The organism is Solibacillus sp. FSL K6-1126 (assembly GCF_038003445.1).
Taxonomy (GTDB): Bacteria; Bacillota; Bacilli; order Bacillales_A; family Planococcaceae; genus Solibacillus; species Solibacillus silvestris.
This window is the reverse complement of sequence record NZ_JBBOPD010000001.1, coordinates 3491030-3548700: the sequence shown is the minus strand read 5'-3', so window position 1 is coordinate 3548700 and position 57671 is coordinate 3491030. Positions and strand designations below refer to the sequence as shown.

Below are 57671 nucleotides of genomic sequence, written 5' to 3'. Positions count from 1 at the left end.
TTGAAAGATCAAAAAGTTTCTGTTCAAATTAATACAACAGGGCATATTGCAGCACAAAACCTGCAAGGAAAATCAAGTTCAAAAATTTTAGCGTATGAAAACCAGCCGATAGCATTCCAGGAAGTAATCAATGGTGCAACAGCAGCGGCGTTTGGCGATAATGCGGTTGTTATCGAGTACTTAAAGAACAATCCGGATTCAGGACTAAAAGCGATTGAATCGGATCAGTTTGAAAAAGAATATTACGGCTTCATGGTGAAAAAGGGGAACACTGAGTTACTGAACCGTTTAAATGAAGGCCTAGCGAAGATTAAAGAAAACGGTAAGTTAGAAGAAATTACAGGGCAGAAGATCGATTAATTTATAATTGAAAAATATGATAAACCCGGTATTTTGAAACTTAAACTTTATGAATTGATTGGAGTGAAGGGCGACTCCTAGGGAAATAGCGTGACGCCTGAGACTTAGGAACAAAAGCTAAGAGCGCCACGTCCTGTGGCAACGCTTTTGTGACCAACATCGTGTTGGCCTCACGCCACGCCCCTGGAAAGCGTCCCCGGAACGGAAAACAATTCTAGGGTAAGCAGAAACACCTCAATTTTCTCCCAGAGAAAATTGAGGTGTTTCGTTTTGTTCAAGTTTATAAGGACTATATTAGAAAATTCTTTAACCGTATCGCTCTGGAGAATAAATTTGCGTCCCTCCCCATTTTCGTTGAGGGGTTTTTGTATTGATTTAAACATTGTTGAAAAATTGCGTCACAATATCTTTTATCGTAGCCACTTGCATAACAAGCATCGTGGTGCAGACAGCAATTATCGACTGCATTCGTTGGTGCACCAGGTCCGCTGCAACCAGGTCCGCAGTAACGGTAACCAGGGAAGCAGAACCCCATTGCAGGACGTCTCATCATCCCACCTCCTTCTACTAGATACCATATAGTATGTTCACCTAATTAGAAGAGGAGGGCAAACCTATTGATTTCATCATAAAAACCTTTACTTTACACTAGCAGACTTAACGGGTGAAACCGAAGATTCGGCTACTTTCAATATTGCATTAACAAGGACGTCGGCACCCTTTGAACATTCTTCGTAGGAAGTATATTCATCTTCCCGGTGACTATAGCCTTTCGCACTTGGAACAAAAATCATTGTAGAAGGAATATATCCTGCGATAAATTGAGCATCGTGGCCGGCACCGCTGAACATATGATGGCGTGAATAGCCCAGTGCATCTGTACTTGCTGCTACAGCATGGACAACTTCCGGTGCGAAATAGACCGTATCCCGGCTCCATAGTTTTTGGTAGCTCAGTTCGCAGTTTTCGATTTCTTTAGGAAGGTCAAAAATAATTTGTTCCACTTGCTGGATGACTGCAGGGTCTTGGTGGCGGGACTCCAACGAGAAAGTTACATTACTCGGGATGACCGTATGAATATTCGGGTAGGCATTGATACGTCCGATTGTATAAACAAGATCTTCAGGAAGTTGTTTTAATTTATTTTGCAGGATGTAAATGATCTGCATCGCGGCAAACATACTGTCTTTACGCATGGAAATAGGGGTAGTGCCCGCATGGTTCGATTCACCGGTTAATGTAATGTCATAGCAAACCATGCCAAGAACGCCTTCTACGACTCCAATTTCTTTTTTATAATGCTCCAAAACGGGACCTTGCTCAATATGAAGCTCCAAATAGGCATGCGCTTCGGTTAGACGGTTTGCGACATCGCCTTCATAGCCGCTTTCTTTCAAGGCTTGTTCAAATGTTACCCCTTTTCGATCCGTCGAAGCGAGCATCTTTTCCTTATCGAATTTCCCTGAAAGAACACCTGAAGCCATTAAGGACGGTTCAAAACGTGCCCCTTCTTCGTTTGTGAAGTTTACGATAGTTATAGGGTGATTTAGTTCGAGTTCTTCATCAATAATAGTTTGGACAGCTTCCAGGGCAGTTAAAACACCGAGTACCCCATCAAAGCGTCCTCCCTTTATGACAGAATCTAAATGTGAGCCGATGACAATCGGCAAGTTATCGGAGTTGGATGGCAGTGTTGCGTACATAGTGCCCATATCGTCAACCGTTACCGTCATGCCAAGCTGTTCACAAATTTCTTTGAACTTGTTGCGGGCGAGAATATCTTCGGGAGATAGGCTTAAACGTGTGACACCATTATTTTCTGTTGCCCCAAATTGGCTAAATAAATCAATAGTGTTTTGAAGTCGTTCGCGGTTTGTTTTTAACATAAAATTCCCCCTTAAATTCAATAATATATAAACATTAGCACTAGCATATAACAAATTAATATATACTTAATGTAAAATGATACAATAATTGTATGGACGAATTGTTAATGATAGGGGGCTGCTTATGTTAACCGTAAAAGAAGTTCTAAATCGAAAATACTTTGAATCGGCGAAGGTCGTCGCAGGTCAAACTGGCTTAAGCCATGCGATCAAATGGATTCATATATTGGAAGTTACCGATGTGAAGCAGCTGATAAAAGGAAATGAGCTCATTCTGACAACGGGCGTCATTTTAAAAGATAATGAACAAGGCTTTCTGAATTTTGTAAGGCAACTTAATGAATTAAATGTAGCCGGGCTGTGTATTGAGTTAGGTATGTACATTCAAACGATTCCGGAAAGCGTCATTAAACTGGCGGATCAACTGGATTTTCCGCTCATCGTTTTTCAGGAAATTGTCCCGTTTGTCGGTATTACGCAAGATTTGCATACAGCGATCATTCATCAGCAGTACGATATTTTAAGGCAGCTCGAAGATTATTCCCAGAAGATCAACAACTATGTTTTGAAAGTGAACGACAAAGTGAAGATTTTGCAGTATATGCAAAAGTATTTAAACGTGGATATTTATTTTGATGTGAACAAAGGAACAAGTCTCGCAATCCCGGATAAAAAGATTGAAAATTGCAAAAAGTATATCAATCTTTTAGGTAGTAAACATAAAGCAAAGATTGAAGTGAATTTATTTGATCAGTTGTACGGGACGGTCTATATATACTCAGAAAAAAGAGAAATGACGGAATTGGATTTACTTATTTTGGACCGCACTGTAGTTACGCTGTCTCAGTTTATTTTAAGAGATTTATATATTGAAGAAAAATTGGAAAGCGAAAACCGGAAGTTTTTTGAGAAATGGCTCGAAGGTGAAAACAGCGATGATGAATTGCTTTATTTTATCGAAGAGTTCGATCAAAAACTGAAACACAATGGCTGGATGGTCATGATTCATCAGCTTAGAAGAAAGAATGCGATAAAGGATTTAACGAATTATAAAATCAATCTTCGACAGGCGCTGCAGAAAGAAGGGTTTTACACATTTATTGTCGAGCAGTCCCAATATTTAATTTTTATCATCAACGATTTGGCGCAGGGAGCTACGTATAAAGAGCGGATGAACCGTGTAATGAATGAGATGATTCATCAAAGTAAACAGGACATGCTTATTGCTGTTGGAAAATATGTTACGCATTACAATGAATTGAAAGAAAGCTATCAAACAGCGCAGGAAACCCTACAAATCCGGATGAAACATACAGAGCTTTCGTATTTTTACGATGAACTGGTGTTGTACCATATGGTGAAAGTTCTGCAAAACAACAGTAGTCTTATGCAGGCGGCAATGGAAAAAATCGGAAAACTCAGCCAGTATGACAGCAAGCACAACGCGAATTTAATTCAAACTCTCGATGTTTATTTTCAGTGTAATGGACTAAAAAAGGAAACTGCCGAAAAACTGTTTATCGTCCGTCAAACTCTTTATCACCGCCTGGAAAAAGTGGAACAGATCATCGGCAGTGACTTTATGAAGTACGAAAACCGCCTCTGCCTGGAAATCATGTTGCTCATGACGAAGCATAACTATTATGAGGGTGTGAAGGTGTAGGTGCCGTGATTGAAGATGATGCAATTAAATATCAAATGCGTTGATTGGAATGGAAATCACCCCCCTTGCCTGATCAGGATATCCTCATGTGCTAAATGTGAAATCAAGGCAAACATCCATTTGACACTATGTATAATGCCCTTAATCTTCCAATAAGCGAAAATAGAAATAGAGTTTAGGAATGTAGGAGGGAAATGCATGAGCCAATATGTAGAGTATAACTGGAAAGCAAATGACGAAAAACATGTATGGCACTCGATGAAGCCGTATAACCCGGAAGCAACATTTATCGTTGAACGAGCGGAAGGGGCTTGGCTGACGGATATCGATGGCAATAAATATTTGGATGCAATGGCAGGGCTTTGGTGTACGAATATTGGTTATGGTCGTAAGGAAATTGCCGACACAGCTTACGAGCAAATGCTTAAAAATTCTTATACACCGCTGACAAATGGGCACACGCCAGCGATTTTACTGAGCCAGAAAATCAGTGAGCTGCTTGGGGACGAATATGTTGTCTTCTATTCAAACAGCGGATCGGAAGCAAATGAAGTCGCATTCAAAGTGGCAAGACAATATCATCAGCAAAAAGGTGATACGACCCGTTATAAAATCATTTCCCGCTACCGTGCTTATCATGGGAGTTCAATGGGCGCTTTAGCAGCAACAGGCCAAGCGCAACGCAAATATAAATACGAGCCGCTTGCACCCGGCTTTTTACATGTGGCACCACCTGATCAATACCGGAATCCGGAACAGGCGGAAAACGGCGATGCTACAACATTGCCTAGTGTGAAAAACATTGATCAAGTAATGACTTGGGAAATGTCCGAAACGATCGCCGCGGTTATTATGGAGCCGATCATTACAGGTGGCGGTGTCATCGTGCCGAACGAAGATTACTTGAAAGGCGTAAAAGAGGTGTGCGAGAAACATGGTGCGCTGTTAATCGTTGACGAAGTAATCTGTGGCTTCGGACGTACAGGTACGGCGTTCGGCTTCCAGAACTATGGCATTAAGCCGGATATTGTAACGATGGCAAAAGGGTTAACAAGTGCCTACATGCCATTATCAGCAACTGCAATCCGCCGTGAAATTTACGAGCAGTTTGTCGCGAACGGGGACTATGAGTTTTTCCGTCATATTAATACATTTGGCGGTTCACCGGTCGCATGTGCTGTCGCATTGAAAAACATTGAAATTATGGAGCGCGAAAATTTATTTGAGCAATCCGTCGTCCTTGGCGAATCGCTTAAGCGCACATTGCAAGAAAATTTAAATGATCATCCATTCGTAGGCGATATTCGAGGAAAAGGATTATTGATCGGTATTGAGCTTGTGGAAAATAAAGAAACGAAGGCACCGCTTGATGTTGAGCGCGTGAATGCAGTGATTGGCTACTGTAAGAAAAAGGGCGTCATTATCGGGAAAAACGGTGTAACGGTCGCGAACTTCAACAATATATTAACGCTGTCACCACCGCTTTCAATTTCAGTGGAAGAAAAGGACCTGATTGCCAATACAGTGATTGAAGCAGTAAACAGTATTAAATAAAGGGGGATCATCATAATGACAGAAGCAGTTTCGGTAAAAAAGTTAACACATTTTATCAATGGTGAATTGGTCGAAGGGAAGAGCAACAACTATTCGAAAGTTTATAACCCGACGACAGGCGAAGTAATTGCTGAAGTTCCGATTGCGACAGCTGAAGAAACACGTGAAGCCATTGCAGCAGCAAAAGCGGCTTTTCCGGCATGGCGTGATCTGTCTGTTGCGAAGCGTGCGGAAGTGTTGATGCGTTTCCGATTTTTACTGACAGAAAATATGGAGCAGCTGTTGGATATTATTTGTACGGAGAGCGGGAAAACGTTGGAGGACGCGCGCGGTGAAGTGACACGTGCACTGGAATCGGTTGACTTGGCAATCGGTGCGCCTCATCTTGTGAAAGGGGAATATTCGGTAAATGTAGGTGGTCAAATTAATGCCTACTCTGCGAAGTACCCTTTAGGTGTTGTAGCGGCTATCTCGCCATTCAATTTCCCAATTATGGTGCCGTTAGCGCAAACATCGATGGCAGTCGCTGTAGGGAACGCGGTTATTTTAAAAGCATCCGAAAAGGTGCCGATGACTTCGCTGTTTGTCAGTGAGTTATGGAAAAAGGCAGGATTGCCGGACGGGATCTGGACAGTGGTAAACGGCAGTAAAGATGCGGTTAATGAGCTGCTGGAAAATCCGACTGTTCAAGCGATTTCATTTGTCGGTTCGACACCTGTTGCGAAATATATTTACGAAACGGGTTCGAAATACGGTAAGCGCGTTACGGCATTAGGCGGCGGGAAAAATAATATGGTTGTTATGCCGGACGCTGATTTAGAGCAAGTGGCGAACGCGTTTATCGGTGCTGCATATGGCGCGGCTTCCCAACGTTGTATGGCGATTTCTACAATTATGCCGGTTGGCGAAGGAACGGCTGATCGACTTGTGGCGATTTTGAAAGAGAAAATCAGCAACTTAAAAGTGGGCAGCTATAAAGAGGAAGGCACGGATTTTGGTCCGGTCATTTCGAAAGAATCGAAAGAGAATATTTTAAAAGCGATCGATTTAGCGGAACGTCAAGGGGCGACGGTTGTAGTCGACGGCCGTGAACTGGATATCGTGAAAAACGCGGAAGGCTTCTTCGTTGGTCCGACATTACTGGATAATATTACGAAGGAGATGGAGATTTTCGATGAGGAAGTTTTCGGTCCGGCTCGTAATGTTGTGCGCGTGGGTTCACTTTCGGAAGCGATTGATTTCATTAATGGTCAGGATCTGGCGAACGGGGTTACAATCTTCACGAATGATGGTGCGGCAGCGCGCAAGTTTACAACGGAGATTGATGTAGGCATGGTCGGCGTCAATGTGCCGATTCCAATCCCTGTGGGCTATCATAACTTTGCCGGCTTTAAGGGTTCGCGCTTTGGTGAAGGGCATATGTTTGGTCCGGATCAGGCCCGATTCTTTACAAAAACGAAAACGGTATCGGAACGCTGGCCAGACACAACAGAAACGACAGCATCGACATTCGCTTTCCCTAGCAATAACTAAAATACATGCAAATACCAGCCTAATTCCGGAAGTGGGGTTAGGCTTTTTTGTTGGGATGATGGGGTGTGTGGATACTGATTTGGGCTTGGTGAAGGCGGGTTTATAGTTTTATTAGAACAATGAGAGCGGTTATTAGAAGAAGTGGGCCGGTTATTAGAAAAGTTGGGGTGTTTATTAGAAGATTGGGCGGTAATGGTGTCTGCAAGTACTGATTTGGACGGGTGAATATAAGGGTTTATAGTTTTATTAGAACATTGCCAGCGGATATTAGAAGAAACAGAGTGGATATTTGAAGATTGCGTGGAGATATTAGAACTTGGCGGACACATATTAGAACAAGAGAAGGATATATTAGAAAATCCAAACTTTATTAGAACAAATAAAAATATATTAGAACAACTCCATAACATATTAGAAAACTCTTCACCGAAGCTTCCTCCTACTAGATACCCGACAAAAACAATACATTATGTTAGAAAAACTTACATAAATACAGTATATTTCCTTACAACTTTTAACCTTTTGTCTAAAATATTTACGGAAAAAATTACCTTTTGTATATTAATTTTATTCTAAATATTCAGTAAAGTTATGTATATGAAGAATTTACAAGGGTTTTATTAACAGAAAATATTTATTTTAATTTTTTCCGTTAATTAGATATTATGTTACTAATTGTTACATATAATACTATATATTAAATTATATGCTTAAAAACTAGTAAATATTCTCAAAAGTTAATAGTACTAGAATCGAAATTAATCTGCGCTTTGGTTTTTCATTTTTTCAATAGAAATTACTAGAAAACTAGGAGGGTTCATATGAAAAAGATTATTACTGGGGGAACAATTGTTACTGCTGCGGATACGTTTAAAGGGGATGTGCTGATTGAGGACGGGATCATCACTCAAATTGCAGCAAAAATAGAAGATGCGGAAGCAGAAATTATTGATGCAACAGGAAAGCTTTTATTCCCGGGTGGTATTGACCCTCATACCCATCTTGATATGCCGTTCAACAATACGGTAACTGATGATGACTGGCAATCAGGAACGATTGCTGCAGCATACGGAGGAACAACGACGATTATCGATTTCTGTATTAGTGCAGGCTCGCCAACATTGATGGATGCGATTGATACGTGGCATGGCAAGGCACAAGATAAGGCCGTGATCGACTATGGCTTCCACTTAATGATCGGTGATTTGAATGAGCAGCGCCTGCAGGAATTACCAGAAGCATTGGAAAGAGGCGGGATCAGCTCGATCAAAGTGTTTCTTGCTTATGCGAAGGAGTTCCAGGCGACAGATCGTACGTTATTCCAGGCGTTTAAAGTCGGGAAGAAGCTTGGTGCAACGGTGATGGTCCATTGTGAGAACGGATCGGTTATCGATGAGCTTGTAGAAGAAGCGAAAGCGAATGGCCAGACGGAGCCGATTTATCATGCGCTTACTCGTCCACCTGAAGTAGAAGGCGAAGCGACGAAGCGTGCGATTGAGCTGGCAAACTTGGCTGGAGCGCAATTATATGTCGTGCATGTAACGTGTAAAGAAGCGGTCGATGAAATCATTTCGGCACGTAATAAAGGCTACAACGTGTTAGGGGAAACTTGTCCGCCGTATTTAGTGCTTGACCAGACAGCATTGGAAAAGCCGAATTTTGAAGGCGCGAAATATGTATGGTCACCACCGTTACGTCCGGTAGAGCATCAGGAAGTATTGTGGAATGCATTGAAGGCGAAGCAGCTGCAAACGATTGGTTCAGACCAATGTTCATTCAGCTTCAACGGCAAGAAAACATTAGGGAAAGATGACTTCTCGAAAATCCCGAATGGCGGGCCGTTTATCGAAGACCGTTTCTCTGTACTGTATTCGGAAGGTGTAGCGAAAGGCCGCATTACAGAAAATGAGTTTGTTGATATGATTTCGACGCAGTCTGCGAAAATTTTTGGGCTATTCCCTAAAAAAGGAACGATTGCGGTCGGTTCGGATGCGGATATCGTATTATTCGATCCGACAGTAAAACGAACGATTTCTGCAGAAACACATCATATGAATGTGGACTACAATGCATTTGAAGGGCTTGAAGTGACGGGTGAGCCGACAAGTGTGCTCGTGCGCGGTGAATATGTTATTCAAGATAAAAAATTCGTCGGACAGCTTGGAAGCGGCAAGTATATCCGTCGTGAAGTAAAGGGTTCCACTAAAGTAACTTCATAACACAATCAATTCGCTTTTGCATAATTGCGTCCAGATTTTAGGCCCACAGGACGTGGGTCAGTCAGCCTTTGTCGCACAATACGACGTTTTAAGGCTGACATCCATTCCATTAAAAATCTGTGGCATCCGCCGGGGCTTATCTTCATTCAGCAGGTGGTTGGGGCATCGGCTGAATTTAATAAACAAGCGTCAAATCATCTGTAAAGGTTAACGAAGATATAGCTAAAAGTAATAACAAATCAAACTGGAGAGGGTTGTTATGAAATGAGCAATAGTTTAGCGAAAAACTTTGAAGAAATATTTGGTGGCTTAACAACATACGCGGCAACTGTTGAAGCGAATCGTTGTTTGTATTGCTACGATCCACCTTGTGTGAAGGCATGTCCAACAAGCATTAATATTCCAAGCTTTATTAAGAAGATTGCTTCCAATAATATGAAAGGTTCAGCGCGTGTCATTATGGAGTCAAATCCCGTAGGCGCAAGCTGTGCACGTGTTTGTCCAACGATCGAGCTTTGTGAGGGGGCTTGTGTGTTGAACAGTGAGGAAAAACCGATTCAAATTGGTCATCTACAGCGCTATGCAACGGATTGGCTGCGCGAGTCGAATGTCAATCTGTTTACACCACAACCGGCAAACGGCAAGAAAGTCGCGATTATCGGAAGCGGGCCGGCAGGGTTATCTGCCGCACGTGAACTGGCATTGCTTGGGTACGGTGTGACGATTTACGAAGCAGATGAAAAAGCGGGCGGCCTGAATTATTACGGTATCGTTTCATTCCGCTTACCGCAGGATGTTGTGGAATGGGAAGTGCAGCAAGTACAAAACCTCGGCGTTGAAATTAAAACGAGCACAAAAATCGGCGAAGATGTACTGGTAGATGAACTGCTTGCAAATTATGACCGCATCATTGTAGCGGTTGGTATGGGCAAAGTACCGATGCTTGGCGTTGAAGGCGAAAACTTGGACGGTGTATATGATGCGATTGATTTTGTGAAGGAATCAAAATCTTCATTCACTGATCGGGTGCTGGGCAAAAAAGTGCTAGTTATCGGTGCCGGTAATACGGCGATTGATGCAGCGACATGTTCTGTAAGATTGGGTGCTGAGCAAGTGCAAATCGTTTACCGTCGTACATCAAACGAAATGACGGCGTACGATTTTGAGTTTGATTTTGCGAAACAGGACGGTGTTGAATTCAGATGGCTGACATTACCGAAGCGCATTATTGGCGATGATAATGGGAAAGTGATCGGAATGGAATGCATCAAAATGAAACTGACGGACATCGAAAATGGAAAAGGGACATTAATGGAGATTCCTGGTTCTGAATTTGTCATTGAGGCGGATGCGGTGATTCGAGCGATTGGTCAAACGAAACAGTATGAGCTGATTGAGCATTTAGGGTTGGCAAATACACGCGGTGTGATTGATGTAGATCATAATAGCCTGAAGACATCGAATCCGAAAATTTATGCTTGCGGTGATGCGATTTACGGCAACGGATACGGTGAGGCGACAGTTGTATCAGCTGCGCAGCAAGGCAAAGATTCGGCTTACGCGATTCATTATGAACTAAACGCAAATTCAGAAATTGCATAGGGGGAATTGAAATGGCAGATTTACGAATAGATTTTGCTGGTATTAAGTCACCGAATCCTTTTTGGTTGGCATCGGCACCACCGACAAACTCCGGCTATCAAGTGCAGCGTGCATTTGAAGCGGGGTGGGGCGGCGCTGTGTGGAAAACGTTGGGGGATCCTATTTTAAACGTTTCGTCACGTTTTGCTGCTGTCAGTTTTAATGGGCAAAAGGTGGCGGGTTTCAACAATATTGAGCTCATCACAGACCGACCGCTCGAAGTGAACTTACAGGAAATTTATGAAACGAAAAAGCGGTTCCCGAATCATACGATCATCGCATCGTTAATGGTGGAGCCGAAAGCAGAAAAATGGCATGAAATTGTAAAAAGAGTACAGGATGTTGGGGTAGATGGCTTCGAATTAAACTTCGGCTGCCCACATGGTATGGCGGAACGTGGCATGGGAGCCGCTTCGGGTCAAGTGCCTGAACTGGTGGAAAAGCAGACTTATTGGGCGAAAGAATATGCTGAAGTACCGGTCATCGTCAAACTGACACCTAATATTACGGATATTACTGTAACGGCTGAAGCGGCAGTGCGCGGCGGTGCTGATGCGATTAGTATGATCAACACGATCAATAGTTTGGCTGGTGTTGATCTGAACTCTTGGAACACGATTCCGCATGTTGGCAATAAAGGGGCGCACGGCGGTTATTGCGGACCGGCCGTTAAGCCAATTGCTCTGAACATGGTTGGTGAATGTGCAAGAAGTCCGTATATCAATTTACCGATTTCCGGAATCGGCGGTATTTCGAACTGGCAGGACGCTGCTGAGTTCATCTTAATGGGGTCGACGAGTGTGCAAGTTTGTACAGCGGCAATGCATCATGGCTTTGGCATTGTTGAAGATATGATTGATGGTTTAAACAACTATTTAGACGATAAAGGCTTAGCATCGGTCATGGATCTTGTTGGGAAAACAGTACCGAAATATTCGGATTGGGGAGATTTGGACTTAAATTATAAAGTTGTTGCAGAGATCAATAATGATGTTTGCATTAACTGTAATAAATGCCATATTGCCTGTGAAGATACGTCCCATCAATGTATCGATCTGTATACAGAAGATGGCCGTCCAATGCTGAAAGTGCGTGAGGAAGACTGCGTTGGCTGTAATTTATGTTCGATTGTTTGTCCGGCTGAAGGTGCGATTACGATGAAGGAACTTATTCCGACACAGCCGCCGATGACGTGGAATGAAAGACAGACATTAATTGCAGGTTTTGCTCCAAGCAGTTCAAGTATTGCGAGGTAGGGTTTTGGCGGATATCACTGATTCTTAAAGGAATGGATGTCAGCCTAGCAGTGTCGCATCGTGCGACTACGGCTGACTGACCCATTTCCTGTAGGACCAAAAATTGAATAAAGAGAGGTGTAGCGATGTCAGACAGAAAAAGCACAAGTAGTAACTATTTAAAATCACCAGACTTACTTCCTGTCACATATGAGAATCGCAGTATTAGTATGATGGGCTTCGGCGTCATCTGGGTAGGGATGGCCATCGTACTCGCCGCATTTGCGATTGGTGCAGGAGGAATTGTAAATTTAAGTATGCCGATGCTCATCCTGGCGACACTGGTTGGCTCGATTTTAATCGGGATTTTCATGGTCGTCATCGGGGATATCGGTGTTGAACACGGATTATCGTTTCCTGTTTATATGCGTGCCCCATTCGGAACGATCGGTACGCACTTTCCGTCATTTGCCCGTGCGTTTACAGCGTCGTGCTGGTTCGGGATTAACACGTATTTCGGGGCTTTGGCGATTAACGGCATTCTGAATGTTATGTTCGGCTTTAACAACTGGTTTATTTGCTTCCTTGTATTTGCGACATTGCAATTGTTCAATGTGTCTCTAGGGATTAAATCGATTGAACGTTTCGCAGATTTCGCTGCACCGATTATTATCTTTATTTCAATTTGGATGTATTTGCAATTATCTGCTGAAGCGAAAGAGCAAGGAAAAGCGGTATGGTCTTGGGTGGAAGCACCACAAACAGGTTTTGAACAGTTTACGGCATTCATGGTAGTCGCTACGGCAATCATGGGCTTCTGGGCAACGCTTGCTGCGGATATGCCAACGCTTTCCCGTCACTTCAAAGCACCGAAAAATGAGCGTAACTGGTTCAAACGAAATAAAACACAGTTACTTGGTTCCCTTGTCGTTCAGCCAATTTTCAATACACTGATGATCGTCATTGGTGCGGTATGTTATATGGCGACTGGCTCAGGTGATCCAATCAACGCACTACAGCAAGCGGCTGGCGGTATTGTCCTAGTGATGCTGTTATCGATGATCGTACTGGCACAGTGGTCGACAAATACGTCCGCGAACGTTATTCCGGCTGCAACGATTTTCTCGAATATCGGCGGACCGAAAGTACCGTTCTGGATTGGTGTAGTCATTGCCGGTATTGTTGGAACGATTGTACAGCCGTGGAGTTTGTTCGATATTTTAAATAGCGTTCTGCTCGTTGTCGGCGGAATCCTTTCTTCCATTGTCGGTATTTTATTTGCTGACTATTACTTGCTCCGTAAGCGACGAGTAAATGTAAAGGACCTTTATGAGGTGGAAGGGCAATATCGCTATTTAAAAGGTATCAATGTAGCGGGTATTATTGCTTGGGTGCTTGGCGGTCTGATCGCGAATATTTGGCCTTCATTTTCTTCGCTTGTCGGTTTCTTTGTAGGGGCGGCAATCTATTATGTGCTGGCGAAATACTGGTGGTTCAAAAAGTATCCGCAAGCTGAAATCGTGAATCCGAGCGATGATGAATATTTAGGTATTACAGCAGGACGCAGCTGGGAAATTGACGCTGTTCCAGAACCGATTGGTGTTCAACAAACAGCTTCCACAGATTAAATTGTAAACGAGGTGCAATCATGTCAGAATTTCAGTTTGTAGAAAAAGAAATTCAGCAAATTGATGAACTGCTTGCTGAAAATTATATGATTAAAACGATCGATGAAAATCTGGAAGGGGCTTTCGTTACGTTTATCCATCCGGTAAGCCTTGAAGAGCGTTTACTGCATATTAAAATGGCAGATACGCGGAAATATTTCTCCAGTAAATTATTGGAACAAATAAGCAGTTGAAAATTTGAATCGTGCGGGCGCATTTCTTTACGGGATGCGCCTTTTATTATTTTACGGGGAACGGGTAGTTAGCTTGAGTTCCTTCTACTCCGTGGGGGATGAAAAATCCACACTGACTGAAATTTCATTTTATAACAAAGGCATATTTCGACATGGAAATACATATTGTGAAGAAGAACAAGTGGATGCACCAGTTGAATCCAGAAAAATTTCTGATTGAAGTGGAGGGTTTTTATGGGTGAAGGGAAAGGCACATTTCAGAAATGGAGGAAGAAAGTCAACAAGAAGGTGACAACGCTTAGCAGTAAAACGTCTTTTGCGGTCGACCGGTCCAAACTGCGAAAACAAATCAATGGAATTGAAGAAGAAATCAAAATACTGAAACAGCAAATCGGGGAAATCGTCAATTTGAACCGCAACAGCCTGTTTTCGGTCAGCATGGTGAATTATCAGCTCGCACAAATTGAGGCGAAAGAAAACGCGATTGCGCAGCTGGAAAAAGATATTGAAGAATTAAATGAACTTAGTAAATTAGCGGGTGTCGAAGAGGAGGAAATAGTGCCCGACTATAGAGTAAAGCAAACGATTGATGATATTACGGCGTCATATATATATAATTGCGCCAACTGCAATGAATGCTACGATGAACCGAAAAAGTTTTGCGAGGAGTGTGGTTATAACATGGATTAAATCGGGCTGAAGGGGGTTGACCTTTAGCTCAAAGGGGCAGGGGGTGTGCTGGCGAACAGTGATTTCTGCTTCACTATATTTCACCTAAAAAGGAGCGATCAGCAGACAAGATACAGGGCTTTATACGGAGAGTTCCACCAGATCTTTCAGTGAAAATACCGTGTTATCAGGGTTTGTGGGGATTGTATAAAAAGGTGTATAAAGGATGTTCTATAGGATGGCGCACAAACACTGATATAACAGCGTTTGTGCTTTTTTTAGTATGATTGCAAGCTACTGTTAAGGGATTTTATTTTGTATGACTATGTATGCTAAAATCTAATTTCTTCAATATCAAAGGAAGTTCTAAATAATCATCAATTATTTCATCTGCTTCTACACTAGTCCATTGATTATCTTTTTTCCAAATTCCCTTCATTCCTACGTTTTGGGCAGCTTTCACATCATTTTCAGGATGGTCACCAATAAATACACTTTCTGAAGGGTCCACGTTTAATTTTTTTAATGCATTCATAAAGATTTGGGGATTAGGCTTCTTAATACCTTCCCACTCGGATACTAATATTACGTCAAAATATTTCTCGATGTCCAAAGCTTTAATGTTAGCCATCTGGAACTGACCGTATCCATTTGTAATCATGCCTAAAGCGATTTTATTTTCTTTTAGCTCCTCCAACATTTCATGAATATGAGGAAATGCTACACAATGATGTTTGAATTCTTCAATATAATCTTCGAAAAGTTCTTTCCAAGTTATTGAAGATATCTTAAATTCATCAATCAGTTGTTGGTATACTTTATCCTTCCAAACATATCCGTGATTGTCTAATTCAATAAACCTTGAAATATATTGCTCTTTTGGGATATGAGAAAGTAACTCATACAATCTTTGATATTGCTCGTTTATAAAAAGCTCAACCGATTGATCACGATTCAATAACGTTCCATCTAAATCAAATAATGCAGCTTTAAACATTTTACAGTTCCCCCCTTAGGTAAATTTTACGCGCAAAACAATTTATGTAAATAATATCACGATTGAATGAAAGTATCTTCGTATGTTGCGGAATTCAATAAAGGGAGAGAAAAGAGTAAAAAAGCCGGCCATAAAGAACCGTAAAGATTCTTTAAGCCAGCTTTTTTCTAAGCAGGATATCCTGCTCTTACTTACGATGTTCTACAAGGTCAATTGCTCCTAATACAATATGGGCAAGACCGAAACCGAAAATGGTATTGGCAAGCATCTTGTTCGTACCGATTTTTTGTTTCATTGCATACCCCGTTGCAGTGACAGCTGATCCAAGTACAGTCGGAATTAAACCTTCACGAATGTTTTTCATAAAAGCCCCTCCTTCATCGTAGTGGGTGAAACGAGCACCGTTCTTATTGTTTGTATATCCACCTGAAATATTTGTTGTAAATATTGGATGAATTATTTAAAAATTGAAACTATACAATGATTCGTTCGTATAGTTTATTGGGCATACTAGTTAGGCATATTTTTCGCTTGATCTGCTTTGCCATACATATTGAGCATTGCGCTCATGTCCTGTGGAGATAGTTGTGGCACTTGATAATAGCCTTTTTTGTTTTGGTACAATGAAATTTCATAGGCCATTTCAATGCAGTTTGGTACTGAATCTTGTAGCACGCGACGTACTACCGGGTTTGTGCTTTCTAAAGCAGCACCTGTTTTTCCTGTAGCCCCAGCTTTATGGCAGCCGAGCAAGAAACCTGAAATAATGCCATCATTAATTTCACTTGCCGAAGTGATCGGCTTTTTCGGCTCACCTGGTTTTAAGCCGTAAATAGTATCATTGCCCATATTCATATTGTAGGTGCGTGTAGGATGTTTTGGATCATGACCTGTTTTAAAGGCTTCCACAGTAATATTATACTCATCAAGCATAAACGCATACTGGCGATCCATAATAGAAAGAAGCTCGCTATCTTGAACTTGGTCGCGAAGTAAAACATATTGGTTTAATCCGCCGATCATAGCGCTTAGTACTTCATGAACATCCAGAAGTTCATGGGCACCATGATTTGTTGAAAGGGGCATTTGATTGTCTTGAGATTGAGATGATTGGGTATACATTAATAAAAACCTCCATAGTAAGAAATTTCGTACGCTCTTATTGTGGAAACGAACCGTAATTTTATACGCTAATTTTAAAAAAGAGAGGATGGGGCAAATGTTTAAAAAAAATGAACGAGGCAGTGCGGTATTGGTCGCCCTTATTGCAATTGTTGCATTGATCGTCATTGCGGCAATGCTTGTCGTGCCAAAATACAACAAACTGGTAACAGGTGAAGAAACAGTGGACGCAGCATGGGCGCAAGTCGAAAACCAGCTGCAGCGTCGATTTGATTTAGTGCCGAACTTAGTAAATACAGTTAAAGGCTATGCCGAACATGAGGAAGAAATTTTCACACAGATTGCAGATGCCCGAACACAATACGGGAATGCCAATACAGTAGAAGAAACGGCGGATGCTAATAATGAGCTATCTTCTGCATTGTCCCGTTTACTCGTTGTAGTTGAAAACTATCCGAATTTAAAAGCGGATGTACAATTTACGAGGTTAATGGATGAATTGGCAGGGACGGAAAATCGTCTAACGGTAGCGCGTAAAGATTATAATGACACGGTTCAGCAGTTTAATAATGATGTTCGCCGCTTCCCAGGAAACTTAATCGCGGGTATGTTCAGCTTTGAACAAAAAGACTACTTCGAAATTAAAGAAGGTGTGGAAGAAGCACCGGCTGTCGATTTTGGCGATTAATGATGGGAGTCATGAGGAGCTTTTCGGCATGACCGAAGCTTCTGAAAAGGGGGACTGTATGTGAGACTAATGGTATCGCTTTTAATATGGGTAATGCTCGTACCACTTCAGGCGATGGCAGCCATACCGGAAAAACCAGCCTACAATTCTTACGTTTATGATTACGCTAACGTTTTGTCCGATGATGTGGAACAAAACTTGATTCAGTCGGCAAAAGCGCTTGAAGGTTCAACGGGAAATGTCATTGTTATGATGACGATTGATACGATCGATGGAATGGATGCGTTTGAGTTTGGTACGGAGACGATGCGCAGCTGGGGAATCGGTGATGAAGCGCTTGATAACGGCATGCTTATTTTTGCGACAACCGAGCAAGGACCGGGGCAAAATGATGTGTGGATTACGGTCGGCGGCGGTCTGGAAGGAGAATATCCGGACGGAAAGCTCGGCAGTATGATCGATACGTATATGATGCCATATCTAGCTGATGGTGATTATACGAATGCGTTTGCCAGTATCTTCTCCGCTTTTTATGATGAAATGGGTGGTGAAGCAGGCGGCGCGGATCTAGTACAGCCTGTTGCATCAAATGAGGATGATGGGATTTCAATCGGTTTCATTATAATGATCATTATTATTTACTTCATCATTACGAAGTTTGGTGGTGGCGGTGGCCCAGGTGGACGCCGACGCACAGCACGCCGGGTATACCGTAGTGGCGGTTTCGGTGGTTTTGGAGGCGGCTTCGGCGGTGGCGGCGGTTCATCGGGCGGCTTTGGCGGCTTCGGTGGAGGCGGCTCGTTCGGCGGAGGCGCGGGCAGGAAGTTCTAGGTTTAAGGCAAGGCATCAGGCATCTCACTCTTTGCGGGTGGGATGCTTTTTTGTGCGGGTGGCGGCGGTTTTCTAATAAGTTAGCGTGATGTTCTAATAAAGCTGGGGAAGTTCTAATAAAAGTAGGCGATGAAAAAGAGGTACACATTTTCTAATTAAGTAAGCGAGAACTTCTAATAAGTTGGTGGGATGTTCTAATAAACCAGTAAAAGTTCTAATAAAACGGGGAACTTCTAATATAAGTGACCGATGTTCAAATAAGTGGTCTGGATCTTCTAATAAGCATTCGAGAACTTCTAATAAATTGTCAAATGTTCTAATATAGCCGGGGAAGTTCTAATAAAAGCGGCCGGTGAGAAAGAGGTCCCGCATTTTCTAATTAAGTAAGCGAGAACTTCAAATAAGTTGGCGCGATGTTCTAATAAACCAGTAAAAGTTCTAATAAAACGGGGAACTTCTAATATAAGTGGCCGATGTTCAAATAAGTGCCCCGCATTATCTAATAAGCATTCGAGAACTTCTAATATGCCACCCGGATGTTCCAATAAATCAAAAAATCTTCTAATAAAATCCCCGCTATCCCCACCATCATCAGCTATAATGATAAAAAAAGGGAGGAACTGCCAATGATCATCAAATTTTATTCAAAACCGGATTGCGGACTTTGCATTGAAGGACTCCATACGTTAAAAATTGTGCAGGAAGACATCGACTTTACGATTGAGCATTACAATATAGAAGAAGATGATGAAGCGCATGAAAAGTATATGCTCATGATTCCTGTCGTTGAGCATAACGGGGATGTTGTGCAATACGGACAGCTCGATTATGCGACATTGTACGAGGCGCTGGTGGACTAGCCATCGGTGCCTGTTCGCTATTTTTTGCGAATAATTCCGTCATAAAAGTTGCAAATCACTCCGAGACGATCTATAATGAAGTCAGAAATTCTTTTTTTTACCCCATGTGGGACATAAAATATTTATGTGGGACATATATTGTCCAACAAGATAAATCAGGTAGGTGGTTTTTTGACGGATATTTCATTTTTTGCAGCTGAGCGTAAACTAATGCCTGAAATTGATGCTCTTTTTCAAAAGAGGTTTCGAGTTTTACAAGCAATTGCGACATTTAGCCCGATTGGCAGACGTGCTTTAGGAGAACAGCTTCAGATGACAGAGCGTGATATCCGTAATGAAACAACGGTCCTGAGCGAACAGCAATTGATCTTGATTCAAAAAAAAGGCATGATTTGCACGCCAAAAGGGTATGAAGTAATAGAGCAGCTTTACGAACTGTATCGTGAGCTTTCCGGTATTGTAGCGATGGAACAGCAGCTTACAAACATCTTTGGCATTGCACGTGTCATCATTGTGCCAGGTGATGCCGAACAGGATGAAACGGTAAAGCAGCAGCTCGGTAAAGTTGCGGCACAAGTACTACAGCAGATTGCACCTGAAAAAGCGAAAATTGCGGTGACAGGCGGCAGCAGTGTTGCTTCGATGAAGGAATATTTATCGGATGTCCCGGTGCTGAGCGACGCAAACTTTATTGCGGCACGCGGTGGTATGGGCGATGAGATGACATTCCAGGCGAATACAATTGTTTCGAAGTTTTCAAAAAGATGCGGGGCAACATACCGCACATTGTTTTTGCCGGAGCATTTAAGTGAGCACGCATATGAAGCGATGAAGGATGAACCGATTATCCGGGAGATGATTAAACTTTATGAACAGGTGGATATCGTGATTCACGGAATCGGTGCAGCACAGGAAATGGCACTTCGTCGTAAAAGCTCACAGCAGGAGCAGCAAATACTTGAAGAAAAAGGCGCGGTTGCCGAAGCATTTGGCTACTATTTCAATGCAGATGGCGACATTGTCCATCATCTGAGGACAATTGGAATTCAGCGTCATCAAGTTAACAAAGCGCAGCATGTTCTTGCCATTGCGGCAGGCAGAAATAAGGCTGCAGCGATTCAGGCGTATTTTAAAAACGCTGCACCGCAAACGATTTTGATTACAGATGAGCAAACTGCAAGGACAATCCTTAAAAATTAAATATGTTTTTAAAAGTATGATTTTACCCATACTATTTTAATAATAAAGTTATTGGAGGAATTACACATGGCATTACAATTAGCAATCAATGGTTTTGGACGAATCGGACGTTTAGTATTCCGTGAAGCAATGAAGCACGAGGAATTTGAAGTAGTTGCAGTAAATGATTTAACTGATGCGAAACAACTTGCACATTTATTAAAATATGACTCAGTACATGGAGTGTATGATGCAGACGTTCAAGCGGAAGAAGATGCATTTATCGTAAACGGCAAACGCATTCAAGTGCTTTCAGAAAAAGATCCTGCAAATTTACCATGGGGTGAACTTGGTGTAGATGTAGTTTTAGAATGTACAGGTAGATGGCGTTCAATGGAAGAAGTATCAAAACATATCGAAGCCGGCGCGAAAAAAGCAATCCTTTCTGCACCAGCACAAGGCGATATGCCAACATATGTAATGGGTGTTAACCATACGGAATATGACCCAGCACAAAATGTTATTTCAAATGCTTCTTGTACGACAAACTGCTTAGCACCACTTGCAAAAGTGTTGGATGAAAAGTTCGGCATCAAACGTGGTATGATGACAACAATTCACTCTTATACAAATGACCAACGTATCCTTGACTTCCCGCACTCTGACCCACGTCGTGCACGTGCAGGCGCGGTATCAATGATTCCGACAACTACTGGTGCAGCAATTGCGGTATCAAAAGTATTGCCACAATTAAAAGGCAAATTGGATGGTTTCTCAATGCGTGTTCCAACACCAAACGTTTCATGTGTTGACTTAGTTGTTGAATTGGATAAAGACGTAACAACAGATTCAATTAACGCAGCATTAAAAGAAGCATCTGAAGGCGATTTAAAAGGCATTCTTGCATACAACGAATTACCATTAGTATCAATCGACTACAATGGTAACCCGGCTTCATCTACAATTGACGGTTTATCAACAATGGTAATGGAAGGTCGTATGGCAAAAGTTGTTTCTTGGTATGATAACGAAATCGGCTACTCTACTCGTTTAATGGATTTAGCTTTATATATCGCTAAACAAGGAATCGAAAAAGCATAATATTTCGATAAAATGTGACATACTTTTTCGAAATTAAAGAAAAAGTGTGACATATTAAAAGGAAATGGGCATAAAAAGTATAGCCTTTAATACAGGTAAACCTTATAATAAATAAGGGTAAAAGAGCGGCAGGGACTCACCCGGACCGCTCTTTTTTCGGATATAAGGAAAATATACAAAACAGAGGCGATATCAAGACAGCCTTATCGAATTTTGTTACTATCTTAACTAACGAGTATACAATCCACAATAATTGACGAACGAGTATGAAGGAGGATGTTCAGTATGTTTTTAAAGAAATCAATGAACGATGTAGATGTAAAAGGAAAACGCGTATTTGTGCGTGTCGATTTTAATGTGCCGATGGATGAGGGCCGCATTACCGACGAAACGCGTATTCGTGCAGCTATTCCAACAATTGAACAATTAGTAAACGCTGGAGCAAAAGTAATTTTAGCTTCACATCTTGGCCGTCCAAAAGGCGAAGTGAATGAGGACATGCGCTTAACAGCAGTCGGCGAGCGTCTTTCGGAATTGATGGACAAGCCAGTCAAAAAATTGGATGAATCAATTGGTTCAGATGTAGAAGCAGCGGTTAACAATATGCAAGACGGCGAAATTATCCTGCTTGAAAATGTTCGTTTCCATAAAGGCGAAGAGAAAAACGACGAAGCATTGGCAAAAGAGTTTGCGAAATTAGCGGATCTTTATGTAAACGATGCGTTTGGCGCAGCTCACCGTGCACATGCTTCAACAGAGGGCATTGCAAAACATGTACCGGCTGTATCAGGTCTATTAATGGAAAAAGAACTGGACGTATTAGGAAAAGCTTTATCCAATCCGGAGCGCCCGTTCACAGCGATTATTGGTGGAGCGAAAGTTAAAGATAAAATCGGGGTTATTGAAAACCTGTTGGATAAAGTGGATCACCTGATTATCGGCGGCGGTTTAGTATTTACGTTCGTAAAAGCGATGGGTCACGATATCGGGAAGTCATTGCTGGAAGAAGATAAAATCGAGCTGGCAAAAAGCTTTATCGAACAAGCGAAAGAAAAAGGTGTACAGCTGCATATGCCGGTCGATGCTGTCGTAGCAAACGAGTTTTCTAAAGATGCGGAAACTCAAGTTGTGGCAATCGATGCAATTCCATCTGATTGGATGGGACTGGATATCGGACCGAAAACGGCTGAAAACTATGCAGAAGTTATTAAGCAATCAAAATTAATCATTTGGAACGGACCAATGGGTGTATTCGAAATGGAAAAATTCGCAAACGGTACGAAAACAGTAGCGGATGCAATGGCAACAACAGACGGCTACACAATTATCGGCGGCGGTGACTCAGCTGCAGCGGTAGAAAAATTCGAAGTCGCTTCGAAAATGGACCATATTTCAACAGGCGGCGGTGCTTCATTAGAGTTAATGGAGGGTAAAGAATTACCGGGAATTGTTGCGTTAAACGATAAATAAATCATTAATAGGATAAATTATCTGTGACTACAGGATGTTAGTTGTTTGGAGCGAAGGCGGCGACTCCACCGGGAAAAGCGCGACGCTCGAGACTATAGGCTTGAGCCGCGCCCGGGGAAAGCGTCCGCCGTAGCGGAAAACAACGGCATGATTGAACAGAATCTTTTAAAAACGGAGGGTTTTGAATGAGAAAACCGATCATAGCAGGAAACTGGAAAATGTATAAGTCCTTTGATGAGGCAGTTGATTTTATCGAAGAAATCCAACAAGAGGTTCCTTCTCCGGATAAAGTCGATGCGGTCATCTGTGCACCTGCATTATATTTACCGACACTTGTCGTAGGGGCAGAAGATTCAAGCCTGGCAATTGGCGCGCAAAACATGCACTTTGAAGACGAAGGAGCATTCACAGGCGAGATCAGCCCGAAAATGCTTTCGAATGTCAATGTCGATTATGTCATTTTAGGACATTCGGAGCGTCGTGAGCTATTCAACGAAACAGACGAAGCGATCAACAAAAAAGTCCGTGCTGCTCTTAATTACGGTATTGTACCGATTATTTGCTGCGGCGAAACATTGGAAGAGCGTGAAGCGGGTCAAACCGAAGCAAAAGTAGCACGCCAAATTACAAAAGCGTTAAAAGACTTTGCTCCAATTGAAGTTGAGCATATGGTCATTGCGTATGAACCAATCTGGGCAATCGGAACAGGGAAAACAGCTACTGCGGAAGATGCGAATACAGTATGCTGTGCAATCCGTCTGGCGGTTGAAACATTATACGGAAAAGATACAGCTGAAAAAGTGCGCATTCAATACGGTGGCAGTGTAAAACCTGAGAACATTGAAGAGCTTTTATCACAAGAACATATCGATGGCGCATTAGTAGGAGGAGCAAGCCTACAACCAGCATCATTTATGAAATTATTGGAGGCGGCAGCAAATGCCTAAACAACCCGTAGCATTAATTATTTTAGATGGCTTTGCCTTTCGTGAGGAAGTAAAGGGAAATGCCGTAGCACAAGCAAATAAACCGAATTTCGACCGTTACTGGCAAGCCTACACACATGCAACTTTAATAGCAAGTGGTGAAGCGGTAGGTCTACCGGAAGGCCAAATGGGGAACTCTGAAGTTGGACACTTGAATATCGGGGCTGGACGCATTGTGTACCAGTCCCTGACACGTATTCACAAATCGATTCGTGATGGGGATTTCTTCCGTAATGAATCGTTTCTTGCAGCTGTTGAACATGCAAAAGCACATGGTTCGAAGCTCCATTTGATGGGTCTTCTTTCAGATGGCGGTGTTCATAGTCACTATGAGCATCTATTTGCCTTATTGAAATTGGCTAAAGCAAATGGTCTTGAGCAAGTATATGTTCACGGCTTTCTGGATGGCCGCGATGTCGGTCCAACGACAGCACTTGAATATATTTTGGAAACAGAAAAACAGATGAAAGAAATCGGGATCGGGAAGTTCGCATCGATTCATGGCCGTTACTATGCAATGGACCGTGACCGTCGCTGGGAACGTGTCGGCTTAACGTACAATGCATTAGTTGATGGAATCGGACAAACAGCTTCTTCCGCAACAGCAGGTGTCCAGTCTTCCTATGAACGTGAACTACATGATGAATTCGTTGTGCCGTTTGTCGTGACTGAAGAAGGCCGACCTGCCGCAACGATCAGCACGAACGATGCGGTCATTTTCTTTAACTTCCGTCCGGACCGTGCGATTCAATTATCGTCTTTATTGACAAATGAAAAATTTGATGCAATGCCACGCTCTGAAAATCATCCGACGAATCTGAAATTTGTTACTTTTACACATTACAGCGATGATGTCGTAGCAGATGTAGCATACGAAAATGATAATTTAGTTAATACAGTCGGTGAGGTTATTTCAAAAGCTGGCAAAACACAACTGCGCATTGCGGAAACGGAAAAATATCCGCATGTCACGTTCTTTATGAGCGGTGGACGTGAAGAAACATTTGCTGGCGAGGAGCGTATTTTAATCGCCTCTCCAAAAGTGGCGACTTACGACTTGAAGCCTGAAATGAGTGCGTATGAAGTGACGGATTCTTTACTGGAAGCTATTGCAGGAGAGAAGTTCGATGCGATCATTTTAAACTTTGCAAACCCGGATATGGTCGGACATTCCGGAATGCTTAAACCAACGATTAAAGCAATCGAAACAGTGGATGAGTGCCTAGGTAAAATCGTTGATGCGATTACTGCTAAAGGCGGTTATGCGATCATTACAGCTGATCATGGCAACTCAGATGAAGTGGTGACACTGGATGACAAGCCAATGACAGCACATACGACAAACCCGGTACCGGTGATTGTGACGAAGCCTGGTGTCATGCTTTATGAAGACGGCATTTTAGCCGATCTGGCACCGACGATGCTTGATTTACTTAATATTGCCCAGCCTGCAGAGATGACAGGGAAATCGTTAGTTATGCCAAGCGAACAGTAATTGATCGCGGGGTTAATTATATAGCTTGTCCTTGTGCAAGCACCTACTAAATTTATCAATAGAGGAGTTTTTTATTATGCCATTCATTACTCAAGTATATGCTCGTGAAGTATTAGATTCTCGCGGTAACCCAACAGTAGAAGTAGAAGTATTCACAGAATCAGGCGCATTCGGCCGTGCTATCGTGCCATCGGGTGCTTCAACTGGTGAATATGAAGCAGTTGAATTACGCGATGGAGACAAAGGCCGTTACTTAGGTAAAGGTGTTGAAAAAGCGGTAGAAAACGTCAACACAATTATCGCGGAAGAACTTGAAGGTCAATATTCTGTATTGGACCAAGTTGTGATCGACCAAGCGTTAATCGAACTTGATGGAACAGAAAACAAAGGTAAATTAGGTGCAAACGCAATTTTAGGTGTGTCAATGGCAGTAGCGCACGCAGCAGCTGACTACTTAGACATTCCTTTATACCAATACTTAGGTGGCTTCAACTCGAAGCAATTACCAGTACCAATGATGAACATCTTAAACGGTGGTGCACACGCGGACAACAACGTGGACATTCAAGAATTCATGGTAATGCCAGTAGGTGCTAAATCATTTAAAGAAGCATTACGTATGGGTACAGAAATCTTCCATAACTTAAAAACAGTATTAAAAGAAAAAGGCCACAACACAGCTGTAGGTGACGAAGGCGGATTCGCTCCAAACTTAGGTTCAAACGAAGAAGCAATCACGGTGATCATCGAAGCAGTTGAAAAAGCAGGCTACAAAATGGGCGAAGAAATCCGCTTAGCAATGGACGTTGCCTCTTCTGAACTTTACAACAAAGAAACAGGCAAATACGTTTTAGCTGGTGAAGGCGTAGAAAAAACTTCTGAAGAAATGGTTGCTTGGTACGAAGAGTTAACTTCTAAATACCCAATCATCTCAATCGAAGACGGTTTAGACGAAAACGACTGGGCTGGCCACAAGCTATTAACAGAGCGTATCGGTGACCGCGTACAATTAGTTGGTGACGATCTATTCGTAACAAACACTACGAAATTATCTCGCGGGATTGAAGAAGGCGTTGGCAACTCAATCTTAATCAAAGTAAACCAAATCGGTACATTAACAGAAACATTTGAAGCAATCGAAATGGCGAAACGCGCTGGCTACACAGCTGTAATCTCTCACCGTTCAGGCGAATCAGAAGACAACACAATCGCTGACATCGCTGTTGCAACAAATGCAGGCCAAATCAAAACAGGTGCACCATCTCGTACGGACCGCGTTGCGAAGTACAACCAATTACTACGCATCGAAGACCAATTAGGCGCAACTAGCCGTTTTGAAGGGCTAAAATCTTTCTACAATATTAAATAATTGTTTCATGAACGAGCACTCGCTTTTTGGCGGGTGCTTTTTTGTGTGGTGGTGGTTGTTACTGGGATAGCGGGTGGGGGCGTTGGTTTTATTAGAAGATTAGGGTGGGTTATTAGAAGATTTTTAGATGATATTAGAGGAAACGGCTGGGATATTAGAAGTTCTGTGAATTGGAGGGGGAGGGAAGCTGAGTTTGCCGGTGTGGGAAGTTAAAATTCGCGGAGAAGAAGCCGAGCTTGATTTTATTAGAACATTCGAGTGGTTTATTGGAAAATGTTGATGGGATATTAGAACATGTAGAAGCTTTATTAGAACTTTCGGAGGACTTATTAGCACATTGGGCACTTATATTAGAAAATCGGCAATATATTAGAACAAATAAATTTATATTAGAACATTTCCGGATATATTAGAAAATCCGGGGACAACACATTCCTTGGAGTTATTGAAAATTTGTGAACGTTGGCATCAGGTTATTATATAAGCGGGAGAATTTGTGATATGTTTAAGCTATTCAAATTTGACGGGTATAAATTAGACCAGTTGTTATAGAGGGTGGGAGAACGGTATGTCTAATCAAACGAAGGAAAAGATTTTGGAAACAGCTACGCGGTTGTTTTACTTTCAAGGTTTCCATGGGACCGGCTTGAATCAGATTATAAGTGAATCGGGATCACCAAAAGGGTCGCTGTATCACTATTTTCCTGAAGGGAAAGAACAGCTTGCGGAAGAAGCGATCGTACTGTCAAAACGGCGGATCGGCGCGGTCATTCAACATTTTATGAATGAGTTCGTGGACGTAGGAGCAGCACTGAATGCCCATATTTTGGCAATGGCCGATTTATTTGATGTGGAAAATGGACTGGAGGAGCATTCCTATACGATGATGCCATTCGGACTGCTTGCGGCGGAATCGGCCTTTATGAATGAGCGTTTGCGGAAAGTATGCGGCGATACGTATAAGTACTGGGAATCAATTTATTATACAAAATTGATCGCCAATGGGTTTAGTGATGAAGCGGCTGTTATGCTTAGTAAAGCGGTAAGCGCGATGATTGAAGGGGCCGTTACACTGTCGTTGTCCCAGTGTTCAAACGAGCCGTTATTAAATATAAGCAAAGTCATCCCTGCTTTGCTTACACAGTATAAGTAAAGGCTTGTCCGGAATTTCTGGACAGGCTTTTTTGTTGTTCACAATTAGCCTTTTTTTGTATTAAGTGTGTGGAAAACTATTGCAAAATTATTGTTTTTCATAGCAATGGATGTGAAATCGTTTGCAAAGGTTGATGTAGCAACTTTTTTGTTATATCTCTCCACATTTTATTGGAAATAGTGCAATCGTTTTCATAAAAATATGTTAAAAAATGTCTACGAAAGATAGGCCCAGTTAAGGTTAAAAATGGATAATGGATGTTCACAATTATAACGACCGGTCTAATATTTTTCTCTTGAGCGATTGAATTTCCATGAAAAAATTTGATATATTTTAAAGCGTGCTGTTTGAAGAATCGTTCGTAACAGCAAAAAGCATGATACGCAGCAATTATCATCTTTCATAAATGAGTCTTATAAAATTGGAGGAAGAAAAAAATGGAAGCACCTATATTCAATGTGAAAAGCCCAAAAGGTATGGCAGCAGTTCTGATGATTAGTACATTCGTTGGTTTATTTGGTGAAACGGCATTAAACATGGCGTTAACAAATATTATGGATGACTTCGGTGTATCAGCAGCATCGGCGGCATGGTTAACAACGGGTTACTTATTAGTATTGGCCGTATTAGTTCCATTATCATCTTATTTAGTACGCTGGTTTACAACACGTCAATTAGTAGTGGCAGCCGTTGTATTCGCGGTGATCGGTTCGTTACTAGGCGCATTAGCACCGAACTTTGCGGTATTACTGGCAGGTCGTTTCGTACAAGCACTTGCAACAGGGATTATTCTACCGTTAATGTTCAATGTTGTAATGCTGATTTTCCCGGTGCAAAAGCGTGGTGCCGTCATGGGAATCGTCGGGATTATTTTAACGGCAGGTCCGGCATTAGGTCCATCAATCGCAGGTTTAATCGTATCTTCATTAAGCTGGAGATATATTTTCTGGATCATGGTCGTTGTGTATGCCGTTGTAATCGTTTTAGCACTATCTAAAGTGGATAATGTATCAAACGTAACACGTCCAAAAATTGATTTATTATCATTAATCGCTTCTACGTTCGGTTTCGGTGGTGTTGTATTCGCGTTAGCAACGTTAGCGGAGCAATCGATTACAAAACCAATTGTTTGGGTACCACTTGTCGTTGGTTTCGTATTATTAGTCGTCTTCGGCATTCGCCAAACAAAAATGGATGAGCCAATGATTGACTTATCGGTATTTAAATCACCAATGTTCTCTTTAGGTGTCGCATTGATGGTTGCGACAATGTTCATGATTCTTTCGGTGGCGATCTTAGTGCCGATGTTCCTGAAAACAGTATTAGGTTTTGCAGCTTTAACTGCAGGTTTATGTATGTTGCCAGGTAACATCTTAAATATCATCATGTCACCGATCGTTGGGACAAACTTCGATAAAGTCGGAGCGAAAATCTTCACACGGATCGGCTTTACACTGATTTTAGTGTCAATGATCGTGTTCTTAACGACGATTTCGGCAACAACAGCAACTTGGATCATTATCGTTAACTTATGTGTATTCTTTGTCGGGGTATCGATGACAATCATGCCGGCACAAACAAATGCGATGAACTCGTTGGCACCACATAAATTTGCTGACGGTTCAGCGGCATTGAACACCCTAACGCAAATCGCGGGTGCTTCAGGTACTGCGGTTGCCATTACAATGTTCACAATCGGTCAGCAAAACTACATCGAAAAATTCAGCAACGCCTTACCGGCAGAATTTTTAGCACACGGTGTACACTCAGCATTCATCGTCGTGACCGTCGTTGCAGTATTAGGTCTGGTTGGTTCGTTCTTCGTGAAGAACAGCAAGCCGGTTGGGAATTAATTTAATAGCTACGAATGAACTGCTCAAATTTGTAGTGAATCGTTTATGGGACAGCAGCGGCAATTGCCGGTGCTGTTTTTTGTTTGGGCGGAGCTGGAGGACGCTGATAGTAGAATTTTCGTGAAGTGCCTGCATTTTATTAGAACAATGTAGCCGGTTATTAGAAGAAAGCCGGGGGATATTAGAACAAGTGGGATGGATATTAGAAGTTCCTGGAATTTGAGGTGTAGAGTGGGTGAATTGTCGGTGGCAATAGGCGGGGAGAAAGGCGGATTTGATTTTATTAGAACAATCGAGTGGCTTATTTGAAAATTGTGGCAGGATATTAGAAGATGTAGATACTTTATTTGAACATCTAGAACACTTATTAGAACAAACCGCACTTATATTAGAAAATCAGCCATTTATTAGAACAAATAAATTTATATTAGAACTATTTCGGATATATTAGAAAATTACACAAGCCCCCCACATCCACTCAACGAATGTGGGGGGCTGCCTCTCGTAACTCATCGTTCAATATCGGAAAATACATGGATCGCTTTTCTCAAAATCTCATTCTCTTCTTCCAGCGCACGTATTTTCTTTTCATATGCTGCTTTCATCTTTTCTGCTTCGCTCTCGGAAACCAAGCCTGTCAGTGACTCACGGTGTTCCTTCACCCACCGATGAATCGTGGAAGGGCCTACATCATATCGACCGGCAATATCAGCCACTTTTGCGCCACCTTCTGTAACAAATTTAATAATGTCCTCTTTTGTTTGTGCATCTACACGCTTACGATTTTGTTTTTCATTCATATGTGTCACATCCTTTTATAAGTACTTACTCAAACTTCTCCGGAATCAAATAATACGACCCTTTATTCACCCCGTGCTTTTCCAGGCCGGCTCTCGCCAACAGTTTCGAAGCTATATGGATACACGGAATATTAAAAAACTCCCGGAACTCTTTATTCGTTATGCGGGGGCTGACTAAAATTCGGTATTGCAGAAAAGTTTCGTACAACGCTTCTTTACTTTTCACCTTACAAACCGGACAAATAAAATAGCCTTGCCTATAATGCATTTCATTAACATAATCGCATGCCTTACAGAGAACGCCATTGCGTAACCGGTGTCTTTCAATCGTACGGCGAGGGGGAAGCTGTTCGTAAAGCTGTTCTAATTGGTTTTGCAGAAAAGTAATATTCGCACGGGGATTTGGGTGCTGTCTATACAGTTTTTCGATGAATCTCGGGACGCCGCTCATATGCATAATCGGGAAATTGGTGAGCGAATGGTCAAGTGTGGCGCGGTGATTGGCGAGTACGACGATGTGGTGAACGGGGATGGAAATTTGCCACGCTTTGAATTGATGCTCCAAAAAAAGCTGGTGGCGATATGCCTGGTCAAACGGGTTGGGGAAGTTTTCGCTGACATTCTCCTGGACACGGGAAAATTCATGGAGGGCGGGTTTGTAGAAAAGCGTGCCGGAGATTTGCTTTACTTCCATGACGACGACAAAATGCGGCGTAATGAGCAAAGCGTCCATTTGATGGGTAAAACCTTTTGAATTGATGCACTCGAAATTATAAAAAATATGGAAAGCGGATTTAAAATGATAGTCCGAGAGCAGCCTTTTCAACTTTTGTTCTCCTGATAAGCCGGCTTCCAATCGGTAAAATTCCTGCTCGATTGCCGGTGCATCCAAATCATCCATTTTCATGCGATTCATCAATGTTTTGACAAATAAATAATGCCTTGATTGCTGCACGATTTTCACCTCCTCATTTCACTATAGCGAATGTAAATCGAGAAGAAAATAAAATGCCTGAAAATATCTTTTTGCGAAGAAAATTACTAAAAATGTTTTTCTTTTATAAATCGGGGAATCATAAAGCATACACCAAAGGAGGCTATTCAATATGAAACTTAAAAAGACACCTACTCTGATGATGACGTTATTACTATCATTATCACTTGCGGCTTGTAATGATGAAGATGATACGAACATCGACAACAATGTTGACGACGGTACGGATGATGGTCTAATGGAAGACAACAATGACGATACAAATGTCGAGTTAGACGTTGACGGCGACGACAACAACGACAACACGGATGACAACTTAGATGATAATACAGAAGACAACACTGATGGCACTGTTGACGACAATACTGACGACAACAAAGATGACAACAGCAACGATTAATAAATAAAAAGCATGGTGCACGCATTCAATTGCGGGTGCCATGCTTTTTTCAATTCCTTAAATTTCCCCGAAGGCTAACCACGGGAAGAAGCCGTCCATGAACTTCTCTGTTGCCGGCATGAAGTACGAGCCGAAATGGAAGTCTGGATCAAGTGTCGTCACGATCCACGTACCTTTTGAGCTGACTTTGTCGACATACAGTAATGAACCGCCGTCCTTCATATCAATCAGAGACTGCATGCCGTCCTGTAAATGGAAGACGCCGTGCTGATGCCATGTACACGCCGCTTCATCCAGGAAACCGTCACGGAATAACGGGTAATCCGGTGCGACCATGCGTAAGCCGCTGTCCGCATCTTTTTCAAGCCACCACCAGAAGTTCGTCGGGCGTGTTTCCCAGTTTTGGCCCGGAATCCATTGCCACGGCTGAGGTCCGAATGCTACGACAACCCCGCCGTTATCCGCAAAGCGTCGGATTGCCGGTGCTGCTTCCAGCAATAATTTATTGTGCAATTGTGAAGGAACAATTACCACGTCCATATCCTCCAAATCTTCTTCGACAAAGCGCGGTAAATAGATGATTTTCTCGAAGTACTGCTTGAATTTCGGTGTATTGAATGTCACGTAATGAGGCGCGTGACCACTATATAAAACGGCTATTTTTCTCATGCTTCAGATCCTTCTTTCAAACGTAGTAATTCTTGATCAAGCCAAGCTAAAAACTGCGGTGCGATCAGCTGTGTCGAGTTTTCACCTGTTGCGTATGTCAGGAAATCACGGCAAGATGCAGCGACAACCGTTCCTTTTGTTGCAGTGCGGTCAATGAAAACGATCGGTGTGCCGTCCGTAAACTGCAGCACGATTTCCGATTCCTTATTGACTACCGGATGAGACCCACGTGCATAGAAGCCAGAAACGCCTTTACGGTAAGTAAGTTCCATCATATCAATACCTTCATAAAATGTACCTTCTGCTGCTGGCTCCATCACATAATCGGAATGGGATTTAATTTCCTTTGGCATAAACAGACCGGCACCTGGCAGCCAAGGACGGAAAATATGTGTGTTGGCAATAATAATTTTCCCTTCATTCAAGAAGTTTTCAATGACTTGTTTGTGCTCATAAAGATGTTCCTGATCGATAAAGTCCGTTACGACCATCACATTGAACTCGGAAAGGTCGGCAGTCGAAATTTCATACTGGTCGAGGAATGTTACATGGTCCATTGGTTCATTAGAGACGTTCATAGCACGTCCCTCTAGGCTGAATGCATGTCCGCCGTCCAGTTTTACAATTTTATATTCAGACATAAAAATCTCCTTTAATCCTGTAAATTTAATTAATTGATACAAATTCTCATTTGAGAACCGAATTCTCATTGACATTGAAAATCATTATCAATTATACTCAATCTTGTTGAGAAATCAAATAATATTTTATTAAAATAATAATTTCGTGAAAACGGATGATGTCTAAGGAGAGAAAACAATGGCAGGACGTAACGCAATTTTGACAACGCTGGCACTCGCAGCGATGGCGCTAGCAGCATGTTCAGATAAAGAGGCAACAACTTCAACTTCAGGCGGAGAAGTACAAACGACTGCAGAAGAGAAAATTGTCATCGATCAGGCAGGTACAGAAGTAACGATTCCCGCTGAAGTGAACTCGATTGTATCGGGCGGGATTTTACCGTACTTCCATACATGGTATGTCGCAACAAACTCAGCAAAAGAAATCGTGGGAATGCATCCGAACTCTTACAATGCTGCGGAAAACTCGATTTTATCGAAAATGGCACCGGACATTTTGAAGGCGGATACGTCATTCGTCCAAAATGGGGAAATGAACGTCGAGGAATTAATGAAAATCAACCCGGATGTGTTCTTTGAAATTGCAACGGATGAAAAATCAATTGAGCAGGCACGTAATGCGGGGATCAACACAGTCGCGATTAAAGCTATTGATGCTGCGGCAGCAGAGCCACTTGCGACATTCAACAGCTGGCTTAAGCTGACGGGTGAAATTGCGAGCACAACAGAGCGTGCGGACAAATTCATTGAAATCGGTACAGTTGTGCAAAACGAAATTTACGAAAAAATCGATGGCTTAACGAAAGAACAAAAGCCGAATGCATTAATGATGTATCAGTTATCCGAGCAGGCGATTACGGTAGGCGGCAAAAACTTCTTCGGGAACCAATGGCTGAACGCAACAGGTGCCAATGACGTTGCGGAAAACGATGTAACTGGACGCAAAGATGTCAACATGGAGCAAATCTACAATTGGAATCCGGAAATCATCTATTTAACGAACTTCACGGAAATCCAGCCGGAAGATTTATATAACAACACGATTCCAGGTCAGGACTGGAGTGAAGTGGAAGCGGTGAAAAATAAGCAAGTGTACAAAATTCCACTGGGGATTTATCGCTGGTTCCCGCCAAGTGGCGATGCACCGCTAATGCTGAAATGGCTGGCAAGCAACAACCAGCCTAAGCTATTCGACTATGATATGAATGCTGAAATTAAGAGTTACTATAAAGACTTTTACGGATATGACGTAACGGACGAAGAAGTAGAGCAAATTCTACACCCATCTTCTGACGCTGCGAAGTATTAGAACGAGGGACGCTCATGAAAAAGTGGAAAAGTATTTTACTGTGGGTATTGCCGCTTGTACTTGCGATCGCTTCGCTTGGCATCGGCCGGTTTGAAGTCGATTTTGTAACAGTGGTCAAAATCCTCGGTTCGCATATTTTTCCGATAGAAGAAACGTGGACACAAATGGAATATAACGTAGTCATGACCGTTCGGCTGCCGCGTATTATCCTCGCACTATTGATCGGTGCGGGGCTTTCCATTTCAGGTGCTGCATTCCAGGGGATGTTCGCCAATCCTTTAGTGAGCGCGGATATTTTAGGAGTCGCTGCGGGTGCCGGTTTTGGTGCTTCTATCGGAATTTTACTGTTTGGCAATGGTTATGTGACACAAGGTTTTGCGCTGGTCTTTGGTTTAGCGGCCATCGCATTTACATATATGATCGGCGGTTCTGGACGCAATATGCCGATCTTTATGCTTGTACTGGCAGGGGTAGTGACGAGTGCATTGTTTAATGCGCTGATCTCGTTAACGAAATTTGTGGCCGACCCGGAAGAAAAACTGCCTGCCATTACGTATTGGCTAATGGGAAGTTTGGGAACGGCCTCTTACCGCGACTTATGGACAGCGGGACCAATTATTCTAGTCGGAATGCTCATTTTGCTGGCACTGCGCTGGCGTATTAATTTACTGACATTGCCGGATGATGAGGCGAAGTCTTTAGGGATAAATGTCGTGCGCATGAAATGGCTTGTCATTGCAGGGGCGACGCTTTGTACAGCGGCGGCAGTTGCCGTTGCGGGGATTGTCGGCTGGGTCGGCTTAATCATCCCGCATATCGCAAGGATGTTTGTCGGCAGCAATAATGAACGCGTACTGCCGATGTCGATTGCACTGGGCGGCGCGTATTTACTCATCATCGATACATTGGCCCGTTCGGTAACAGCAGCGGAAATCCCGTTGTCGATCTTGACGGCAATTGTCGGAGCACCGTTCTTTGCTTATCTTTTACGTCGTACAGGAGGTAGCTGGTCATGAAAATAGAAGTACGTGAAGGCAACTTCTGCTATGCGAAAAAGAAGGAAGTGAAGCCGTTCATTTATGAATCGAATATTAGCTTTACACTGGAACCAGGCAAGATTATGGCAATTCTCGGTCCAAACGGCGCAGGAAAAACAACGCTGTTAAAATGCATTACCGGCTTGCAGGACTGGCGTGTCGGTGAATCATTAATCGATGATGTACCGCTTGCAAAAGTTTCGCAAAAAGAGCTTTGGAAGAAAATCGGCTATGTTCCGCAGGCACATAAAATGGTATTCGGCTTTTCGATTGAAGACTTGGTGGTGATGGGACGTGCGCCGTATATCGGTTCATTGTCAAAGCCGTGCAAGGAAGACTATGAAAAGGCGCATGAAGCATTAAATGAAGTAGGCATTGTGCACTTGGCGAAAAAGTCGTGCAATGAAGTGAGCGGCGGGGAACTGCAGCTGGCGCTAATCGCAAGAACGCTTGTATCGAATCCGGAAATTTTAATACTGGATGAACCGGAATCGCATTTGGATGTGCAAAAGCAGGTTGTCATTTTGGAAACATTAAAACGCCTGGCGAAAGAGCATAGGATTTCATGTATTATCAACACGCACTATCCGAACCATGCGTTTTATTTGGCGGATCAAGTATTGATGATTGCGAAGGAGAAAAAGGCGGTCATCGGCGCGGTTCATGAAGTGATGACCGAATCCCGAATGAAGGAATACTTCGATATTGACCTGCGCAAATTGATCTTTGAAGAAGAGGATCTTCTATTTGAAACGATGGTACCACTTGCATTGGCGGCAAAACGAGATATAAGCGAATGCCGTTTTAACAGTTTTGAATAAGAGTGGGGAATGTTGGATAAAATATGATGTTCATTTCCAAGAAATATTGTAATGGCTCCCTCATTTTGATATACTAATTTGTATTGTGACGTCCATACTTAGGAGGTGGAGCAAATGCATACGTTATTTACAGTATTACTTATTATCGTAGCGATAGCCTTAATCGTTGTTGTATTATTACAATCAGGTAAAAGCGCTGGTTTATCAGGTGCCATCTCTGGTGGAGCTGAGCAACTATTCGGTAAGCAGAAAGCTCGCGGAATGGATCTAGTCCTTCACCGCACAACAATCGTTCTTTCTGTTGCATTCTTCGTATTAGCTTTAGCGATTACGAAATTCTAATTGAACGAAAATTAAACGCCTAACCAAGCATTTAATGCTAGGTTGGGCTTTTTCTTTTAGTGTGGGCCCAAACACAGTATAATAGAAGAAATAAATGAAAAGTTTTCCATGATTCAATGGTGTGATTGAATCGTATCTTTCATATTATGGAACAAGACGGGAGCAATCAGTATGAAATCATCTTTGTCTTCACCGTTCTTCTTTCAGGCAGGACCGAGAGCGGTTTTATTATTACATGGTTTTACAGGAAGTTCGGCAGATGTGCGGATGCTTGGACGCTTTTTGGAAAAGCACGGCTACACATCGCTTGCCCCACATTATAAAGGACATGGTGTTCCGCCAGAAGAACTCATTGTCTCAAATCCCGAAGAATGGTGGCAAGATGTAAAAAACGGGTATACTCAATTAAAAGAGGCAGGCTATGAAGAAATCGCCGTTGCAGGACTATCGCTCGGTGGCGTATTTTCACTCAAGCTTGCGACAAGTCATCCGGTGAAAGGCGTTGTCACAATGTGCTCGCCGATGACGATGCGCACGACAGACATTATGTTTGAAGGCGTACTTGAATATGCAAAACAATATAAAAAACAACAAGGTAAAAATGAACAGGAAATTGAATTAGAGATTGAAGCAATCAAGCAGCAGGGAATGGCATCACTGCCAGAACTGCAGCAATTAATTTACGATGTACGAGAGACAATCGACCTGCTGTATGCGCCGATTTTGGTAATCCAATCGCGCAACGATAAAGTCATCAACCCCGATTCAGCCAATATTATTTATGATACCGTCGAATCGATCGACAAAAAAATCAGCTGGTATGAGCATTCGGGCCATGTCATCACACTCGATAAAGAAAAAGACCAGCTTCATGAAGAAGTTCTCACGTTTTTAAATTCGTTAGATTGGATAGTCTAATGGTGTGAATAAATTTTTGTTCAGCTTATTTATAAACGTTTAGTAGTTGATTGAAGTGGAGGTTCGAGTGTGACTGACGGCTAAAGCCTTTCGTCACAAGCAAGCTTCCAGCGGGATAAGCGTGACGCCTGAGACTACTGGCTCAGGCCACGCCCGCGGAAAGCGTAACCGTAACGGAAATCAACGGCTTGCGAAGTACTTTTTAAATAAACCTGAACTTTATTTTCTGTTCAAAGGAGGGAAATAATACATGACACAACAAAATGAATTACAACAGCGCGTTCTTGATATGATGAAGGACGATGGCTATAAACCGATGACCGTATCGGAAATTGAAGATGCACTAGAATTAGAAGAAGCGGATGATTTCCGTGAATTAGTCAAAACACTCGTAAAAATGGAAGCACAGGGACAAATCGTGCGCTCCCGTTCAAATCGCTACGGTTTACCGGAACGCATGAACTTACTGCGCGGCCGCTTTATTGGTAACGCGAAAGGATTTGGTTTCGTCGCACCGGAAGAACAAGGCATGGACGATATTTTCATCCCGGCACACGAAGTCAATGGTGCACTCAATGAAGATACCGTGCTCGTACGTGTATTAAAGGAACAATCAGGTGACCGCCGTGAAGGAACGGTTGTTAAAATTGTCGAACGCAGCAAAACATCATTTGTCGGTACATACCAGGCGAATCGTGGTTTTGGTTTTGTCGTTACAGATGATAAGAAATTGAATATGGATATCTTTATCGCAAAAGAGGATGCACTGGGTGCGGTCGACGGACATAAAGTCGTTGTAGAAGTAACGCACTGGCCGGATGCAACGAAATCTGCGACAGGGATGATCACGAAAATTTTAGGTCATAAAAATGATCCGGGTGTGGACATTTTATCGATCCTTTATAAATATGATATTCCGCCAGAATTCCCGGAAGAGGTTGTCCAAGCGGCAATCGATGTACCGGATGAAATTACCGAACAGGACTTAGTCGGTCGTCGTGACCTGCGCAATGAAGTGATCGTGACTATCGATGGTGCCGATGCGAAAGACTTGGATGATGCCGTTACCGTTGTTAAAAATGACAATGGCACATATAAGTTAGGTGTACACATTGCCGATGTCAGCTATTATGTGACACAAGGCTCTGTACTGGATCAGGAAGCGTATAAACGCGCGACTTCTGTTTATTTGACGGACCGCGTAATTCCGATGATTCCACACCGTTTATCAAACGGAATCTGTTCATTGAATCCACAGGTTGACCGTTTAACATTGTCATGTGAAATGACGATTGACCAGGCTGGGCAAGTTGTGAAGCATGAAATTTTCCAAAGTGTGATTAAAACGACGGAGCGTATGACGTATTCGGACGTTTATAACATTTTAGAAAATCCGGACGAAAACCCGGAATTAATGGAGCGCTATGAAAACTTAGTGCCGATGTTCAAAGATATGGCCGATTTAGCGCAAATTCTACGAAACAAACGTATGGCGCGCGGTGCGATTGACTTTGATTTCAAGGAATCGAAAGTATTAGTGAATGAAGATGGCTGGCCGACTGACATCGTGTTACGCGAACGTACAGTTGCAGAGCGTCTGATTGAGGAGTTCATGCTTGCAGCGAACGAAACGATTGCCGAGCATTTCCATTGGATGGAGCTGCCGTTCATCTACCGTATTCACGAAGATCCGAAGCCTGAAAAATTACAACGCTTCTTTGAATTTGTTACAAATTTTGGTATTATGATCAAAGGTACTGGAAATTCGGTACATCCGAAAGCATTGCAGGAAGTCATTCGTTCAATTGAAGGCTTGCCGGAAGAGCCGGTTATTTCAACGATGCTGCTGCGTTCGATGCAGCAGGCAAAATACTATGCCGAGTCGTTAGGTCACTTCGGTTTATCGACAGAGTTTTATACGCACTTCACATCACCAATCCGTCGTTACCCGGATTTAATCGTCCATCGTTTAATTCGTACGTATTTAGTGAATGGCGATACATCGAAGGAAACGGTTGTACAGTGGAGCGCGGTAATGGATGAAATTGCGGACCATACATCTGGCCGTGAGCGTCGTGCGGTTGAAGCAGAGCGTGATACAGATGCACTGAAAAAAGCGCAGTTTATGTCCGATAAAATCGGGGAAGAGTTCGAAGGGATCGTGTCATCGATTACGAACTTCGGTATTTTCGTAGAGCTTGAAAATACGGTGGAAGGTCTTGTGCATATTTCGAATATGACCGACGACTACTACCGCTTTGAAGACCGTCATATGATGATGATCGGTGAGCGTACTGGCCGCCAGTTCCGCATCGGGGATGAAGTGAAAATCCGTGTGGCGAATGTCGTGATCGAGGAATCTTCGGTTGATTTTGAAATCGTTGATATGGTGAGCAGTCCACGTCCAGCTCGTCGTCAAACATCGAAAGTGATTCATGCAGGTCGCCGAGAAGGCCGTAAAAAAGATGATGAGCGTACAGGCGAAAAACGTGACCGCAAATCACGTGGTGGAAGCAAGGCACGCCCTGAGAAAGAAAAACGTTCAGGCACGTCTGACCGTGATCCACGAGGACGCCGTAAAGAAGGTAAATCGGGCGATAAGCCGAAGTTTTACGAAGGCATCGCAAAAGGAAAAAAGAAAAAAAGTAAAAAGAAATAGTAAGGTGTGAAGCTATGATGCAATTTCGGCATCATAGCTATTCCACTTAAAATAGAGGTGTAAAACGAATGGCAAAAGGCGCAGGTAAAGTTTTAGCTCAAAACAAAAAAGCGAGCCATGACTACTTCATAGAAGAAACAATTGAAGCCGGGTTGGTACTGACAGGAACGGAAATTAAATCCGTACGTGGTGCCCGTGTCCAGCTGAAGGAAGCGTATATTAGTGTGATGGGCGGAGAAGCATGGGTAAAAAATATGCATATTTCGCCATTCGACCAAGGGAACCGCTACAATCATGACCCACTACGCGAACGCAAGCTGCTCTTACATAAAAAGCAAATCAGTGAATTAGTCGGTGCCGTGAAGCGTGACGGCTATACAATTGTTCCACTGAAAATGTATATTAAGGACGGCTATGCGAAGTTACTAATCGGTCTTGCAAAAGGTAAAAAAGATTACGATAAACGTCATGATATGAAGAAAAAAGAAGCGAAGCGTGACATGGAACGTGCTTTCAAGGAACGCCAGCAATAACCGGAAATCCGTTGTTTTAATCGGCATTAATAAATTAACCAAAAGAGATGTGTTAAACGAATTTGTTTATTTTTTAACACATCTCTTTTTTTCGGGCAAAAAAAGTGGTTTTTAATCTAAAAAATGGGGGTACAAATGTAAGATGATGTAGACGTAAGGTTGAGATAACAGAATTTGGGGTGTATTAGTCAATGGCAATAGCATACGTAGGGGGATTTCCACAAGTGAATGGATTACGCAACGCAGAATTAGTCGATAAAGTTGTTATTTTAGTTGAAAAGTATAGTGTACATGGGCATTGTTTAGCATTAGTCGAAGAAATAATTGCCGACGAGTATCCGAATTATAATATGATTTTCCAGCAGCAAGTCGGGATGCCGGTAAATGAATATATTACGAAAGTTCGTTTACACAAAGCGGAAGGGTTACTGGAAGATACGGAAATGGACTTCAAGGAAATTTCAAAAATGATCGGCATGAACGGTTACTTTGAATTTACCCAACTGTTCAAGCGATTCCACGGTGTCACACCGGTAGACTACCGCAACCAGCTGCATAAACAAGGTTAAGAAAATATTGGCAGTGTACGAGAGAAGCAGATTTACTTGCAAGCTCAGCCGGTTTGTCATATAATTGACTGTACTAGCCAGTGTGTATCTACTCATACGGTACACGTTTTAAAGAGCATTTAGCTCTTTTCCGAACTTAACTCGGGTTTACTACTACTCGGGGACGTTACGGATTCGACAGGGGTGGTTCAAGCTCTGGTCGCGCGTCGGAGGTCTCGTCTTCGTCAACAACGGAAGTTATATAATAACTGGCAAACAACAAAACTTCGCTTTCGCAGCTTAATAGCGCGTAGCACTCAGCCTGTCTATCGCCCATGTAGACTACGCTGGGTTCAACTTAAGTGGGATACGATCGTTGGCACCACCTGAGTCAACGGTAAGAGATTCCCAGGTTAGCGATTCGGACGCCTGTTTGTCGGCATAAGAACTCGCGAATTGCAAGTAGACAAACTACACGCGTAGAAGCCGGCGTATTGGAGCTTCTGGACGTGGGTTCGACTCCCACCGTCTCCATACTTAAAAACCGTTATTTGTAGCGTTATATCAACGTTCAAATGGCGTACATAGGCGTCTGACACAGTATAGTCGGACAACCATCGACCTTCTTAACGAATTAATCGTTAGGGAGGTTTTTTTGCGTATATGAAAAGAACACGGAAACATGGCGCATTTGCCGTCGCCGAAACATTCGACATTGAAATAAAGCCGGTAGAAGATCGGCGCGACTCGCTGACCGTAGCACAAGCGCTTAAAGCGGTATACCGACAAATGGAAATCAGCGGCAATCGACCTAGAACAATCGAAAGCTATGCGTTTGCATGGAACGAATTTATTAAAGTTACTGGCGTTAAATACGTCGAGGATATTGATGCGGATATGATTTACGACTATCTGAACGAGATTGACGTATCGAAAGCGACTAAGCTAGTTCGCTTGAAATCGTTAAAGGCGATTCTTAATCGTTTCTTTGATAATCGGTGGATTGAGATACGCTTTTGGTCGAAGATTCAAATAAAAGTCGATAAGTCGATTAAAGGCGCAGCTAAAGAGAATGACGTTGAGGTCTTACTATCGCTAATTGATCGCAGTACATTCGTCGGCTTTAGAGATACATGCGCGATTTTACTTATGTATCGAACAGGAATTCGTATTACAACGTTAGGCGAACTGAGAGAGCGACATATTGACCTCGATAGCAAAACGATTGATATGGACGGAGCTGTCTTAAAGAATCGCGATACATTGAAGTTACCTATCGACGATCAGCTGGCGGATATGCTGCGAGTGCTAATCGAAAAGAATAAGCAAGTAAGGCGTAAATATAACACGCGCAATAGCTATGTCTTTTTATCGGCAAACGGTCAAGGCATTAATAATAGCCAATCGTCCAGCAACGCTATTTCGAAGTCATTAACGAAATATGCGAGAGAGTTCGGATTAAAGAACGTCAACGCACACGCTTTACGCCGAGCCTTTGCGACTAATCTGTTAAATCAAGGCGCTAACGTCGCTTTAATAAGTAAGGCACTCGGACATAAATCGTTGGAGACTACGACAGTGTATCTCGATTTAGAAAAGGAATTTGTCGCGGAATCACTTCGCGAATATTTGTAAACAAAAAAAAGACGCTCCGGGTGCAACCGGAACGACTTCTTACAACTTAATATGACTTACCGGAAAAACCGATAGCATATACACCTAACGCTATTGTACAGCCTTTGCGAAAAAAATTCAACGTCTTAGGCTTATTTAAGTGCGTCAATTTTTCGGTAGTCCGACGAGGTAGCCCACTAATTCGTCGTTAAATAAACCTGGTCAGTGTCGTCCGTCACACCGCAAACTACGGAATATATCGCACAAATAGCCTTCCCGTTGGCTAGCGACGAATAGCGAGCACAGCTTTATGGTGCGGTAGGTTTATCGGCTCATTACGGTGAGGGTAACTACAATCGCGCGCTTAATTGCGCACACATAGGACGATAATTATGTGAGATTGCAGCGGAAGAAATTCCGATACGAACGGGACAACGAGAAACCTCAGACGTCACATGACGCTAGAAATTGTGTATTTACTTTATGTCGCTTAACGAATTAATTTTTGTTACGCGATATAAGGTAACTACGTTCAGCCGATTTCCTAGAGCGAGCGCCATTCTGCTAGTTTGATAGTGCGTTTGTCAAGCCTCGAAATCAATTAGCTGCCGAATATCATCGATATTTAAAGCATCGGCAATCTTACATATAGCGGATTTAGGAATACGCTCGGTTTTATTATTTACTAATTCGGAGATTGTGCGTACAGATAAGCCGGTTTTATCGGACAGTTCTTGATACGTCATTTTATTATCGATCAGCAATCTATATAGTTTTATTTCAATTTTACGCTCCATGTTTTACCTCCATTTTACGTTTTACATAAAATTTTTTATAAGGACAAGATATATTTTTACGGTAAGTGTAATACTCTAATACTACCAAATCAAATTCCACATCTAACGCCTGATTGATTGCTACCCTAGTATTCGGTCTAGCACATCGGAAATCCTTTATTTTCATAGCCTCAAAGCCTTCTTAAACCATACTCAATATGAGCAACTATTATTAACATAATAGAACCCGTGGCAAACTCAACTTTATACTGGGGATTTTCCTTGAACGTATTTCTTTAAAAAAATGAGGACAGGAGATGCGAATTGTTTTTTGAAATCATAACGACGACTTTGTTTGGAGGAATTGCGTTTCAAGCGTTCATTAAAAAGAAAGGCTTAGCTACAAATGATTCCGGAAAGATTCAACGGATTATGTCGTTATCAGGCTTAAACGTTAAGGACGGCAGCGACACGCTTACTACAACTTTGCTCCGTAAGAAACGTTTCGATTGGGGTTGGGAATATCGTTATAGGATTCCGCTAGGGCGCTCATTCGACGACTATGTAGCGAAGTTAAGGACGTTAGAGGACGGCTTAAACAACCGCCGTAAACGAGTGACATTCGCTGAGCTAACATCGTTACAGTTTGACGCGAACATACTCGACAACCTTAAAACGTTATGGCAATCGAAATTAACGGAGCGTAAAGAGATTGAACTCGTTTATGACGGACTTTTAATCGTTCGAGTGTATGAAAAGCCGTTACCGCAAGAGGTGGCGTTTACTGCTGGCGATGGATGGCGAGTGCCGATCGGTTTAACTCGCGATAAGAACACGTTCAAATACCTCGACTTCGAAAAGATTCCGCATCTCATTATTGGCGGAGCTACTCGCTACGGTAAAAGCAATATTATTAACGCGTTGATTAACAGCTTAATATCGAGCAAGCCGGAATATGCGCATTTTTATATGATCGACTTAAAAGGCGGCGTCGAGCTATGCGATTACGAGAATATCAAACAGACGGAATCAATCGCCTATGAGCCGGAGGAGGCATTGGAGACGCTACAAGCTGCCTACGTTAAGATGCGTGAGTTACAACGCCAGTTACGGTTAAAAGGTAAAAAGAACGTACAGCAAGCCGGTATAATGGACCGATATTTCATCGTCATAGACGAAGTAGGCGAACTCAATCCGAATGAAGCGGTTACGAAGGAGGAAAAGGCGCTTAAAACTGAATGCCAAACGATTATGTCGCAGATAGCGCGCTTAGGAGCCGGACTAGGATTCCGTTTAATTGTAGCGACGCAATATCCGGTAGGAGACGTTATTCCACGCCAGGTTAAGCAGAACGCCGACGCTAAGTTATGTTTCCGTGTGCAATCCGCAGTAGCTTCACGCGTTGTATTAGACGAAATAGGCGCCGAGCTATTACCACAAATTAAAGGCCGTGCAATCTTTCAAACGGCAGATAAGCGAGAAATCGTTCAAACTCCGTTGATTACTGCGGATATTATCGAGTCTACGATTGAAAAGTATATCGTTGATAAGGAGGAAAAGCGCGTTGAACACAAAGCCTCTAACGAGCCGTCAGGAGAAAATATTGCTACTTTTGAAATCCTTTGACTATTGCACACGCGATCAACTTAACAAACACTTTAAATTAGGCTCAATCCGCAATACGAATCGGGTTTTAAACGATTTAACGGACTACCTGGCTTCGTTTCGTGAAGGTTATCAGACGATTTATTATTTAAATAAGAACGGTAGAGAATACGTGGACTCGAGTAAAGTCCGTAAGAAAAGTAATCATGTTAATCACGTCATTATGCGGAACGATTTTTGGCTTCACTGTAATTGCCCGAGCGATTGGAAGAATGAAGTTAAAATCTCAAACGGGAATATTTCTATCGTTGCTGACGCTATGTACTCGATCGGTGGAATTCATCATTTCTTAGAGGTCGATAATACACAGACGATGAAAGAGAATAGAGCAAAGATTGAGCGTTATATACAGTTATTGAATAGCGTTAGAGCCAAAGTCGGGCATTTCCCCGTTATTGTATGGTTGACGACTACTGAATTGAGAAGGAAGCAGCTAGAAGAAGCGTGTCGGGTATTGCCTCATTTCAAAGTGTTTTCAATAAGCGATATAAAATAAGGGGGAAACGTAATGTTCAAAAGAAATAAAACGCGAGTTGTGCCGGTTGCGGAGTATGGCGATTATACAGAACGCTTTGAGGAAATGGAGAAAATCCGGCAAGAGAGAACGTTCGCTACTCGTAAGGACGTCGTAGTTATGAGCGCTATTCCTACGCTCGGAGCTGCCGGATTGGTGGCGTATAACAAGCTGACTGCCGTTAATCCGTCTGTTATGGAAGTTATGCCAGTAACGGCTATGCCCGATATAACAAGCCTTCCGGATACTTATACGGCAATGGCAGTTAATGCTCCGATACCGACCGGCTATGTTGCAGATAAATCCTTAGAAGTACTAGCGACGATACTTGATCCAGTTATAGATATATTAATCGCCATCAGCTTTCCGATTGCCAGCGTCATTATGATAGGAGCGTGTTTCTTCTTCATGATAGGCAATCCTGAGCGAGCGTGGTCGATGATAATGAACGCCGGCTTAGGCTATGTACTGATTCAAATATCGCCTATGTTCCTCGATATACTACGGACTGTTGGTGAAGCAATCTAAACGTAATAAAGCGCCGTCTCCACGCGAGATAGGGCGCTTTTTCTTATTCTTCGTTTACATAGTCGAATACGTCCGTCAATTTATAATGGCCCGACGGATCAAGGCGATTCATTGCGTCGATTACTTTCTCGATTGTATCGAATGTGACGCCTTTACTCTTACCGTTCACCAAGTCCGATAACGTCCCCGGTCTAATTTTTGCCTCTACTGCGATTGCATTCTTAGTTAGTTTGCAGCCATCGCGCTCCAAAGTCTCGTTTAAAGTAATTTTAATCGGCACAAAGCCACGTCCTTTCAACCTTTTTCAAATTTATCATAACATTTTAAAAAAACTTTCGCAAATACGCTTGACGTCACACCGTAATTAATTGTATAGTATGGTTACATCTTACGGTAACACGTCAAACTTTAGACCGTAAATAAAAAGAAAATTTGGGGGATGGAAATTATGACAGTGAAAGTAGACGAAAACACGTACATCATCATCAACGATTTTTATGCAGCAATCATTATAGACGGGCAAGAGTTCGGTATGGCGGTATGAGACAGGTAACGCGTAATCAAAGCGCCTTCGAAAGCTCTTATCGTAAAGCATTTATCAAGCTATTAACGGCAGCAGCAAGCACTACAAAAGCGGTTGACGAGTATTTCTTCGGTACAACAGAGGAACGTACGGAGGAAGAATCGGACATACGACCTCATTTTTACGGCTCATTATCGTTTGCAATCGCAGTAGTGCTGTTTATTTACGTATTTATTATCTAAATGGAGGCGTTAATATGAAGAACATACGCATTGAGCTAGTCGAGATTGACGAAGTCCACACGCTCGAAGTAATGAAGGCGGATATTATCGAGGATGTACGGTTAGAGTTGTACGGAGAAAATGAGGCGACATTAATTATCGGTGACGAGTTTGAAATTGACTTCACCTGGACGGAAACAGCGGCGGCAGTATTCGGGAATCTTACTGCTGAGCAGGTCGCTTTGTTAGGTGTACTCACGAAATAAACGGAAAATACGCGCATGAACGGTTAGTATGCAAACGAACGGATTAAGCACAATTGGCGGTGTGCTTCACTAATAACTTGCGATTGCAGTCGTAAGTCATACCGATTTTGGCGGATCGGTGGTAGCGGTTGGCGACGTTACTAAATAAGCGGTCATTGTTGCAGCTTTGACAGCGGTTATACATCGGTAAGGACGTAGTTGGCGCTGCGTTCTTTTTCCGATTATCCGGAGTACATTGACAATTGAACGGATTAAAGCGGTTATATACGAGGCTAACGCCTCTATAAGCCGCTGACGCGTCTTATTGCACTATTATTGTAACTCTATTACCGTACGATATAAACGATACAATAAGTATCAATCGAATTTATTTTGCGTTCTTTGCAAAATGAAGGCGATAATGTTTTAGGAAGTTGTACCAACTTCACGGAACAAAGGCGGATAACTTCGTTATATATTGGCGGATTACTTACTCGCTATATATTATTGATGGTCTTTAAGTATACGGAGAGTATAAGATAAGATGAGTAAGCCGATTTCTGTAAATGCTAAATATACAAGATATATGTATTTTCTAGCTAAAACAGTACGTTAAGTACAATATATTGTGTTTTTATGTAAAAGTCAAGCGGGACGTAAAAGGAAGGTAATTAATCATTTTTGGGACGTAAAAGGAAGGTATTTTTTAACCTACTTACTTTTTTACGTAAAGCAGAAACTTTTAACTTCCAAAATTCCATTTTAAACACCTATACAAGGGAAGGCGCTTTTTATCGTATATTATAACTTAAACCTTCCTAATTTAGTCGTTTAGTTACCTATATATACGCCGAAGAGAGTTTTTTTTCTGAATCTGTGTAGAAAGTGACTTTTAACGGTCTAGTATATATAAGGGAAGTTTACACGATATTTTAGGCGCTTAGTTGGCTATATAGGTGGTAAAGTAAGTTTTAATGCATAATTTAGCGTTTTAAGCACCTATACAAGGGAAGGGTAGAATTTATTTTACTGTAAGCATACACGTTTTTCATTGTTTCACGGCTATACGTATGAGGAAGTAAAAAATCGTACTTTAGTCGCACATGTATTTTAGCACTAAACGTATCCAGCCTAAATGAGGACGTAAAAAATAATTTCAGCAGCTACCCGTATTTTACGCTAAATGTCCGCCCTAAAGAGTAGAGAAAAGTTTAGAAGTTATTTATCGAAAAGGTTTCGTTTTTACCGTTTAGTTGGCTATATAGGTGGGAAAGATATTTAACGCAAAAGGTTATATTATAGCAGTTCAGTTACCTATATATACGCCGAAAGGGACTTTTGAACGATTTTTAAATAGTAACGCATATAAACCGTAAGTTTTGCGCCTTACATTATGAGGAAGTATTTCAGCTGGTATTTACTCACATTATCGGCGAGTCTGTATCGTAGTGTATAAGGAAGTAAATTTAATTTTAGCCTATAATTTAACGCTGCCAACACCTATACAAGGGAAAGCCATATTTTAACCGTTTAGCTGGCTTATCATTATGAGGAAGTATTTAGTATATTTTAGCCTGTTTAATCTTACTACTACGTGAGGAGAGGCGTAAAGCCATTTTTTAGCCGTTTCGTCATTCTATATAGTGGAGAATCGTATATTTTAACGGCTTCGTCATTTTATATATTAGAGAATCGTATATTTTAACCGTTTAGCCGGCTATACATTATAGGAACTTGTATTTAACGGCAGTTTGTATTGTATATATTGAGAAGTCACAAAGGCAGTCCAAAAACGGACGGCTTTTTTATTTTGCTTATTACTGTTCAAATGAACAGATACGAATAAATAAATTAGGAGGAGATTTTAATGTTCATGCTACCGGACGACCTTAAAGATTATCGCGCATTTTACGGACTATCTCAACGAGCGCTAGCGAAAGTAATAGGCGTCAGTCAAACATACATAGTCATGCTCGAAAGTGGAGAGTGCAAAATTCCGGACTATGTGCCGTTAAGGTTAGGAGTTACCACCGAGCAAATGCAAAATATTCGCATGGTGAAGGCGGAACGCCTGGCGTTATATCCGCAGTACCACAATAAAAAGGATTAAGGGGAGATTTACGATGACAAACACACTATTAACAGGACGCGAATTTAACGACTTACATCCGGCGGTGCGCCAGCGAGCTTTAAAACTGCGAGATAACTATACGGTAGTAAACGGTAAGGCGTACGATTTGGAAGGCGAGTATTTAGGCGACCAATTCCAACACGACTTAACGCCGAAGAAATCAGAGGCGCAAGTAAACGCGCAACAGAAGTTCACATCGTCTAAGCAAGTATTAGGCGCACACGAAGAAGAAAACGGAGGCTTTGTATTCACGTTCTTTAAGCAGTCACATACGATTAATGAGCGATTCCCTTCATTGAATCACGCTGATATTGCTCGCCTTATGAATCTCGGCACATACACGGCATGGACGACAGGGCGCTTACAATATGACAATGGACGTGTAATTGACGCAGAAGGCTTTGAAAAACTAACGGGACTAAGCACAAAGCGAGCGCGTGAGCTATTCAAACGATATGTTGACGAAGGTATTTTATCGCAGCAAGAAGGCGCAATTTACATGAATCATACGGTATTTTACCGTGGAAATGTTAGTGAAGTGAAATCGGACATCGTAGATATGCAATACACGCGAATGTTTAAAAAGACAGTACGAGATTTATATGAACAATTCAACGGCAGAACGGTCGGACAGCTTGCGCTAGTCTACTCGCTCATGCCGTTTTTGAATTTCAATTTTAATATAGTTTGCTACAATCCGGATGAATCGGACAAGGACTTAGTAAGACCGATAAGCCTAGAGCATGTTGCGGAGCTAATCGGGTATGAGAGTCCAGCAAAATTAAAGACGGCACTAAATCGAGTGAAAATCGGAGATAAAGTTGTTTTTAACTTCTTCGAAAGTACGAAGGATCGCCGTCAGAAACATATTACCGTTAATCCACGCGTTATTTATGCGGGTGACGGAAAGCATTTAGACGCAATCATGGTGCAATTTAATTAGAGGAGACGATGAAAATGGAAAAACGAGAGGTTGAATTTAAGATTTTAGCTAAGCGAGTAGCTTATCGCGAGTATGACGTCCAAGCGTTTGTGGACGATGTAGAATATTTGAATTACGAGTATAACGATGTTAACAGTGCCTTTGCTGCTCATACGATTTTACGTAGGCTCATTCACGACCATCCGAACGCATTAATCACGGTAAAAACAAACGTTAATGTGTTAATTGGCGACATTCAAGCGCTTGAAACAAACAATCGTGCGCTTACTCGCTACTTGCGTGAAACATTAGAGTACAACAGCTCAGAGATCATTGAAGCGGAATATACCGCTTTATTAATTAACCAACAATAAAACAGATAAGAGGAGAGATGGGGAAATGTTAATTATGAGTATTGCAATGTTCGCAACTGCAGGAATTATCGCACAACAGACGAAGAAACAACTAGCTAAAATCGAAGGCGGTGAACGTCTATGATAAATGTAGAAACTATCGTATGTCGCGCTTGCCAAGTTGAGAAAGAGCCTGAGCTATTCCGAGTTCAATCGCATACTAAAATCGGACGTGACACGCTTTGCAACGAATGCCGAGCGATACACAGACGAGCTAATGGAGAGAATATACGTCGCTTAGTTTATACACACGCTAAACGCGCCGGACAAGCTGTTCCTTATGTAACAGAGGACGACTTAATCGAGATATTCGAGGTGTACAAAGACTGTCCATTTTGCTCCGTTCGGCTTGACCATACTAACCGCAGTATCGACCATGTATACCCGTTATCATCCGAGTATGGCGGTAAGCACGTCAAAGAAAACATTGTCGCTTGTTGCTTAAGTTGTAACGCCAGTAAGCATTGCACTCCTTCCGTGTATGACTTTTATCGACGCAAGGAATCATTCACCGATGAATTATGGCGTTCTTTTATTCAGAAATGGATTAGTCGTATGATTGGCCGTGAAATTAGCGATCACGAAGTCGAGGAAATGACATTTCATTTAAAGGCGGAGAGCGAAGAAATACAGACGCAGGCGGAATTGAAGCAGGTGAAAAAAATTGTCTAATACAAATAATCGCGATTTTGAAGCCTGGACGATTCCCGGCTTTTTTATTTTGTACGTAGGAGCCGGTCATAACGTAGCAATCAGTAAGATTAAGCAACGTAAAGACTTTGACGTCATGGCTACCTACACAACACGTAAAGGACAGCTCGACGCAGTACAATTCAAGATTCCAGCTCGTTTGCATAGAGGCGTTAAGTCGGTATTGCAGAAATTAGAATCTGGCGAGTACGACAAAGTAGGGTAACAAATTCGCCTATTTTATTCGATTTAAGCATTTTAAAGTCATAGACGATAAATTGGTCTAGTGTCGAAATCAATGCACCAAATATCGAAAGAAACAGCGGTTTTTATTACCCTACGGCTATTAATAACAGGAGGCACGGAAAGTTGGCAAAGAAAACGATTAAAGGAGTAATGCCTGATGCGATTCTCGCTAGTTTCAATCGTTAAAATTTATGACGTTGATTTTACGTCGATGCTCTTATACGAATCAGACGAGCAAGGAATTTGGAATTGTATCGCAGAAATCGCAAAGCCTTTCGAAATTGACGATATGCTCGACGATTTAGCGGAGTATAAAGTATCTGAAATACAAACGGATAGCCAAACGATATACCGTGAGCTAGTAAGCGCACAAATTCCGGTGATTTACCGTAAGGAAGTGGACGGAACGCGTGAGCTAATTGAACGCAGCGAGGAAATGTTAATCGAATTATTTGAGCTAAATTTAGAGGCTGCTGTCGTGCTACCACGTTGGCGGCTTTTTATTATTAATAAATTAGAAAAACTCATTCAAATTTTAAAAACGAGAGGATTAAAACACAATGACAATTAAAATTCAAGATTACAAATTATTAGAGGATTTCAAAGCGGAGCAACACGAGCGAGCAGAAAAGTTAGCACAGTATTCAATAGATTTACAAGCAGCACGCGCTCGATTAACTGAATTACAGACACAATATGAAGTCTCTTTTACTCGATCGGTAAAGGAAGGAACAGACATATCGGCAGAACTCGCTAAAATTGACGATGATATTGCTCTGCAAAAAGAGGTAGTTGCACGACGTGAGCGAGATTTACGCCTAGCGCAACAAGCAATGCCTGATACAAAGATTTCACCAGTTGAGGTTGTAGCACGTTATAAGCCCGATTATGCAGATGGAGTGCGTAAGGAATTTGAGGAGCTAGTCAATCCGAAGTTACAACTGGCTCGCGACTTAATTTTGAGTGCGATAGTGGATGGAAAAGAATATTCATCAGCATATCAGCCGATTCACCAAGAAATTGCCGAGTATGTGAAGGGCAATCATAAGCAAGGATTAACACAACACATTATGCTGCAAAATCATCCAACTGATAATGCGAAGATTCATAAAGCAGTAGGCGTCGTGTCCGGTGTTCGAAAGGTATTGGAGGAAGTATCACAGTTCACACACGGTCAAGTGCCTTATGACTATAAGTATATCGACGTAGCACCAACGGTAAAAACAAAAACAACGGAAAAGGTAGGTAAATAAATATGAGCAAATATAACGAGCAATTAGACGTATACAACGCAACAAAAGCAGCACACGGAGGCAAGATGGTTAATTATCGAGTCCTCGAAAATGGATTAAGACAACGCCTCGCAAACGGTGAAATCACAAAAGACGACGTAGCAGTAGCATTTGACGTAGCTAAACGATTGCAAACAGATCAAGCGCGAGTTATGTATGCCAGCGTCAAGCGAGCAGCAGAGAGCATCGTCGAGGAAACACCGGACGACACGCCCTATAATGAAGAACAACCAACGGAATAAACGGAGTTACGGCGGCCATTGAGTCGCCTTTTTTAATTCAAAAAAAACTAAAAAACGAATGGAGACGATTTAATGTTACAAATTATCAATCACGAAAACGGTACTATCATCAGCGGAGACGAGGCTTTATTACAGCGATTACCCGAAGGATTTGACCCTACAACGGTCGATTTAACAGACTTCCGAATTGACGCACATAATTTAGCGATTGCTTATGATTACGCCACTTACAAAGGCTTAGAGGCGATTAAATTTTATAGCGGACTAAAAGCGGCTTACATCAAGCAGCAAGAGTTGGCGCTAGCATCGCGTAGGCCGGTAGTAGTCGAAGAAGTTGAAGAAACGGAAGAAGAAACGGAAGAAGTTTAATTCCAAGCGCTACGCTCGTTTAATTACGGCTAGCGCTTTTTATATTATGCGGATTTTTCCGCACCAATTAGCAAACAGATTATACGACAGGAAGGAATGAACGATATGCAATTCGATGGAATTAAGACAGAGTATGACGTATTAAATCACGGCTTATTAACGAGTGCTGCCGTTACAAATGCCGAGTTGACAGCCGATGAACGAGCGCACTATTTCGATTTATTAAAGCGTTTTGAACATGCGGCAAAGCAGATTAACGATAAATCGCTATCGAAGTTAAAAGGAGCCGTATTACAAGCGATTCATGCGTCACAGGCGTTTTTAATCGCAGATAACCGCCAGTTAAAACGTAATGCTAAACGCGAGTGTATGCGTGCTAGTAAAGTTTTGGAGCGTACAAAGGCGGGTGAAGGTTAATGGCAATCGATTTAAAAGCCGTATTCCGAGTCCAGGACAGCGGATCATCTAAACTGCGCCGTATTATGCAACAGACGGACAGGCTATCGCGTTCAACGCAACAGGCAACTAGAGCGTCAGACAATTATCGCGATTCACAAGGACGCCTCCGTAATGCTATGGGTCGCTTTGTCTCGGATTCTCGCCGTGCTACAAGCGCCAACGCACGATTTTCGACGTCATTAAGTGGCGTTCGTGTCGGTGCAAGCGGAGTGAGCGCAAGTTTAAGCGGTATGCAGTCAGCACTATTCGGTATCGTGGGTGCATATGTATCGGCACAAGGCGCAGCAGCCGCATTTAACGCTACCATCGGAGCCGCTGCCGAGAGACAACAACAATTATTTGCGTTAGAAGGCATGTTCCAGGACGCAGATAAAGCTAAAAGCTACGTTAAGATGCTTGAAACTATGGCTATAGACTCTCCAGTTTTGAGTACCGGCGATATGATGACGAATTCGAAAGCGTTTGTAGGATTATCGAAGGACTTAGGAAAACTTGAAGAAATTTGGGGATTAGTTGAAAGGATTCAAGCGTTCGCTGGCGTTGATACTCGACAAGCTGCTTTCAGTACAAAAGAGCTTTTCCAGGGCGACTACGTCTCGATTGTCGATGCTATCGGATTAGATAAAAAATCTATGCAAGCTATCACTAAAATGGGGACACTCGAACAGAAAATGAAAGGCTTGAATAAAGTCTTAAATGACATGGGTGTCAACGATGATATGGTCAAGAAAATGGGTGACTCCACTAAAGGTCAATATTCTTCTATGCAAGAGAAGTTCGAATCATTCTTTGCCGGTATTGGTAAAGATGGTAACGATAAATTGTCCGTAGCTCTAAAAGGTGTTAATGAAGAACTAGACAAGCTATTAACGGTAGACCTCACATCAAAATTAGAGAAATCACTCGGAACAATCGTAAGCAAAGCGATCGACGTAGGAAAGTGGATGTGGAAATGGCGTGAACCTATTTCATATCTGACTGGCGGACTCATGGCCGCAGTAAGTGCGTTTATGTTGATCGGAACACTCTCCTTATTAGCGAATCCTATCGCATTAGTCGCCGCTGCGATTGCTGGAGCTGCCGTTGGCATGGTAGCGCTATACAAAAATTCCGAGACATTCCGAGGCATTATCGACAGCGTAAAAACGAAAGTGAGCGAGCTATGGAGCGCCTTTAAATCCGGAGGAGCCGGAGGATTGTTAGATTCGCTATTCGGAGGCGGCACAGCGGAGAAGGTTGCCGGTATCGTTGATAAAGTAAAAGCGAAATTCGGGGAACTACAAGGCGGATTTTCTATCGTGAAAACTGCGCTTGTTAATGGTTGGGCCGTCCTTTCTGACGTGTTTTCTAACGCCTGGACGCTACTGCAACCGATCCTTTCGGGATTATGGTCGATGTTGAAAGTCGTTGGAGACTACGCCTCAATCGCATTTAATAACATCATTGCACCGGCGATTAATTTCGTAATTCAGCTATTTTCAACGCTTTGGGCGCTTGCTAAGCCGATTTTAACGATGATTGGCGGTCTATTCGAGATTTTAGGCGCAGTCGTTACGGTTGTTTGGAAGAATGTTCTAGCTCCGTTAATGGAGTTCGTTACTACTGCATTCTCGAATGCGTTCAATAATCTAAGTGGAGTGCTTGAAATAGCGGCCGGTTGGTTCGATACGTTAGGACGTTGGGCTAATACGGCTAAAGGCTACCTGAGTGATTTCGCAAGCGTTATTGCCGGAATTAAGTTACCGGATTGGGTAACGAGTGGAATTAGCACGGTTGTGACAACGGTAGGTAAAGCGATCGGTGCCGGTACAGTAGACGGCTCGCATTATCACGGCCTTGATTATGTAAATAAGGATAATTATCTTGCGAGACTTCATAAGGGAGAAAAAGTTTTACCGGCACAAGAGGCGAAGGAATACCGTGCAGCTAAGGAAAACGGCGGCTTTGGAGGCGGTATTACTATTAATATGCACGGTACTACAATCCGAGAGGATGCTGACATCGAAAAAATCGCGATGGGATTAGCGAAAGCAATCGAGAGACACCGATTCCAAATATCATAATTTTAAAGGCGAGCGCTCATAACGGGTGCTTGCTTTTTATATTAACGGAAGGAAGGCGATAGGATGAAACGAACACCGACGATTGAGGAGTTAAAAGAAAAAATTGCAAAATTAAAAGAAGAACAAGCGGTTATTGATATGGAGCGAGGTTATTGCAAAATCATTAATCCGCCCTATGCACCTAAAGTTAGCGATTACTGGTCACAGGAATGTTTTAAACGCATTGAACCGGAATTGGATAAGTTTTTAGCGGAATATGCAACGTTACTACTTGAGAGTAAAACGAATGTTCAAGTCGGTCCGATTCCGAAGCTTGTTGAATGGCGAGAAATGTTGCGCTTTGCTAGTCAATGTAGCGATAGGTCATTAAGCAGCAAATGCCTATTCCGGGCAGAAGTTTATTTAAAAGCTGCAATTGACGGCGACACTCGTGTTCCTTATGACAGATTAGCCGAAATGATTACGCGCAGTCTCACTGATTATCCGTACTCTCTGTATACACCGGAGGCAGTATGTGACGGCTACGACGGCAACTTTGACGAATATTACCAACAAAAAAGAACGGAGATGGAAAAATGGTACAACGTAAACTAGACGATATTTTAAAGGATTTAACACCACAACAGGCGCAAGCAGCGGAGCTAATGTATGAGAATGACTTATTACCGCCTGGCAAGCGTAAGAGTATGCTTGATATTGCGAACGAGTTAGAGGTAACTGATCGCACACTACGAAACTGGCGCAAGCTACCGGCAATGCTTGAATACAAAGCAGCAGTAACTACGCAGTTATTAGCGGAGAATCGTACACGAGTAATGGCCGCTTTATTAAAGGAATGTGAGGCGGGTAATGCTTCGATGATGAAACTTTATATGCAAGCGGAGGGTATGCTCGTAGACAAAGCGGAAATCGAAGTTAAGAGCGAAAAAGTCGATGAATCAGCGGTTGCTGCGAAGTTGGCAGCGTTACAACAACGATTTAAATAGACGGTACTTTATCGTACTAAAGTGCTATAAATGGCGGTAATTCAACGATTTAGCGTACTAAAGTATTATAATGGCGGTGGTGACTTCGGTTGCTGCCGCTCTTTTTTTATGCGCATTTATAGACGATGAGTGAGCGATTGAGATTCCGTATATTTCCGAGAATTGACGTAAAACATCGGCTGCACGGTGCTGGCGCGTGGCTACCTTCGAAAACAAATCGAAGTCTGACAATTTACATATACGGATTATTAGGCGGTGAGCTAGTCGTCTATATGTACGATATTGTATCTTTTCATACATTCAAACCGTTGACAATAGCGCATCCTTACGATAAACTAACGTTATAATACATTGAATGTACGATAACGTATGAAAA

Annotated in this window: 62 protein-coding genes and 1 other RNA gene (1 of these 63 cut by a window edge); 52 read left to right on the top strand and 11 right to left on the bottom strand. The window is 42.3% G+C overall.

Annotation, left to right across the window (positions count from 1 at the left end):
* Positions 1-360 carry the end of a basic amino acid ABC transporter substrate-binding protein gene (locus tag MHH44_RS17680; protein ID WP_340799249.1) on the top strand. 435 nt of this gene lie to the left of the window's left edge, so only the last 360 of its 795 coding nucleotides appear in the window; its start codon lies beyond the left edge, outside the window; it ends in the stop codon at positions 358-360.
* A 289-nt stretch (positions 361-649) separates the two neighbouring features.
* Here MHH44_RS17680 and MHH44_RS17675 read toward each other — a convergent pair whose 3' ends face one another.
* Both MHH44_RS17675 and MHH44_RS17670 read right to left on the bottom strand, forming a co-directional pair.
* Complete coding sequence (locus MHH44_RS17675) at positions 650-910, bottom strand: phospholipase A2 family protein (RefSeq protein ID WP_306341334.1); 261 nt, start codon at positions 908-910, stop codon at positions 650-652.
* An 88-nt stretch (positions 911-998) separates the two neighbouring features.
* Complete coding sequence (locus MHH44_RS17670) at positions 999-2246, bottom strand: Zn-dependent hydrolase (RefSeq protein ID WP_340799248.1); 1248 nt, start codon at positions 2244-2246, stop codon at positions 999-1001.
* A 124-nt stretch (positions 2247-2370) separates the two neighbouring features.
* Between MHH44_RS17670 and MHH44_RS17665 the strand changes: the two genes are divergently transcribed.
* From MHH44_RS17665 to MHH44_RS17625, 9 genes are all read left to right on the top strand, one after another.
* Entirely contained in the window at positions 2371-3909 is a 1539-nt protein-coding gene (locus MHH44_RS17665) for a PucR family transcriptional regulator (RefSeq protein ID WP_340799247.1), read from the top strand.
* A gap of 198 nt (positions 3910-4107) precedes the next feature.
* A complete protein-coding gene (locus MHH44_RS17660; RefSeq protein ID WP_340799246.1) occupies positions 4108-5463 on the top strand; it encodes an aspartate aminotransferase family protein in 1356 nt (451 codons plus the stop codon).
* Between the two features lie 15 nt (positions 5464-5478).
* Positions 5479-6996 carry a CoA-acylating methylmalonate-semialdehyde dehydrogenase gene (locus tag MHH44_RS17655; protein WP_340799245.1) on the top strand — a complete coding sequence of 506 codons (1518 nt, stop codon included), beginning with the start codon at positions 5479-5481 and terminating at the stop codon, positions 6994-6996.
* Between the two features lie 821 nt (positions 6997-7817).
* The gene (gene hydA / locus MHH44_RS17650; protein WP_008406382.1) at positions 7818-9215 is read left to right on the top strand and encodes a dihydropyrimidinase; all 1398 of its coding nucleotides are present in this window, start codon (positions 7818-7820) and stop codon (positions 9213-9215) included.
* A 264-nt stretch (positions 9216-9479) separates the two neighbouring features.
* Positions 9480-10817 (top strand): NAD(P)-dependent oxidoreductase, encoded by a 1338-nt coding sequence (locus MHH44_RS17645; protein ID WP_008406380.1) that lies wholly within the window; start codon positions 9480-9482, stop codon positions 10815-10817.
* Between the two features lie 11 nt (positions 10818-10828).
* Positions 10829-12112, top strand: a complete 1284-nt coding sequence (gene preA, locus MHH44_RS17640; protein ID WP_065216740.1) for an NAD-dependent dihydropyrimidine dehydrogenase subunit PreA — start codon at positions 10829-10831, stop codon at positions 12110-12112.
* 125 nt (positions 12113-12237) lie between these two features.
* Complete coding sequence (locus tag MHH44_RS17635) at positions 12238-13719, top strand: NCS1 family transporter (protein WP_340799244.1); 1482 nt, start codon at positions 12238-12240, stop codon at positions 13717-13719.
* 20 nt (positions 13720-13739) lie between these two features.
* Positions 13740-13952 carry a hypothetical protein gene (locus MHH44_RS17630; protein WP_008406375.1) on the top strand — a complete coding sequence of 71 codons (213 nt, stop codon included), beginning with the start codon at positions 13740-13742 and terminating at the stop codon, positions 13950-13952.
* Between the two features lie 234 nt (positions 13953-14186).
* Positions 14187-14642 (top strand): nucleotide-binding protein, encoded by a 456-nt coding sequence (locus MHH44_RS17625; protein ID WP_340799243.1) that lies wholly within the window; start codon positions 14187-14189, stop codon positions 14640-14642.
* Positions 14643-14931: 289 nt separating this feature from the next.
* On the opposite strand, the gene MHH44_RS17620 is transcribed toward MHH44_RS17625, so the two are convergent.
* From MHH44_RS17620 to MHH44_RS17610, 3 genes are all read right to left on the bottom strand, one after another.
* Positions 14932-15618, bottom strand: a complete 687-nt coding sequence (locus tag MHH44_RS17620) for an HAD family hydrolase (RefSeq protein ID WP_340799242.1) — start codon at positions 15616-15618, stop codon at positions 14932-14934.
* 187 nt (positions 15619-15805) lie between these two features.
* Positions 15806-15982 (bottom strand): hypothetical protein, encoded by a 177-nt coding sequence (locus MHH44_RS17615; RefSeq protein WP_008406370.1) that lies wholly within the window; start codon positions 15980-15982, stop codon positions 15806-15808.
* Between the two features lie 146 nt (positions 15983-16128).
* Positions 16129-16740 carry a spore coat protein gene (locus MHH44_RS17610; RefSeq protein WP_340799241.1) on the bottom strand — a complete coding sequence of 204 codons (612 nt, stop codon included), beginning with the start codon at positions 16738-16740 and terminating at the stop codon, positions 16129-16131.
* A 97-nt stretch (positions 16741-16837) separates the two neighbouring features.
* On the opposite strand from MHH44_RS17610, the gene MHH44_RS17605 reads away from it, so the two are divergent.
* The 12 genes from MHH44_RS17605 (at position 16838) to MHH44_RS17550 (ending at position 30176) form a co-directional block, all read left to right on the top strand.
* On the top strand, positions 16838-17428 hold the full coding sequence (locus MHH44_RS17605) for a LemA family protein (protein WP_014822790.1): 591 nt from the start codon (positions 16838-16840) through the stop codon (positions 17426-17428).
* 69 nt (positions 17429-17497) lie between these two features.
* Positions 17498-18259: a TPM domain-containing protein gene (locus MHH44_RS17600; protein ID WP_238541483.1), complete on the top strand. Its 762-nt coding sequence runs from the start codon at positions 17498-17500 to the stop codon at positions 18257-18259.
* A 626-nt stretch (positions 18260-18885) separates the two neighbouring features.
* Positions 18886-19119, top strand: coding sequence for a glutaredoxin family protein (locus tag MHH44_RS17595; RefSeq protein WP_008406362.1), 234 nt, complete (start codon positions 18886-18888; stop codon positions 19117-19119).
* Positions 19120-19257: 138 nt separating this feature from the next.
* Entirely contained in the window at positions 19258-20319 is a 1062-nt protein-coding gene (locus MHH44_RS17590; RefSeq protein WP_340799240.1) for a sugar-binding transcriptional regulator, read from the top strand.
* A 66-nt stretch (positions 20320-20385) separates the two neighbouring features.
* On the top strand, positions 20386-21399 hold the full coding sequence (gene gap / locus MHH44_RS17585; protein ID WP_008406359.1) for a type I glyceraldehyde-3-phosphate dehydrogenase: 1014 nt from the start codon (positions 20386-20388) through the stop codon (positions 21397-21399).
* 285 nt (positions 21400-21684) lie between these two features.
* Positions 21685-22869: a phosphoglycerate kinase gene (locus MHH44_RS17580; protein WP_340799238.1), complete on the top strand. Its 1185-nt coding sequence runs from the start codon at positions 21685-21687 to the stop codon at positions 22867-22869.
* A gap of 185 nt (positions 22870-23054) precedes the next feature.
* The gene (gene tpiA / locus MHH44_RS17575; protein ID WP_008406354.1) at positions 23055-23816 is read left to right on the top strand and encodes a triose-phosphate isomerase; all 762 of its coding nucleotides are present in this window, start codon (positions 23055-23057) and stop codon (positions 23814-23816) included.
* Positions 23809-25350: a 2,3-bisphosphoglycerate-independent phosphoglycerate mutase gene (gene gpmI, locus MHH44_RS17570; RefSeq protein WP_340799237.1), complete on the top strand. Its 1542-nt coding sequence runs from the start codon at positions 23809-23811 to the stop codon at positions 25348-25350. Before tpiA ends, gpmI begins: the two co-directional genes overlap by 8 nt.
* A 76-nt stretch (positions 25351-25426) precedes the next feature.
* Positions 25427-26719, top strand: coding sequence for a phosphopyruvate hydratase (gene eno / locus MHH44_RS17565; RefSeq protein ID WP_008406351.1), 1293 nt, complete (start codon positions 25427-25429; stop codon positions 26717-26719).
* Positions 26720-27287: 568 nt separating this feature from the next.
* A complete protein-coding gene (locus MHH44_RS17560; protein WP_340799235.1) occupies positions 27288-27872 on the top strand; it encodes a TetR/AcrR family transcriptional regulator in 585 nt (194 codons plus the stop codon).
* A 437-nt stretch (positions 27873-28309) separates the two neighbouring features.
* Positions 28310-29725, top strand: a complete 1416-nt coding sequence (locus MHH44_RS17555) for a DHA2 family efflux MFS transporter permease subunit (protein WP_340799233.1) — start codon at positions 28310-28312, stop codon at positions 29723-29725.
* Between the two features lie 274 nt (positions 29726-29999).
* On the top strand, positions 30000-30176 hold the full coding sequence (locus tag MHH44_RS17550; RefSeq protein WP_340799231.1) for a phosphomannomutase: 177 nt from the start codon (positions 30000-30002) through the stop codon (positions 30174-30176).
* Between the two features lie 58 nt (positions 30177-30234).
* Here MHH44_RS17550 and MHH44_RS17545 read toward each other — a convergent pair whose 3' ends face one another.
* Both MHH44_RS17545 and MHH44_RS17540 read right to left on the bottom strand, forming a co-directional pair.
* Positions 30235-30525, bottom strand: a complete 291-nt coding sequence (locus tag MHH44_RS17545; RefSeq protein ID WP_340799230.1) for a transposase — start codon at positions 30523-30525, stop codon at positions 30235-30237.
* 25 nt (positions 30526-30550) lie between these two features.
* Positions 30551-31480 (bottom strand): nuclease-related domain-containing protein, encoded by a 930-nt coding sequence (locus MHH44_RS17540; protein ID WP_340799228.1) that lies wholly within the window; start codon positions 31478-31480, stop codon positions 30551-30553.
* 151 nt (positions 31481-31631) lie between these two features.
* Between MHH44_RS17540 and MHH44_RS17535 the strand changes: the two genes are divergently transcribed.
* Positions 31632-31919 carry a hypothetical protein gene (locus MHH44_RS17535; RefSeq protein ID WP_087617834.1) on the top strand — a complete coding sequence of 96 codons (288 nt, stop codon included), beginning with the start codon at positions 31632-31634 and terminating at the stop codon, positions 31917-31919.
* 57 nt (positions 31920-31976) lie between these two features.
* Here the strand turns inward: MHH44_RS17535 and MHH44_RS17530 are convergent, their stop codons facing one another.
* Together MHH44_RS17530 and MHH44_RS17525 are read right to left on the bottom strand one after the other, a co-directional pair.
* On the bottom strand, positions 31977-32588 hold the full coding sequence (locus MHH44_RS17530; RefSeq protein ID WP_340799225.1) for a hypothetical protein: 612 nt from the start codon (positions 32586-32588) through the stop codon (positions 31977-31979).
* Positions 32585-33229, bottom strand: coding sequence for a phosphate starvation-inducible protein PhoH (locus MHH44_RS17525; protein WP_340799224.1), 645 nt, complete (start codon positions 33227-33229; stop codon positions 32585-32587). Before MHH44_RS17525 ends, MHH44_RS17530 begins: the two co-directional genes overlap by 4 nt.
* A 178-nt stretch (positions 33230-33407) precedes the next feature.
* Between MHH44_RS17525 and MHH44_RS17520 the strand changes: the two genes are divergently transcribed.
* The 10 genes from MHH44_RS17520 to MHH44_RS17475 all read left to right on the top strand — a co-directional run bounded on the left by MHH44_RS17520 (position 33408) and on the right by MHH44_RS17475 (position 43031).
* A complete protein-coding gene (locus MHH44_RS17520) occupies positions 33408-34538 on the top strand; it encodes an ABC transporter substrate-binding protein (protein ID WP_340799222.1) in 1131 nt (376 codons plus the stop codon).
* A 14-nt stretch (positions 34539-34552) separates the two neighbouring features.
* Positions 34553-35554 carry a FecCD family ABC transporter permease gene (locus MHH44_RS17515; protein WP_008408955.1) on the top strand — a complete coding sequence of 334 codons (1002 nt, stop codon included), beginning with the start codon at positions 34553-34555 and terminating at the stop codon, positions 35552-35554.
* The gene (locus MHH44_RS17510; RefSeq protein ID WP_340799221.1) at positions 35551-36396 is read left to right on the top strand and encodes an ABC transporter ATP-binding protein; all 846 of its coding nucleotides are present in this window, start codon (positions 35551-35553) and stop codon (positions 36394-36396) included. The genes MHH44_RS17515 and MHH44_RS17510 overlap by 4 nt, the downstream gene beginning before the upstream one ends.
* Before the next feature lie 114 nt (positions 36397-36510).
* Positions 36511-36738: a preprotein translocase subunit SecG gene (secG, locus tag MHH44_RS17505; RefSeq protein ID WP_008408959.1), complete on the top strand. Its 228-nt coding sequence runs from the start codon at positions 36511-36513 to the stop codon at positions 36736-36738.
* Positions 36739-36909: 171 nt separating this feature from the next.
* Positions 36910-37656 (top strand): alpha/beta hydrolase, encoded by a 747-nt coding sequence (locus MHH44_RS17500; RefSeq protein ID WP_340799220.1) that lies wholly within the window; start codon positions 36910-36912, stop codon positions 37654-37656.
* A gap of 250 nt (positions 37657-37906) precedes the next feature.
* On the top strand, positions 37907-40315 hold the full coding sequence (gene rnr / locus MHH44_RS17495) for a ribonuclease R (protein ID WP_340799219.1): 2409 nt from the start codon (positions 37907-37909) through the stop codon (positions 40313-40315).
* A 68-nt stretch (positions 40316-40383) separates the two neighbouring features.
* Positions 40384-40848 carry an SsrA-binding protein SmpB gene (gene smpB / locus MHH44_RS17490; protein WP_339263156.1) on the top strand — a complete coding sequence of 155 codons (465 nt, stop codon included), beginning with the start codon at positions 40384-40386 and terminating at the stop codon, positions 40846-40848.
* Between the two features lie 224 nt (positions 40849-41072).
* On the top strand, positions 41073-41417 hold the full coding sequence (locus MHH44_RS17485; protein WP_014822817.1) for a helix-turn-helix domain-containing protein: 345 nt from the start codon (positions 41073-41075) through the stop codon (positions 41415-41417).
* Between the two features lie 159 nt (positions 41418-41576).
* Positions 41577-41933: a transfer-messenger RNA gene (gene ssrA / locus MHH44_RS17480) on the top strand.
* A 126-nt stretch (positions 41934-42059) separates the two neighbouring features.
* On the top strand, positions 42060-43031 hold the full coding sequence (locus tag MHH44_RS17475; RefSeq protein WP_340799218.1) for a tyrosine-type recombinase/integrase: 972 nt from the start codon (positions 42060-42062) through the stop codon (positions 43029-43031).
* A gap of 563 nt (positions 43032-43594) precedes the next feature.
* Here the strand turns inward: MHH44_RS17475 and MHH44_RS17470 are convergent.
* Entirely contained in the window at positions 43595-43807 is a 213-nt protein-coding gene (locus MHH44_RS17470) for a helix-turn-helix domain-containing protein (RefSeq protein ID WP_340799217.1), read from the bottom strand.
* Positions 43808-44596: 789 nt separating this feature from the next.
* Between MHH44_RS17470 and MHH44_RS21230 the strand changes: the two genes are divergently transcribed.
* The 3 genes from MHH44_RS21230 to MHH44_RS17455 are packed head-to-tail and all read left to right on the top strand — an operon-like array spanning position 44597 to position 46493.
* On the top strand, positions 44597-45412 hold the full coding sequence (locus MHH44_RS21230; RefSeq protein ID WP_445683057.1) for an FtsK/SpoIIIE domain-containing protein: 816 nt from the start codon (positions 44597-44599) through the stop codon (positions 45410-45412).
* Positions 45390-45947 carry a replication-relaxation family protein gene (locus tag MHH44_RS17460; protein ID WP_340799215.1) on the top strand — a complete coding sequence of 186 codons (558 nt, stop codon included), beginning with the start codon at positions 45390-45392 and terminating at the stop codon, positions 45945-45947. The genes MHH44_RS21230 and MHH44_RS17460 overlap by 23 nt, the downstream gene beginning before the upstream one ends.
* A 12-nt stretch (positions 45948-45959) precedes the next feature.
* Positions 45960-46493: a hypothetical protein gene (locus MHH44_RS17455; RefSeq protein ID WP_340799214.1), complete on the top strand. Its 534-nt coding sequence runs from the start codon at positions 45960-45962 to the stop codon at positions 46491-46493.
* Positions 46494-46536: 43 nt separating this feature from the next.
* On the opposite strand, the gene MHH44_RS17450 is transcribed toward MHH44_RS17455, so the two are convergent.
* Positions 46537-46773, bottom strand: a complete 237-nt coding sequence (locus MHH44_RS17450; RefSeq protein WP_340799213.1) for a helix-turn-helix domain-containing protein — start codon at positions 46771-46773, stop codon at positions 46537-46539.
* A 260-nt stretch (positions 46774-47033) separates the two neighbouring features.
* Between MHH44_RS17450 and MHH44_RS17445 the strand changes: the two genes are divergently transcribed.
* The 16 genes from MHH44_RS17445 (at position 47034) to MHH44_RS17370 (ending at position 57642) form a co-directional block, all read left to right on the top strand.
* Positions 47034-47258: a hypothetical protein gene (locus MHH44_RS17445; RefSeq protein ID WP_340799212.1), complete on the top strand. Its 225-nt coding sequence runs from the start codon at positions 47034-47036 to the stop codon at positions 47256-47258.
* A 14-nt stretch (positions 47259-47272) separates the two neighbouring features.
* Complete coding sequence (locus MHH44_RS17440) at positions 47273-47503, top strand: hypothetical protein (RefSeq protein WP_340799211.1); 231 nt, start codon at positions 47273-47275, stop codon at positions 47501-47503.
* A gap of 1846 nt (positions 47504-49349) precedes the next feature.
* Entirely contained in the window at positions 49350-49592 is a 243-nt protein-coding gene (locus tag MHH44_RS17435; RefSeq protein WP_340799210.1) for a helix-turn-helix transcriptional regulator, read from the top strand.
* A gap of 13 nt (positions 49593-49605) precedes the next feature.
* A complete protein-coding gene (locus tag MHH44_RS17430) occupies positions 49606-50556 on the top strand; it encodes a hypothetical protein (protein ID WP_340799209.1) in 951 nt (316 codons plus the stop codon).
* Between the two features lie 14 nt (positions 50557-50570).
* Entirely contained in the window at positions 50571-50909 is a 339-nt protein-coding gene (locus MHH44_RS17425) for a hypothetical protein (protein ID WP_340799208.1), read from the top strand.
* 120 nt (positions 50910-51029) lie between these two features.
* Positions 51030-51620 (top strand): HNH endonuclease, encoded by a 591-nt coding sequence (locus tag MHH44_RS17420; RefSeq protein ID WP_340799207.1) that lies wholly within the window; start codon positions 51030-51032, stop codon positions 51618-51620.
* Entirely contained in the window at positions 51613-51864 is a 252-nt protein-coding gene (locus MHH44_RS17415) for a hypothetical protein (RefSeq protein WP_340799206.1), read from the top strand. Before MHH44_RS17420 ends, MHH44_RS17415 begins: the two co-directional genes overlap by 8 nt.
* A gap of 177 nt (positions 51865-52041) precedes the next feature.
* The gene (locus MHH44_RS17410; protein ID WP_340799205.1) at positions 52042-52455 is read left to right on the top strand and encodes a hypothetical protein; all 414 of its coding nucleotides are present in this window, start codon (positions 52042-52044) and stop codon (positions 52453-52455) included.
* Positions 52445-53137 carry a hypothetical protein gene (locus MHH44_RS17405; protein ID WP_340799204.1) on the top strand — a complete coding sequence of 231 codons (693 nt, stop codon included), beginning with the start codon at positions 52445-52447 and terminating at the stop codon, positions 53135-53137. Before MHH44_RS17410 ends, MHH44_RS17405 begins: the two co-directional genes overlap by 11 nt.
* A gap of 2 nt (positions 53138-53139) precedes the next feature.
* Positions 53140-53418: a hypothetical protein gene (locus tag MHH44_RS17400; protein ID WP_340799203.1), complete on the top strand. Its 279-nt coding sequence runs from the start codon at positions 53140-53142 to the stop codon at positions 53416-53418.
* Positions 53419-53490: 72 nt separating this feature from the next.
* Positions 53491-53787, top strand: coding sequence for a hypothetical protein (locus MHH44_RS17395; RefSeq protein ID WP_340799202.1), 297 nt, complete (start codon positions 53491-53493; stop codon positions 53785-53787).
* Between the two features lie 96 nt (positions 53788-53883).
* Positions 53884-54204 carry a hypothetical protein gene (locus tag MHH44_RS17390; protein ID WP_340799201.1) on the top strand — a complete coding sequence of 107 codons (321 nt, stop codon included), beginning with the start codon at positions 53884-53886 and terminating at the stop codon, positions 54202-54204.
* Positions 54204-56309, top strand: a complete 2106-nt coding sequence (locus tag MHH44_RS17385) for a phage tail protein (RefSeq protein ID WP_340799200.1) — start codon at positions 54204-54206, stop codon at positions 56307-56309. The genes MHH44_RS17390 and MHH44_RS17385 overlap by 1 nt, the downstream gene beginning before the upstream one ends.
* 63 nt (positions 56310-56372) lie before the next feature.
* Entirely contained in the window at positions 56373-56903 is a 531-nt protein-coding gene (locus MHH44_RS17380) for a hypothetical protein (protein ID WP_340799199.1), read from the top strand.
* Positions 56885-57295, top strand: a complete 411-nt coding sequence (locus MHH44_RS17375) for a phBC6A51 family helix-turn-helix protein (protein WP_340799198.1) — start codon at positions 56885-56887, stop codon at positions 57293-57295. The genes MHH44_RS17380 and MHH44_RS17375 overlap by 19 nt, the downstream gene beginning before the upstream one ends.
* Before the next feature lie 137 nt (positions 57296-57432).
* Positions 57433-57642 carry a hypothetical protein gene (locus MHH44_RS17370; RefSeq protein WP_340799197.1) on the top strand — a complete coding sequence of 70 codons (210 nt, stop codon included), beginning with the start codon at positions 57433-57435 and terminating at the stop codon, positions 57640-57642.
* Positions 57643-57671 lie beyond the last annotated feature (29 nt).

Bases quoted from the DNA above. Each gene is read 5' to 3' on its own strand.
- MHH44_RS17535 (WP_087617834.1), top strand. From the start codon at position 31,632: ATGAAACTTAAAAAGACACCTACTCTGATGATGACGTTATTACTATCA.
- MHH44_RS17625 (WP_340799243.1), top strand. From the start codon at position 14,187: ATGGGTGAAGGGAAAGGCACATTTCAGAAATGGAGGAAGAAAGTCAAC.
- MHH44_RS17635 (WP_340799244.1), top strand. From the start codon at position 12,238: ATGTCAGACAGAAAAAGCACAAGTAGTAACTATTTAAAATCACCAGAC.
- eno (WP_008406351.1), top strand. From the start codon at position 25,427: ATGCCATTCATTACTCAAGTATATGCTCGTGAAGTATTAGATTCTCGC.
- MHH44_RS17405 (WP_340799204.1), top strand. From the start codon at position 52,445: ATGACAATTAAAATTCAAGATTACAAATTATTAGAGGATTTCAAAGCG.
- MHH44_RS17610 (WP_340799241.1), bottom strand. From the start codon at position 16,740: ATGTATACCCAATCATCTCAATCTCAAGACAATCAAATGCCCCTTTCA.
- MHH44_RS17655 (WP_340799245.1), top strand. From the start codon at position 5,479: ATGACAGAAGCAGTTTCGGTAAAAAAGTTAACACATTTTATCAATGGT.
- MHH44_RS17530 (WP_340799225.1), bottom strand. From the start codon at position 32,588: ATGAGAAAAATAGCCGTTTTATATAGTGGTCACGCGCCTCATTACGTG.
- MHH44_RS17510 (WP_340799221.1), top strand. From the start codon at position 35,551: ATGAAAATAGAAGTACGTGAAGGCAACTTCTGCTATGCGAAAAAGAAG.
- MHH44_RS17445 (WP_340799212.1), top strand. From the start codon at position 47,034: ATGAGACAGGTAACGCGTAATCAAAGCGCCTTCGAAAGCTCTTATCGT.
- MHH44_RS17420 (WP_340799207.1), top strand. From the start codon at position 51,030: ATGATAAATGTAGAAACTATCGTATGTCGCGCTTGCCAAGTTGAGAAA.
- MHH44_RS17475 (WP_340799218.1), top strand. From the start codon at position 42,060: ATGAAAAGAACACGGAAACATGGCGCATTTGCCGTCGCCGAAACATTC.
- MHH44_RS17400 (WP_340799203.1), top strand. From the start codon at position 53,140: ATGAGCAAATATAACGAGCAATTAGACGTATACAACGCAACAAAAGCA.
- tpiA (WP_008406354.1), top strand. From the start codon at position 23,055: ATGAGAAAACCGATCATAGCAGGAAACTGGAAAATGTATAAGTCCTTT.
- MHH44_RS17665 (WP_340799247.1), top strand. From the start codon at position 2,371: ATGTTAACCGTAAAAGAAGTTCTAAATCGAAAATACTTTGAATCGGCG.
- preA (WP_065216740.1), top strand. From the start codon at position 10,829: ATGGCAGATTTACGAATAGATTTTGCTGGTATTAAGTCACCGAATCCT.
- MHH44_RS17600 (WP_238541483.1), top strand. From the start codon at position 17,498: ATGGTATCGCTTTTAATATGGGTAATGCTCGTACCACTTCAGGCGATG.
- MHH44_RS17670 (WP_340799248.1), bottom strand. From the start codon at position 2,246: ATGTTAAAAACAAACCGCGAACGACTTCAAAACACTATTGATTTATTT.
- MHH44_RS17425 (WP_340799208.1), top strand. From the start codon at position 50,571: ATGGAAAAACGAGAGGTTGAATTTAAGATTTTAGCTAAGCGAGTAGCT.
- MHH44_RS17515 (WP_008408955.1), top strand. From the start codon at position 34,553: ATGAAAAAGTGGAAAAGTATTTTACTGTGGGTATTGCCGCTTGTACTT.
- MHH44_RS17430 (WP_340799209.1), top strand. From the start codon at position 49,606: ATGACAAACACACTATTAACAGGACGCGAATTTAACGACTTACATCCG.
- MHH44_RS17440 (WP_340799211.1), top strand. From the start codon at position 47,273: ATGAAGAACATACGCATTGAGCTAGTCGAGATTGACGAAGTCCACACG.
- MHH44_RS17380 (WP_340799199.1), top strand. From the start codon at position 56,373: ATGAAACGAACACCGACGATTGAGGAGTTAAAAGAAAAAATTGCAAAA.
- MHH44_RS17620 (WP_340799242.1), bottom strand. From the start codon at position 15,618: ATGTTTAAAGCTGCATTATTTGATTTAGATGGAACGTTATTGAATCGT.
- hydA (WP_008406382.1), top strand. From the start codon at position 7,818: ATGAAAAAGATTATTACTGGGGGAACAATTGTTACTGCTGCGGATACG.
- MHH44_RS17520 (WP_340799222.1), top strand. From the start codon at position 33,408: ATGGCAGGACGTAACGCAATTTTGACAACGCTGGCACTCGCAGCGATG.
- MHH44_RS17645 (WP_008406380.1), top strand. From the start codon at position 9,480: ATGAGCAATAGTTTAGCGAAAAACTTTGAAGAAATATTTGGTGGCTTA.
- MHH44_RS17500 (WP_340799220.1), top strand. From the start codon at position 36,910: ATGAAATCATCTTTGTCTTCACCGTTCTTCTTTCAGGCAGGACCGAGA.
- MHH44_RS17675 (WP_306341334.1), bottom strand. From the start codon at position 910: ATGAGACGTCCTGCAATGGGGTTCTGCTTCCCTGGTTACCGTTACTGC.
- MHH44_RS17545 (WP_340799230.1), bottom strand. From the start codon at position 30,525: ATGAATGAAAAACAAAATCGTAAGCGTGTAGATGCACAAACAAAAGAG.
- secG (WP_008408959.1), top strand. From the start codon at position 36,511: ATGCATACGTTATTTACAGTATTACTTATTATCGTAGCGATAGCCTTA.
- gpmI (WP_340799237.1), top strand. From the start codon at position 23,809: ATGCCTAAACAACCCGTAGCATTAATTATTTTAGATGGCTTTGCCTTT.
- MHH44_RS17630 (WP_008406375.1), top strand. From the start codon at position 13,740: ATGTCAGAATTTCAGTTTGTAGAAAAAGAAATTCAGCAAATTGATGAA.
- MHH44_RS17435 (WP_340799210.1), top strand. From the start codon at position 49,350: ATGTTCATGCTACCGGACGACCTTAAAGATTATCGCGCATTTTACGGA.
- MHH44_RS17560 (WP_340799235.1), top strand. From the start codon at position 27,288: ATGTCTAATCAAACGAAGGAAAAGATTTTGGAAACAGCTACGCGGTTG.
- MHH44_RS17595 (WP_008406362.1), top strand. From the start codon at position 18,886: ATGATCATCAAATTTTATTCAAAACCGGATTGCGGACTTTGCATTGAA.
- MHH44_RS17395 (WP_340799202.1), top strand. From the start codon at position 53,491: ATGTTACAAATTATCAATCACGAAAACGGTACTATCATCAGCGGAGAC.
- MHH44_RS17390 (WP_340799201.1), top strand. From the start codon at position 53,884: ATGAACGATATGCAATTCGATGGAATTAAGACAGAGTATGACGTATTA.
- MHH44_RS17660 (WP_340799246.1), top strand. From the start codon at position 4,108: ATGAGCCAATATGTAGAGTATAACTGGAAAGCAAATGACGAAAAACAT.
- MHH44_RS17580 (WP_340799238.1), top strand. From the start codon at position 21,685: ATGTTTTTAAAGAAATCAATGAACGATGTAGATGTAAAAGGAAAACGC.
- MHH44_RS17470 (WP_340799217.1), bottom strand. From the start codon at position 43,807: ATGGAGCGTAAAATTGAAATAAAACTATATAGATTGCTGATCGATAAT.
- MHH44_RS17605 (WP_014822790.1), top strand. From the start codon at position 16,838: ATGTTTAAAAAAAATGAACGAGGCAGTGCGGTATTGGTCGCCCTTATT.
- MHH44_RS17375 (WP_340799198.1), top strand. From the start codon at position 56,885: ATGGTACAACGTAAACTAGACGATATTTTAAAGGATTTAACACCACAA.
- smpB (WP_339263156.1), top strand. From the start codon at position 40,384: ATGGCAAAAGGCGCAGGTAAAGTTTTAGCTCAAAACAAAAAAGCGAGC.
- MHH44_RS17410 (WP_340799205.1), top strand. From the start codon at position 52,042: ATGCGATTCTCGCTAGTTTCAATCGTTAAAATTTATGACGTTGATTTT.
- rnr (WP_340799219.1), top strand. From the start codon at position 37,907: ATGACACAACAAAATGAATTACAACAGCGCGTTCTTGATATGATGAAG.
- gap (WP_008406359.1), top strand. From the start codon at position 20,386: ATGGCATTACAATTAGCAATCAATGGTTTTGGACGAATCGGACGTTTA.
- MHH44_RS17525 (WP_340799224.1), bottom strand. From the start codon at position 33,229: ATGTCTGAATATAAAATTGTAAAACTGGACGGCGGACATGCATTCAGC.
- MHH44_RS17455 (WP_340799214.1), top strand. From the start codon at position 45,960: ATGTTCAAAAGAAATAAAACGCGAGTTGTGCCGGTTGCGGAGTATGGC.
- MHH44_RS17555 (WP_340799233.1), top strand. From the start codon at position 28,310: ATGGAAGCACCTATATTCAATGTGAAAAGCCCAAAAGGTATGGCAGCA.
- MHH44_RS17385 (WP_340799200.1), top strand. From the start codon at position 54,204: ATGGCAATCGATTTAAAAGCCGTATTCCGAGTCCAGGACAGCGGATCA.
- MHH44_RS17615 (WP_008406370.1), bottom strand. From the start codon at position 15,982: ATGAAAAACATTCGTGAAGGTTTAATTCCGACTGTACTTGGATCAGCT.